Source organism: Pseudonocardia sp. NPDC049635, assembly GCF_040659795.1.
Lineage (GTDB): Bacteria > Actinomycetota > Actinomycetes > Mycobacteriales > Pseudonocardiaceae > Pseudonocardia.
Map to the genome: position 1 here is coordinate 1 of NZ_JBFAON010000022.1, position 56,598 is coordinate 56,598.

Genomic DNA, 56,598 nt, shown 5'->3' on the forward strand with positions numbered 1-56,598 from the left:
GGGTGTCCAGCTGCACCGCAACGGGATCGACCCGGCCGACCCGGCCCCGGCGGCCCGGCCCCGTCGGGCCGTGCCGCGATGGTGCCGGGCGGGGTGACGAGCACCGTCGGCGGGGCCGCCGCGCAGGGGCCGACCGACCGACACGTGGTCCGCCGCCCGGCCCGGTCGCTCACACCGCGGCCGGCACCCGCCTGCGGATCGCGATCGAGAGCCCCGCCGCGACGAGGCACAGCACCGCCCCGCCGTACCAGGCCGCGTCGTAGCTGCCCAGTGCGTCCCGCACCAGTCCGGCGCCGAGTGCCGCGACGGCCGCACCCACCTGGTGCGCGGCGAAGATCCACCCGAACACCACGGCCGACCGGCCCCCGAACTCGGCCCTGGCCAGCGCCATCGTCGGCGGCACCGTGGCCACCCAGTCCAGCCCGTAGAACACGACGAACGCGAGCATGCTGGCGTTCAGGTCGGTCCCGAACAGCACGGGCAGCGCGAACAGCGACACCCCACGCAGCGTGTAGTACGCGGCGAGCAGCACCCGCGGATCGAAGCGGTCGGTCAGCCAGCCCGACAGAACCGTCCCGACCAGGTCGAACACGCCGACGACGGCGAGCAGCGATGCGGCCGTCGTGGCCGGCATCCCGTGGTCGTGCGCGGCCGGCACGAAATGCGCTTGGACCAGGCCTGCGGTCGTCGCCCCGCAGATGAAGAAGCCCGCGAACAGCAGCCAGAACGTCCGGTTCCGCGATGCCTCGACCAGCGACCGCACCGCCAGCGCGGCGGCACCGGTGCGCTGCGCGGGCACGACGTCGGTCTCGGCGCCGCCGTAGGGCAGCTCACCGACGTCGGACGGCCGGTCGCGCAGCAGCACCAGCACCACCGGCACGACGGCCAGTGCCGCGACCGCCGTGACCAGCGCCGCGGGTCGCCAGCCGGCCGCCTCGACGATCACCGCCACCAGCGGCAGGAACACCAGCTGCCCGGTCGCCGACGCCGCGGTGAGGATCCCGGACACCAGGCCGCGGCGGGCGACGAACCAGCGGTTCACCACGGTCGCGACCAGCGCGAGGGCCATCGAGCCGGTACCCAGCCCGACGATCACGCCCCACAGCAGCACCAGCTGCCACACCTGCGTCATGAACACGGTGCTCGCGGCGCCAGCGGCGACCAGGAGCAGTGCGACGGTCACCACCCGGCGCACCCCGAAGCGTTCCATCAGCGCGGCCGCGAACGGGGCGGTCAGCCCGAACAGGGCCAGGTTCACCGCGATCGCGAACGAGATCGCCCCGATCGACCAGCCGAACTCGGCGTGCAGCGGCTCGACCAGCACCCCGGGCGTCGACCGGAACCCGGCCGCGCCGAGCAGCGCGAGGAACGTCGCCGCGGCGACCCACCAGGCCGGGTGCACCCGGCGTGTCCGCCCCGCCGCACGCGGGGATGCCTCCGTCATGCCGGCCAGCCTGCGCCGCCCCGGGCCGATCATGACAGTGGCAGGAAAGACGGCATGTGCAAAAATTCGGCCATGTCCGTCCCACCCCATCGGGTCGGGGTGCTCGCCGTCGACGGGGTGATCACCTTCGAGCTGGCGATCCCGGAACGCATCCTCGGCACCACGACCCGCGCCGACGGCACCCCGCTCTACGAGGTGCGCGTCGGATCGGTCGACGCCGGTCCGGTCCGCACCAGCTCCGGCTACCGGCTGCAGCCCGAACACGGCACCGAGGTGCTGGAGCGGGCGCAGACACTCGTCGTCCCGGCGGTCGCCGGACCGCACGCGCCCGGACCCGCCGGCGGCCCCGAGCGCGAGCACGACCCACGGGTACTCGATCTGCTGCGCCGGGCCGCCGGCCGCAAGCGGATCGTCGGGATCTGCACCGGCGCCTACACCCTCGCCGAGGCAGGGTTGCTCGACGGCCGGCGGGCGACCACGCACTGGGCGCACGCCGCCCGGTTCAGGCGCCGATTCCCGCAGGTGCGGCTCGATCCGGACGTCCTGTTCGTCGACGACGGGGACCTTCTCACCTCCGCAGGCGTCGCCGCCGGGATCGACCTGTGCCTGCACCTGGTGCGTCGCGACCACGGGGTGGAGGTCGCCGCCGCCACCGCGCGCCGCAACGTCGTCGCGCCGTGGCGGGAGGGTGGGCAGGCCCAGTTCGTCGAGCACCACGCCCCCGAGGAGTCGGGCACCGACACCGCGGCCGTGCGCCGGTGGGCACTCGAACACCTCGACCGCTCCCCCGGGGTCGACGAGCTGGCCGCGCGGGCGTCGATGAGCGTGCGCACCTTCACCCGTCGGTTCCGCGCCGAGACCGGCACCAGCCCGGGGCGCTGGCTCGCCGCGCAGCGGCTGGACCGGGTGCGCAGGCTGCTGGAGAGCACCGACCTGCCGGTCGAGCAGATCGCGGCGCGCACCGGGTTCGGCACGACGGCAGCGCTGCGGCACCGTCTGCACACCGAGATCGGGATGGCCCCGCTGGCGTACCGGCGCGCGCACCGGCCACCGCCGACGGGTTGAGCGGCGGATGTGGCCCGGCACACCGTCACCGCTGCGGGGCCGAACGGTGCTGCGACACTGGCACCGTGACCTCTCCTGCCGACCTGAAGATCCCTGTCGATCTCCTGCCGTCGGACGGCCGCTTCGGATGCGGTCCGTCCAAGGTCCGCCCGGAGCAGCTCTCCGCGTTGGCCGCCACCGGTGACTCCCTGCTGGGCACGTCGCACCGGCAGAAGCCGGTGAAGAACCTGGTGGGACGCGTGCGGTCCGGGCTCTCCGAGCTCTTCTCGCTGCCCGAGGGTTACCAGGTGGTCCTCGGCAACGGCGGTTCCACCGCGTTCTGGGACGCCGCCGCCTTCGGCCTGGTCCGGCAACGCTCGCTGCACCTGACCTACGGCGAGTTCTCGCAGAAGTTCGCCGACACGACGAGCGGGGCGCCGTTCCTGGCCGACCCGGTGGTCGTGTCGGCCGAGCCGGGTACCGCCCCCGACCCGGTGAGCGACCCGTCCGTGGACGCGATCGCGTGGGCGCACAACGAGACCTCGACCGGTGTCGCGGTGCCGGTGCGGCGTCCCGCGGACGCGACCGAGGACCAGCTGGTGCTGATCGACGCGACCTCGGGTGCCGGCGGCCTGCCGGTCGACGTCTCGCAGTCCGACGTCTACTACTTCGCGCCGCAGAAGGGCTTCGCCTCCGACGGTGGGCTGTTCATCGCCCTGATGAGCCCGCGCGCACTGGAGCGGGTCGCGGAGCTGAAGTCGGCCCGGGACCGCTGGATCCCGCCGTTCCTGTCGCTGGCCACCGCCGTCGACAACTCCGGGAAGGACCAGACCTACAACACCCCGGCCGTGGCGACGTTGTTCCTGCTCGCCGAGCAGATCGACTGGCTGCACGGCCTGGGCGGGCTGGACGGCGCCGTGGCGCGCACCCGCGACTCGTCCACGCGGTTGTACTCGTGGGCCGAGAAGAGCGCCTTCGCGACGCCGTTCGTGGCCGATCCGGCGCACCGCAGCCAGGTCGTCGGCACGATCGACCTCGACGCCGCCGTGGACGCCGCCGCGGTCGCCGCCGCACTGCGGGCCAACGGGATCGTCGACACCGAACCGTACCGCAAGCTGGGCCGCAACCAGCTCCGCATCGGCATGTTCCCGGCGGTCGAGCCGGCCGACGTCTCGGCGCTGACCGCGAGCATCGACTGGGTCGTGGAGCAGCTCGGCTCCTGACCGGTCATCCAGCCCGCCGACGGCCGGGTCCCGCAACCGCGCGGGGCCCGGCCGTCGCGCGTTCCCCGGCCGGTGTCCCGGTGGGGTTGCTCGAGGCCCCCGACCCGTTTCCTGATCGATAGATACTCGTTGTAGTCACATGAGTAACATGCGCCCCAGTTGCATCGTGCGTCACGTCACGTGAAAGTCTGCGCACGGTGAGTGAGACCGGCTCACCAGCTGCTCTACCAGGTGCGTGTCGTCGACCAGGCGGAACTCGCCCGGCGCGCCTCACCCGGCTCGCAGCTGCAGGCATCTACCGTCACCCGGACGGGGACGACAGCAGGAGGACTGATCCATGCGTGCGTTGCGGGTCGTGGGGGTGACCGGGGACGGCTCGGTCGTCCTCGAGGACCCGGGGCGCCGCGAGCGCTACACGGTGCCGGCCGACGAGCAGCTGCGCGCTGCCGCACGTGGTGACGTGACCCGGCTCGGCCAGATCGCGATCGAGTTGGAGAGCCAGTTGCGCCCACGGGAGATCCAGGCCCGAATCCGGGGCGGCGCGTCGGTCGACGAGGTCGCCGCCGCCGCGGGCGTCCCGACCCAGAAGATCGAGCGGTTCGCCTACCCGGTCCTCCTCGAGCGCTCGCGCACCGCCGAACTCGCGCAGAGCGCGCACCCGCAGCGGGCCGACGGCCCCGACTCGCGCACGCTCGGTGAGACCGTCGCGCACACCTTCGGGCTGCGCGGCCAGGACTTCACCGCTGCCGGCTGGGACTCCTGGAAGGGCGAGGACGGCAAGTGGGTCATCGCCCTGACCTGGCAGACCGGCCGGTCCGACAACGCAGCGCACTGGTCGTTCCAGCCGGGAGCGCACGGGGGCACCGTCGCTCCGCTGGACGAGCACGCCTCCGATCTCATCGAAGGGCTCCCGGCGCGGCCGCTGCGCCCGCTCGGCTCGGTCGTCGACATGGCCCGTGAGGACGACCCCGCCCCGGACCACACCGCCGACGCCGCCCCCGCACGCGCCGTCGCGGGCGGCCAGGCCCGCCCACCGGCCGACTCCTGGGCCGGTCGCGGGATCGCCCCCGAGCAGCGGCGGTCCAGCCCACCGCCGCGACCGCGGGTCGAGGGCCCCACGCGGAACGCGACCCGCTCCGACGAGAGCAGGGCGCCCGCTGCGGCAGCCCCGGTGATCCCGCGGGTCGAGCCGGCCGACGGCCGCCCCGCCACGGCGACCGACGAGAGCCCCGCCGTCGGCACGGAAACCGGCACGACCGGCACCGACATCCCGGTCGCCACACCGGGCAGCCCGGCCGCAGCGGGCACCGAGCAGCGTCGCACGGTCGCGGAGAGCAGCGGTCACCCCGCCGGGGCGGGCGGCCCGGCGGACCCGGTGATCGACGATGGTGGCAACCGGGCCCCGGACAGCGGCGACGAAGGCCCGGTCGCGAGCGGCGGTGTCGCCGCCGAGCACGGTGCGCCGACCGCTGGCGCAGCGTCGAACGGTGCCGCCACGGGCGAGGCGACCACCAGTGGGACGTCGGCCACCGGTCCCGCAGGAACCGTCGGTACAGCAGCCGACGCCGAGGCACCCGGTAGCGCAGCGGCCGGCGGCGCACCAGCCGACCGGGCACCAACCGGTGGCACAGCGGCCGACGGTGCAACGGCGGACGGTGCCGCACCCGATCGAGCAACGGCCGGCAGCGCAGCGGCCGACGGTGCGGCAGCCGATCGTGCAGCGGCCGACGCAGCGACCGAGGTGACCGCTGACAGTTCCTCGGCGGCCGGTGACCCGCCGGCGACCGACACCGCCACCGGTACCGGCGCGGCCGCCGCCGACCGGCCTGCGGTCTCCCACGACGCGACGGGCGACGACGCACCGCCCGCGGACCCGCAGCCGCAGCCGAGCGGCTCGGACCGGAACGCCGAGACCCCGGACCAGCAGGACTCCCCCGGCGGCGGCGCCGACTCACCGTCCCGTCAGCGCAGCGCGGCCTCGCGGCGGACCAAGAAGGGCAAGCCGGTCATGCCGTCGTGGGACGAGGTCCTCCTCGGCGTCCGCGGCCAGCGCTGAGCGCTCCGCGCGCGATCACGTCGCCCGCACCGGATCTGCTGCCGGGCGAACGCAACGAGCCCGTGCGGACTATCGGCGAACCCGTGCGGGTTCGGCGGCGCATGGCGAGTATGCGGGGCCGGGACGCACCACGGTGAGCGGGGCCGCGGTGAGCGGGGCCGCGGTAGCCGGGCCGGGCGAGCGGGGCGCGAGGAGCGGGCCACGAAGAGCGGGCCGCCGTAACCGGGCTGCGGTAAGCCGGACCGCGGTAACTGGGCTGCGGTAACCGGGGCCCGCTCACCGCAGCTGCGGTGAGCGGGGTTGCAACGACCGGCGGCGGTGGCCGGGATGGGGCAGCGCACGGCTTCCGGTCGTGGCGGCGGCGCCGGGAGTTCAACCGGCGGTGACGGCATGGAAGGCGACGGCGGCGGCGGTGGCGACGTTCAGCGAGTCCACCCCGGAGGCCATCGGGATCCGGACCCGCCGGTCCGCAGCCGCGAGCGCTTCGACGGTGAGGCCGGGCCCCTCGGCCCCGAGCAGTAGCGCCACCCGCCTCCCGGCCAGCCCGGCGCTCGCCAGTGGCTCGGCGTCCGCCGCCGGGGTCAGCGCCACGACCGTGTAACCATTGTCACGAAGCGTGTCGAGCGACGCGGGCCAGATACCCCCCAGTCGGGTGAACGGTACGCGCAGGACATGCCCCATGGACACCCGGACGCTGCGCCGATAGAGCGGGTCGGAACAGCCGGGGCCGAGCAGGACCCCGTCCACCCCCAGCGCGGCCGCATTGCGGAACAGTGAACCGAGGTTCTCGTGATCCCCGACCCCCTCACACACCGCGATGGTGCGGGCCTCCCCGCGCAGCAGCTCCACCGGGTCCGGCTCCCGGGTCCGGTCGGCGACCGCGAGAACACCGCGATTGAGGTGGAAACCGACCGCCCGGGCCATCGTGTCGGCGTCGGTGGAGTAGGCCGGTACGTCCACCCGGGCGAGCTCCTCGGACAGCTCCGCAAGTCGTCGCGGCACCCCGAGCAGCGACCGGACCGGGTAGGGCGACTCAAGCAGTCGCCGGACGACCACGACTCCCTCCGCGATCACGAACCCACGACCACCGGGCCGATCCGGGCGCCGGTCGGCGGTCGTGAGGTCGCGGAAGTCGTCGATCCTGGGGTCGTCCGGGCTGTCAACCGGCGTGAGGATGGCCACGACAGCCGATCGTCCCATGTCACTGACCGTTCACCGCGCCTGGTCGCCCGGTCAGCCGGTACCGCCCGGTCCGGCGATATGTCACCGTGTAGTGCCTCTCCCTGCGAGACCGGGCCTGGTCCGGGAGGGTGAGGAGGCGCTCCCCGTTCGATGGAGGTCGGTTCACGCATGGGTCAGGTGGTCGACCGGACGACGTTCACCCGGCGCGACCGCCAGCGATACCGGATCAAGGTGCAGCGCTGCCTGGACTCCCTGGCAGACATGCTCCGCACGTACCCCTTCCCCGAGACCGAGCCGATGACAGGGGTGGAGGTCGAGTTCAATCTCGTCGATCCGGAGCTGGCGCCGTCGCTGAACGGTCACGACGTCCTGGAAACGATCAACAGGGGTGAGTGGCAGACCGAGCTCGGTCGCTGGAACCTCGAACTGAACCTGCCACCACGCCCGCTGCCGGGTGACCAGTGGCGCCAGCTCGAACACGAGCTGCTGGACCTGCTCGCCGGCGCCGGCGCCAAGGCGGGCGACCTGCGCACCCAGCTTGTCATGATCGGGATCCTGCCGACTCTCGATCCGGGCCACATGGTCGGGGAGTCGATCACCGCGGACGACCGCTACCAGGCACTGAACGACCAGATGCTCAACGCCCGGGGCGAGCCGATCCGGATCGACATCGCAGGCTGCGACCCCGACGAGCGGGTCAACGCCGACTTCGACACGATCATCCCGGAGGCCGCCTGCACATCGTTGCAGCTGCACCTGCAGGTGGCGCCGTCGGAGTTCGCCCGCTACTGGAACGCCGCCCAGTGCCTGGCCGGGGTCCAGCTCGGCCTCGGCGCGAACTCGCCGTTCCTGCTCGGCTCCCAGTTGTGGGCGGAGACCCGGATCCCGCTGTTCGAGCAGTCCTGCGACGTCCGCACCCCCGAGTTCCACAACCAGGGTGTACGGCCCCGGGTCTGGTTCGGCGAGCGCTGGATCGATTCAGTCCTCGATCTCTTCTCCGAGAACGCCCGCTACTTCCCCGCCCTGATGCCACTGACCACCGACATCGACCCGGTTGCCCAGATGCGCGACCACGGTTTCCCCGAACTGCCCGAACTGACCCTGCACAACGGCACCATCTGGCGCTGGAACCGGCCGATCTACGACAGCACGGGGCGCACCCCGCACGTCCGGCTGGAGAACCGGGTGCTCCCGGCCGGCCCGACCACCGTCGACATGGTGGCGAACGCGCTCTTCTTCTACGGACTGCTGCGCACGCTCGTCGAGTCCGACAAGGAGCTGTGGCGGTCGGTGTCGTTCGAGGCGGCCCGGGAGAACTTCCAGACCGCCGCCCGGCACGGTATGCAGGCTCCCCTCTACTGGCCGGGCACCGGCTGGATCAACCCGGACGAGCTGGCCCTGCGCAAGCTGATCCCGCTCGCGCACGAGGGGCTGGCCCGCTGGGGGGTCAGCGAGGCCGTGTGCGACCGGTACCTGACGGTGCTGGAGCGGCGTTGCGTCACCCGGCAGACCGGGGCGTCCTGGCAGCTCAAGACCGTCGCGGCGCTGGAGGCCCGTGGCGCCGACCGGTTCACCGCGCTGCACGGGATGCTGCAGCGCTACCTCCCCCATTCCGCCGCCAACGAGCCGGTGCACACCTGGGAGATCCCCGCCTGATCCCGGGCCGGACATCCCGGCCCACTTCGCCATCGCGAAGGCCCTCCGCCGAATCGTCCCGGCGTCGGGCGCACGTTCCTACCGTCCCCCCTCGCGCGACCGTCCGGGCGCGCGAGGAGGTCGCAACGCCATGTCCGTGCAGCAGCCGCCCGACCCCGCCCACCGGTGACGCGGCCGATGTCACCGTTCCGCATGTTCGGCCGGTCCCGCCCGCTCGACGACGGGCCCGATCCCTGGCTCGACGATCCGCCACCGCTCCGCGGCCGTCCCGGCCCGCTGCCCCAGGACCATCCCGCGACCACGGCTGCCCGTCCCGTGCTGTGGACCCCCCACCGGCCCCCTCAGGACCCACCAGCCGCCCCGGAACCGGTCACCGACCCGTTCGGGTTCCCGGCCGTCGCGGCCCGGTCCGCCGGACCTGCCGGAGCGGGATCCGGGCCACCCGCGGAACCGGCCCGCGATCCGCTGTCCGCGTTCATCGCGCCCGGCCCGGCAGCCGTCTCCGCGGACGGAGCGCGGTTCGCCCCACCGAGCCCACCCACGGCGCCCACGGTCCTCAGCGCGCAGCGAACCGCGCCCGCCCCACCGGACATCACGCCGACCGGTGACTCCACCCCCGGCGGGGCCCGGCCGGGTGGATCGACGACACCCCCCGGCTGCGGCGCCGCCCGCACCCCATCGACCGTGTCCGTTGCCGCACCGGCCGCCGCGGACGGTGCGGACGGCAAGGAGGCGTCCCCCCGTGCAACAGCCGACGCCCCTCCCGCCCCGGCCCGGCACACGGACACCGAGTCCCCGTCCCAGTCCCCGTCCGAGCCCACGACCACGACCGCGACGAGTGGCGACGCCCGATCCGGCACGGCGCCCTCCGCGGCGGGCGAGGCTCCCTCCGGTGCCGACCGGGCGGGCCGTACCTCCGATCCGGGGGCCGGCACCGATCCGGGCACCGCCGGGCCCGTGACGGAACCGGCGCCCGGCACGGTGGAGCGCCAGACGCCGGACGGCGCGGACCCCCGGCTCGCGATCGACCCCGCCGCGGCGGCCGCGTTGGCCGGCGCGTTCGCGGTCGACCTGCTGTCCTGGGACGAGGACGATCCGGCCCGGCGTGCCCGTGCGCTCGGCGCCCACCTGGCGAGCCCCGAGGACGCTGCTCTGCTGGGCTGGACCGGCACCGGCCGGCAGCGCGCCGACCTGGTGCTGCCCGGCCGCGTCCGGCACGACGGCGGGCGGGTGCAGGTCGACGTCCGGGTCCGGGTCGTGCCGTACCGCCGCGTCGACTCCCGCACCTCGGCCGCCCCCGAGCCGGAGACCGAACTCGGTGAACCGGCCGCCGCGCCCGCCCCGTCGGCCCGGGGCTGGCGCGGACTCGCCGCCCGCTGGGTGCGGATCGAGGTGACCGTCGCCCGGCAGGATGATCGGCTCGTCGTCGACGCGGGCCCGGCCGCGCCACCCGGTCCGCGCGTCCCGAGCCCGCACGACCTGGCCGGACGGCCGCGGTGACCGGAGTGCGGCGCATCCCGGCGATCGGCGGACTCGCCGGCGGCGTCGGCACGACGACGGTCGCGCGCGCACTGCGGGCGCACGATCTCGGCGTCGTCCGCGGGGCGGAGCTCCTGCCGGACGTGCTGCTGTGCCGGGACACGGTGGCCGGGCTCGCCGCCGCAGCCCGGGTCGCGCCCGACCCGGGCCCCGGTGCACCGGTGCTGGCGCTGCACCCGGGATGGACCGGCCCCGACGGGTTCGACGCGGGCGCCGCGGGCACCGGATGGGCGGCCGTCGTCGCACTGCCCGCGGTGCCCGGCTGGGCCCGATCCGGCGATCCCTGGTCGGACGCCGCAACGGTACTGGTCCGGTCCGCACCGTCCGCCGCGGTCCGCCGGTACGCCGAGGCGCTCGGCCGGATCGTCGCCGCACTGACCGCCGGGGGCCGGCTCGCGCGACCGCTCGTCAGCGGCTGGCCCGGGGGCCTGCGCCCGTTGCGCGGCGCCGTGCCGCTCCCCCGCACCGGGCCCGGTGACCCGTGCGACCGCTGATGCTCGTGCCCGCCCTGCTCGCGGCGCTGCTGATCCAGGCCCCGGCCGGCGCCGCCGAACCACCGGAGCCCTCGGACATCGAGACCGGACGCCTCCCGGAGGCGGCCCGGCAGCACCTGCCGCTCGTCACCGAACTGACCACCGAGGGCTGCCCGGAGCTGCCGCCCGCATGGGTCGTCGCACAGGTGCAGGCCGAGTCCGGCTGGGACCCGGCACTGCGGACCGGTCCCGCGGTGGGGCTGCTCCAGGTGTCGGAGCGGACCTGGACCGCAGCGGGCGGGGCGCCCTGGCCGGACCCCGCGCTCACCGACCCCGCAGCACACCTGCGCACCGTCGTGCCGTGGTTGTGCGCCACCCTGCGGGCCGCCGCCGGGCACCTGGCGACCACACCGAAGCAGGTCACGGTGCTCGACGCGATGCTGGTCTGTCACGTCGCGGGTTGCCGGCGGGTCACCGGTTCGGCGTCCGGCATACCCGTCGCCGGTGAGGCAGATTGTTCGCAGGCCTGCGCGTCCGCGATCCGCCGCTACCTCGACGCGGTGCACGACCTGGTCGCCGACTACTCGGCCGGCACCCCGGCCGCTCCCCCGGCCGCCGCGGCACCCGCCGATCCCGCCTCGGCACCGGCCCCGGCCTGGACGGGCGGCCCGACGCCGTGCCGCGAGCCCGACCCCGTCCGCACCGACGGCTGTCTCACCGGGGCCGCCGCGCACGGCCTCGCCGCGGTCCGGGCGGCCTTCGATCCGGTGATCGACACCGTCGGCTGCTGGGACGAGCACCGCCACAACCCCCGCTCCGACCACCCGAAGGGACGCGCATGCGACCTGTTCACCGGCCCGGCCGGGCGCTTCCCGGAGGGCGCGGACCTGGAGGACGGGTGGCGGATCACGCACTGGCTCGCCGCCAACGCGGAGCCGCTGCGGATCCGCTACCTGATCTGGCAGGGCCGCTACTGGGACCCGACCGTGCGCGACGACGGCACCGGCTGGGGGCGTCGCTACACCGGCGGCGGGGTCTACGACACCTCCGACGCGACCGGCGGGCACTACGACCACATCCACATCAGTTTCGCGGAGTGACACCGGTCCTGCTCGGCGCGGTGCTGCTCGTCCCGGTGGTGGTCATGCTGTTCGTCGTCGTGCCCGGTGGTGGTCCACCACCGGGTGGCGTGCTGAGCGCCGACGACCGGTCCGCGCTCGGTGATCCCGGCCCGGAGCGAGGCCCGGAGCCTCCCGTTCCCGCGGTGCTGCCCGCCGCGCCGGAGGTCGGTCGCCCGCGCCTATCTGGTGGCCGCGCACGGTGCCGGGCCCGACGCTGCGGGGCGGACCCGCCGCGACGCCGCCGGGTACGCCGTCCCGGGGGGACCCGGGTTCCCGATGCTCGATCCGCCGGGTGCCGGGGAGCGCCGGATCGCCGTGGTCGAGGCGCTCGAACCGGCCGGGAGCGACCCGGCGCGCGGACGGCGCGCGTTCGTCGCCGAGGTCCGGACGTCGACCGCGGCGCTGGGCACCGCACCGCGTACCGAGCGGTGGCGGACCCGGGTCGTGCTGCAGCGCGACGCCGCGGGCCGCTGGCTGGTCACCGCCGACACACCGATCACCCCCGACACGCCCGATGTGGGCGACTGACCCGAGGAGCGGGCGATGAACGCCGGCGAGCTGGAAGAGCTGATCACTACCCTGGTCGCGAAGGGGGTGACGGTGTTGTTGCTGGTCCTCGGCCCCGGCGGCGAGCTGGTCGGGGTGACACCCGGCGGCACCGGTACGACGGCCCCGCCGGGCATCTCCGAGCAGGTCACCGAACCGGGGGGCGCCCCGGCGCGGGATGCCGCGGGCGATCGTGCCGAGGACCCGGCACCATCGGGGGATGAGGTCACCCACGACGAGGAACCCGGCGGAGCGGGCGACCGGCCCGGCCGCGCGACGGGCAGCGGGACGGACAACGCGGTGAGCGGAGCAGAGGGCAGCACCGCCGCCGAGCGACACGGCTGGGGGGAGCCCGTCCGCGTCGACGACTTCGACGACCTCTCCGGCTGGAACATCTACGACGGCCCCGGCCACGCCGGCAACGGCCGCCGCACCCCGGACGCGGTGAGCGTCGCCGACGGCATCCTCACGATCACCGGTGACAGCGAGGGCAACACCGCCGGGATGGCGTGGACCGACGGCAGCCAGCGCTACGGCCGCTGGGAGGGCCGGGTACGGGCGCCGGCGTCCGACCCGTCGTACAACGCGCTGCTGCTGCTCTGGCCGACCGCGGAGAACTTCCCGGTCGGCGGCGAGATCGACTTCATGGAGATGATGGACCCGTCCCGCCAGACGACCAACATCTTCGTGCACTACGGGCCGGACAACTCCCAGATCGACGGTTCGGTCGAGATCGACGGCACCGAATGGCGCAACTGGGCGGTCGAGTGGACCCCGGACCGGATCACCGCCTACGTCGACGGCGAGCAGTGGTTCGAGACGACCGACCCGACGGTCCAGCCACCGGGCCCGATGCACCTGTGCATCCAGCTGGACTGGTTCCCGAAGGGCGGTTCGGTGCGGGAGTCGAGGATGGAGGTCGACTGGGTCCGGCAGTACACCCTCGACTGACTCTGCGCACCGGCTCTCAGCGTGGCCACAGGCCGGCCTCCCTAGCGTGTTGCGGGTCGGCACGAGAAGGAGGACGGCGTGCAGCAGGAGGCACCCGAGCGGGCGCGGCGCCGCACGCCGGATCCCGAGGCGCCCGACCGGCGCCGGTGGCCGACCGTCCTCGGTGCGCTGCTGGCGGTGGGCGCGCTGGCCGGGGTGGTCGGTGTGGCCGCGTCGGTCGACCTGACCGGTGACTCCGACCGGGACACCCCGTCCGCGGCCGCTCCGGCACCCGCGGACTCCCCCGGTGGGATGCACGACCAGGAGCGACCGGACCAGGTCGCCGCGCTGGACCCGGCGTCGCGCTCCGCGGCCGAGGCCGGGGTCCGGCACGGCTGGCGGATGGTCGCCGGTGACGAGTTCGACGGCACCGAGCTCGACCTGACCCGGTGGGCCCCCTACACCGGGCAGACCACCGGTGGTGTCGGCAGGCACCTGGCCGAGAACCTGTCGGTGCGTGACGGGCGGCTGCTGCTCACCAGCCGCGGTCTGACGTCGGCCGGACTGCACTGGAAGGGCGGCATGCAGTACGGCCGCTGGGAGATCCGGGCCAAGACCAACCCGGGCACCGGCTACGGCGACGTCGCGCTGCTCTGGCCGGTCGCCGAGGACTGGCCGGTCGGCGGTGAGCTGAACTTCATGGAGATCCCGAAGGGCGACCGCTCCGAGACGCACACGATCGTCCACTACGGCGAGGACAACAGCCAGGTCGGCAAGACGATCACCGGTGACTTCACCGAGTGGCACAACTACGCCGTCGAGTGGCTGCCGGACCGGGTCGTGTTCTACATCGACGGCGTCGAGGTCTTCCGGACGATGGACCCCGACCACATCCCGCCGCGCCCGATGCACCTGGCCATGCAGCAGGACATCGGCCCGTACGGCAAGGACTGGATCCCGCCGCTCGACGAGACCTCCCCCGACGAACTCGACTTCGAGGTGGACTGGGTGCGCATCTACGCACCCTGACCGGCTGAGCACCGTCCTCGCTCGGCGGCGGGACGGTGTGACTGGGGAAAGAAGGAGGCCCCGGCTCCGATCGGAGCCGGGGCCTCCTCCTGTCCCGAACTGACGCGCCGCTCCCACCACGAAGCGACGAGATCAAGTTAGCCCAGCCTAGCCTTACCGCGCAAGTGCGGGTTCTCAGCCGAGCAGCTCCCGCAACGGTCCCACGCCGAAGTACCCGACGAACAGCACCGCGACCACCCACATCAGCGGATGCACCTGACGGGCCCGGCCGGTCAGCGCGGCGAGCACCACGTAGGAGACGAAACCGGCACCGATGCCGTTCGCGATCGAGTACGTGAACGGCATGACGACGACGGTGAGGAACACCGGGATCGCCGTCCGCAGGTCGTCCAGCTCGACCGCGGTGATCTGCCGGAACATCAGCGCACCCACCACGACGAGCGCCGGCGCTGCGGCCTCCACCGGCACGATCGCGTAGAGCGGGGTGAAGAACATGGCCAGCAGGAAGAGCAGGCCGGTCAGCACGTTCGCCAGCCCGGTCCGGGCGCCCTCGGCTATACCGGCCGCGGACTCCACGAACAGCGTGTTCGACGACGACGAGGCCGCACCACCGGCGACCGCACCCACCCCCTCGACGACCAGCGCCTTGCCGACGTTCGGCAGCTTGCCCTGCTCGTCGTTGAGCCCGGCCTGCCTGCCGAGCCCGGTCAGCGTCCCCATCGCGTCGAAGAAGTTCGCCAGCACCAGGGTGAAGATCAGCAGGACGACGGTGATGATGTCCAGCCGGGCGAAGGCGCCGAAGGACACCTGGCCGACCAGCGACAGGTCCGGGACCCCGACGATCTGGGACGGCAGCTCCGGCACGGCCAGCGACCAGCCGCCCGGGTTGTCCGGCCCGCCCGGACCGACCTGTGCCAGTGCCTCGACGACGATCGCGATGATCGTGTTGAGCACGACGCCGATCAGGATCCCGGCCCGCACGCCGCGCGCGACCAGGACGCCGACGATCAGCAGGCCGAGCACGAACACGAAGGTCGGCCAGGACGCGATCGAGCCGTCGATGCCGAGCCCGACCGGCACGGTCGTGCCGGCCTCGTCGGGCAGCCGGCGCACGAAGCCGGAGTCGACCAGCCCGATCATCGCGATGAACGCGCCGATGCCGACCGCGATCGCCGTCTTCAGCTCGGTGGGCACGGCGTTGAAGACCGCCGTGCGGAAACCGGTGACGGCGAGGATCACGATGATGAGGCCGTTGATGACGACCAGCCCCATCGCCTCCGGCCAGCTCATCAGCGGGGCGATGGTGACGGCCAGCAGGGTGTTGATCCCCAGCCCGGTGGCGATCGCGAACGGGTAGTTCGCGAGCACGCCGAAGAGGATCGTCATCACCCCGGCGACCAGGGCCGTCACGGCGGCGACCTGGGCCAGCGGCAGGATGCCGCCGAGCGCGTCGGTCTTGGCCGACGGGTCGGCCGCGGTGACGCTGCCGAGGATCAGCGGGTTGAGGACGATGATGTAGGCCATCGCCATGAAGGTGACGAGTCCCCCGCGCAGCTCCCGGGAGATCGTGGACCCGCGCTCGGACACGCGGAAGTAGCGCTCGATCACGGCGACACCCTAGACGCGGCGCAACGCTGCGCCCTCCGGCGGTGCAGGTCGTTAGGCTGCACCGTGTGACGGCCCCACGCGACGGCGACCCGCCGCCCCCTCCGGCGTTGCCGTCCCGGTTCTACGAGTCACCGCCGGTGATCGTCGGCGGGATGATCGTCTGGGCGGTCGCCGCGGGGATCGCCCTCTGCACCGGCTTCCTGACCGGCAGCGGCCCGGGTGAGGTCTTCTGGACGTGCATCGCCGGACTGGGCGTCGGCCTGTTCGGTGCGCTCGTGTTCACCGCGCAGCGGGCCGCAGCCCGCCGGGGGGACCGCTCCGCGCAGCGCGGGGTCGAGCCGGACTGAGCCGGCCGCATAGGCTCGGGGCATGACCGCCGAGCAGAAGACCGCTGTCGTCACCGGCGCCTCCTCCGGGATCGGGGCCGCCACCGCACGCGCCCTCGGGAAGGCCGGGTTCCACGTCGTCCTCGGTGCTCGCCGGGTCGAGCGCTGCCAGCAGATCGCCGACGAGATCGGCGGCACCGCGCTGCCGCTCGACGTCACCGACACCGACTCGGTCCGGGCCTTCGACGAGGCCGTGCCCGAGGCCGCCGTCCTGGTCAACAACGCGGGCGGCGCCAAGGGCCTCGACCCGGTGGAGCGGGCCGACGAGGAGCAGTGGCGCTGGATGTGGGAGACCAACGTGCTGGGGACGCTGCGGGTGACGAAGGCGTTCCTGCCGAAGCTGCGCGCCTCCGGCGACGGGCACATCATCACCGTGACCTCGGTCGCCGCGCTCGACTGGTACGACAACGGAGCCGGCTACACGGGTGCGAAGCACGCCCAGGCGATGCTGCACCGGACGCTGCGCGGCGAGCTGCTCGGCGAGCCGATCCGGATCACCGAGATCGCACCGGGGCTGGTCGAGACCGAGTTCTCCGAGGTGCGCTTCGGCGGCGACGCCGACAGGGCCGCGAAGGTCTACGAGGGCCTCACCCCGCTGACCGCCGACGACGTGGCCGACACCATTGTCTTCGCGGCGACCCGGCCGTCGCACGTCAACCTGGACCAGATCGTGCTCAAGCCGCGCGACCAGGCGTCCGCCACCCGGACGCACCGGCGGCGCTGACGCTCTACAGCGTCTCCTCGGACCGGCGGCGCTGCTCCGCATCGTCGGCCGGCTCGTCACCGGTGGCGGCGCCCGCGATCCGCTCCTCGGACTCGCGCAGGATCTCCTCGGCACCGTCCCGGTCCGGCGCGCCGGTGCCCTCCTCCTCCGGGAGCGGGGTGGCGCGGGTCTCGGCGTGCTCGGCCGGGACGTCGGGATTCTGCGGAGCGTTCATACCCGCCCGTACCCGTTCCCGCCCGGTTTCTCACGGGTCCGGACCGGAACCGTTCGGGTCCGGATCGGGGCCGTTCCAGGGCCGTTCAGGTCCGGACCGGGACCGTTCAGTGCCGTTCAGTGCCGTTCAGTGCCGCTCAGGGGCCGCTCAGGGCCGTTCAGTGCCGCTCAGGGCCGTTCAGGTCCGGATCGGAACCGTTCGGGGCCCGCTCGGGGCGGTTCAGAGCGCGCAGCCGACCAGCACGGGCTCCGGGCGCAGCTCGACCCCGAACCGGGCGGCCACCCCGTCGCGGACCTCACGGGCCAGGGCGAGCAGGTCCGCCGTCGTCCCACCACCGCGGTGGGTGAGAGCCAGCACGTGCCGGGTGGACAGCGACACCCGGCCGCCCGGGCCGGCGTGACCGCGGGTGAACCCGGCCTGCTGGATCAGCCCGGCGGCGGACAGCTTGACCCGCCCTTCCCCGGCCGGCCAGGCGGCGAGCCCGTCGACCGCGGGTGCCTCGGCGACCTCCAGGACCGGGTTGGTGAAGAACGACCCGGCCGACCAGGTGTCGTGATCCGCGGCGTCGAGCACCATTCCCTTGCCACGGCGCAGCGCCAGCACCGCGTCGCGGGCCGCACCCGGGTCGACCCGCGTCTCCGGCTCGACACCGAGGGTGCGGGCCAGCTCGGCGTAGCGGATCGGGGCGGAACGGCCGTCGGCGCGCAGCGCGAACCGGGCCCGCAGCACGATCGCGTCGTCGTTGCCCTTCAGCACGCTGGTCCGGTAGCCGAGCCCGAGCGCGGAGGCAGGCACGTGCTCGCGGACGGCGCGGGCACGGCGGTCGTACAGATCGACGTCGAGGAGCAGGTCGGCGACCTCGACACCGTAGGCACCGACGTTCTGCACCGGGGTGGCACCGGCCCGGCCCGGGATGCCGGACAGGCATTCGAGCCCACCGAACCCGTCGGCGACGGTGGCCGCTACCACGTCGTCCCAGTCCTCACCGGCCTCGACGGTCAGCACCACCGAGCCGTCGCGACGGTCGTAGGAGAGCCCGCGCCCGGCGAGCAGCACCGCGGTGCCGTCGAAGCCGTCGTCGGCCACCACCAGGTTGGAGCCGCCACCGACCAGCAGCACCCGCTCCCCCGCGGCGTCCGCGGACCCGACCGCGTCCACCACCTCCGCCGCACCCTCGGCGCGCACGATCCGGGCGGCCGGCCCGCCCAGCCGCAGCGTCGTGTGCGCGCTCAGCCGGGGATCGGTGGTCGTCGAGGCGGGGGAGCTCACCGGTCAACGGTAACCTGCGCGCATGCCGCGCTCGCTCGACTACCGCGCCACCTCCGTGCACCCGGCGGAGAAGGTCTACGCCGCGATGGTGGACCGTGAGCTGCTGGAGCAGCAACTGAAGCATCTCGGAGGCCCCGGAGCGGCGATCACCGCCTACGAGACCGAGCCGGGCGGCGTCCGGTACACGCTGCGGCACGGCATCGCCGCCACGGACCTGCCCTCGGTGGTCACGTCGTTCATCCCCGGCGGCGACCTGAAGATCGACCGCACCGAGCACTGGCGGTCCGGTGCGACCGGGCGCTACGACGGCACCGGGTCGGTCGAGGTCGTCGGGACGCCGGCGACGGCCCGGTCGGTGATGCGGATCGTCGACGTCGAAGGGGGTTCCGAGGTGGTCATCCGGGCCGAGGTGACCGTTCGGGTGCCGCTGCTCGGCTCGCGGATCGAGGAGGCAGTGGCCGGGCAGATCGAGAAGCTGCTCGCCGCCGAGACCGAGTTCACCCTGAGGCAGATCTCCTGATGAGCGAGCGCCGCTACGTCATCACGCTGTCCTGCCCGGACCGCACCGGGATCGTCGCGCGGATCGCGTCGTTCCTCGCCGACCTGGGCGCGTCCATCACCGAGGCGGCCTACCACGCCGACGTCGAGGCCGGGGTGTTCGCCACCCGCCAGGTCGTCGACGCCGCGTCCGTCCCCTGCGACGTCGACGAGCTCCGCTCGCTGTTCGCCCCGGTCGCCGCCGAGCTCGGCGGGGAGCACCGGATCTCCGACACCGGGACGCGCAAGCGCGCCGTGCTCCTGGTGACGCGCGACCAGCACTGCCTGCACGACCTGCTCGGGCGCGTGTGGACCGGCGAGCTGCCGGTGGAGATCACCCGCGTGATCGGTAACCACGCATCGCTGGAGCCGATCGTGACCGCGCACGGGGTGCCGTTCCACCACGTGCCGTTCCCCGCCGCCGGTGATCGGTTCCGCGAGCAGGGCAAGGTCACCGCGTTCGAGGAGATCCGCAAGCTGGTCGACGCGGACGACCCGGACGCGATCGTGCTGGCCCGCTTCATGCAGATCCTGCCCGCACACCTGTGCGAAGCGTGGGCCGGGCGGGCGATCAACATTCACCACAGCTTCCTGCCCTCGTTCGCCGGGGCCCGGCCCTACCACCAGGCGCACCGGCGCGGGGTGAAGCTGATCGGCGCGACCTGCCACTACGCGACCGCCGACCTGGACGCCGGCCCGATCATCGAGCAGGACGTCACCCGGGTCGACCACGGTGACACCGCCGCCGACATGGTGCGCCGCGGCCGTGACATCGAACGGCTGGTGCTGGCCCGCGGCTTGCGCTGGCACCTGGAGGACCGCGTGCTGATCCAGGGCAACCGGACGGTCGTCTTCCGCTGAGCCGGCCCGGCCTGGCCTGGCCTGGCCCGGCCCGCGCCCCACCCGGTGCGCCGCGCGTGCAGCGGCCCGCCGTGCCCCGCCGCGTGCCACGCCCCGCCGTGCCCCGCCGCGCTCCACCGTGCCGCGGCCCCGCCCGTGCCCCGCGCCCCGCCGAGCCCCACCGAGCCGCGCCCCACCGCGGGCCTGCGCCTTCCGGACACCGAGATGCAGCTCAGCGGGAATTGTTGATCTTTCTTGCCCGCTGAGCTGCATCTCGGTGTGCTGCTCGGAGCCCCTGACACACCTCCGCGACGATCCGGCCCGGGGCGCGGCGCATGTCGTCGGCGGTGTAGCGCAGCACCCGCCATCCCTGGGCGACGAGCCGGGTGTGACGCCGTGCGTCGGCCCGGGCCGCGTCGGGTGTGGCGAAGTGGCCACCGCCGTCGTACTCGATACCCAGCAGCGCCCCCGGATAGGCGAGGTCCAGCCAGAGGATCTGGTTGTGCTCGTCCACGACCGGATGCTGCACCACCGGCCGGGACAACCCGGCCCGCACCAGGATCAACCGGAGCCGGGTCTCGGGTGGCGAGCCGGAGCGGGCGTCGGCCCAGCGCACGGCCTCGGTGACCTTCCGCACACCGCGCAGGCCCGGACGGTAAGTGGCGAGCTCCCGCAGCCGACCCTGGTCGAACGCACCGCGGGCCAGCGCGTCCACGGCGACGACGCCCTCGACGGCCGGGAGTCGCCGGGCGAGATCGAACGCCGTCCGTAGCCGGTTGGTCGTCCGGACGCCGCCGATCTCGGTGATGTCGTCCGGGTGCAGCAGGTCGCGCCGGACCCGGACGACGCCCGCGCGGGTCCGCGGCCCGGCCCGGACAGCGGTCACGGCAACCTCGGCGGGTGCGTTGCGCGGTGCGCACGAGGCGCCGAGCAGCTCGGCTGCCGAGTACCCACAGAGGATCGCACCGGGGCCGGCCCAGGCGTACGCGGCGAGCGACCGGAGCCGCAGATCGGGCGGGCACACTTCGGCCCGGACGTAGGTGTCGGGCAGCAGCCGGGTGAACTGCGGTCCGCGCAACAGGTCGGGGGTGACCAGGCCCGATGCCGTCGCCACCGTCCCTCGGAACACCTCGGGGAGGTCGGGATCCGTCATCGACGAACGGTGGCGCACCGTGCGGTCCCGCCGCAGCCGAACTCCGGCAGACCGGTCCCGATCGCGAACCTCCCCGCCGGGCGCACCGCCGCCCCACCACGCGTCGAGTTGCAGCTCAGCGGGCCGGAAAGATCAACAATTCCCGCTGTGCTGCAACTCGACGGGCCGCGGGGCCGGGCACGGGCGGGGTGCACGGGGGCAGGCACGCGCCGGGTCGGGCGGGATGCACGGGGGCAAGTACGCGCCGGGTCGGGCGAGGTGCACCGGAGCCGGGCGCAGCGGGGCAGTGCCGGGGCCGGGTGCGGCCGGGCGCGGGGGGCCGGGCGCGGCGGGGCGCAGCGGGGCAGTGCCGGAGCCGGGCGCGGCGGGGCAGTGCCGGAGCCGGCGCGACATGGCGCGGTACGGGGCCGGGCACCCCGGGCACGCGCAGCGCCCGCCCCGCGGATGCGGGACGGGCGCTCGGACCGTGTGAGCTCCGGATCAGGCGGCGTGCTGCTCCGCGGCCACCGGCTCCAGCGCGATCTCCAGGACCTCCGCTACGTCGGCGACCGGGTGCACCCGCAGCTCACCGCGCACCGACTCCGGCACCTCGTCCAGGTCGGGTTCGTTGCGCTTCGGGATGATCACGTCGGTCAGCCCGGCCCGGTGCGCGGCGAGCAGCTTCTGCTTCACCCCGCCGATCGGCAGGACCTTGCCCTGCAGGGTCACCTCACCGGTCATCCCCACGCTGGACCGCACCGGACGCCCGGAGGCGAGCGAGGCGAGGGCCGTCGTCATCGTCACGCCCGCACTCGGCCCGTCCTTCGGAACGGCGCCGGCCGGGACGTGCACGTGCAGCTTGCGCTGCGCCAGATCCCCGGCGAGCCCCTTCGACCGCAGGTACGACAGCGCGATCGAGACGGACTCGGTCATCACCTCACCGAGCTGCCCGGTGATCTGCAGTCCCGGATCACCGTCCATCGCGGTGGCCTCGATGAACAGCACGTCCCCACCTGTCCCGGTGACGGCGAGTCCGGTCGCCACACCGGGGACCGAGGTGCGCTCCGCCGTCTCCGGCGTGAACTTCGGGCGCCCGAGGTAACCGACCAGGGAGTTCGCGTCGACCGCCACCGGGGCGGTGGCGCCCCCGTCCAGTTCGACGGCGACCTTGCGCAGCACCTTCGCCAGACCCCGTTCGAGCTGGCGGACCCCGGCCTCGCGGGTGTACTCGGCGGCGATCATCGACAGCGCGACGTCGCTGAACTCGACGTCGCCGGGCTCCAACCCGGCCTTCTCCACCTGCCGTGGCAGCAGATGGTCGCGGGCGATCGCGACCTTCTCCGGCTCGGTGTAACCGTCGAGGTTCACGATCTCCATCCGGTCGGCCAGCGGGCCGGGGATGGCGCCGCCGTCGTTCGCGGTGGCCAGGAACAGCACGTTCGACAGGTCGAGGTCGACCTCCAGGTAGTGGTCCCGGAACGTGTGGTTCTGCGCCGGGTCCAGCACCTCCAGCAGGGCCGCGGTCGGGTCGCCGCTGACGACACCGTAGGAGGACCCGGTCTTGTCGATCTCGTCGAGCAGCACCACCGGGTTCATCGAACCGGATTCCCGGATCGCACGCACGATCCGGCCGGGCAGCGCGCCGACGTAGGTGCGGCGGTGGCCACGGATCTCGGCCTCGTCGCGGACGCCACCGAGCGCGACCCGCACGAAGTTGCGACCGAGCGCTCGGGCGACCGACTCACCCAGCGAGGTCTTGCCCACGCCGGGCGGGCCGACCAGCGCCAGCACCGCGCCGGAGCCACGTCCGCCGACGGTGTCGCGGCCCCTGCGGGTGCGCCGTGCGCGGACGGCGAGGAACTCGATGAGCCGTTCCTTGACGTCGTCGAGCCCCGCGTGGTCGGCGTCCAGGATCCGGCGCGCCTCGGTGAGGTCGTCGGAGTCGGTTGTGGTGGTCGTCCACGGGATGTCCAGGACGGTGTCGAGCCAGGTCCGGATCCAACCGGCCTCGGGGCTCTGGTCGGATGCCCGTTCCAGCTTGCCGACCTCGGCCAGCGCGGCCTTGCGGACGTTCTCCGGCAGGTCGGCGGCCTCGACCTTGGCCCGGTAGTCGTCGGTGCCGTCCGGGTCGTCCTCACCGAGCTCCTTGCGGATCGCGGCGAGCTGCTGGCGCAGCAGGAACTCGCGCTGCTGCCGCTCCATGCCCTCGCGGACGTCGTTCGAGATCTTCTCGGAGACCTCCTGCTCGGCGACGTGCTCCTTCGTCCACTCCAGGAGCTTCTCCAGCCGCGCGGTCACGTCGGTCTCGGCGAGCAGTTCGGCCTTGTGCGCGACGTCGAGCCAGGACGCCCAGCCGGCCAGGTCGGCGAGCAGCCCCGGATCGGAGGTCTGCTGCACCGAGTCGATGACCTGCCAGGCACCCCGCTGCTGCAGGATCCCGACGACCAGGGCCTTGTACTCCTTGGCCAGCTCGTGGGTACGGCCGGTCGGTTCGGCGTCGGCCAGCGGCTCGGCCTCCACCCACAGCGCGGCGCCGGGGCCGCCGACCCCGCTGCCGATCCGGGCCCGGCGCTCGCCGCGCACGACCGCGGCCTGGTCACCGTTGGGGAGCCTGCCGATCTGCTCGATCACGGCGACGACGCCGACCGAGCCGTAGCGACCGTCGATCCGGGGAACGACGAGCACGCGTCTCCCGTCGTCGTTCTCCCGCTCCCCCGCGCTCGCCGCGTCCACCGCGGCACGGGTGTCGGAGACGTCGAGGCGGACCGGCACGACCATGCCGGGCAGCACGACCGCGTCGTCGAGGGGCAGGACGGGCAGGGTCAGCACATCGCTCATGCCCCGGACAACGCTTACACCGTTACACCCCATCCCCCGTCCGCTCTCGGCGAACAGGACCGGATCACCAGCGTGGGCCGCCGCCCTGCACCTCGACCACCGCGGGCTTGACGTCGACGATGTAGACCAGCACTGCCACCATCGCCGCCAGCCAGAACATCGCACCGCCGTACATCGGGCCGCCGGTGACGATCAGCAGCAGCAGTCCGACACCGGTGATGCCGAGCCAGGCGTTCTTGGTGAGTTTTCCGGCAGCGGTGAAGGCGTCGGCGCGCTGGCGCAGGGCGTGCAGGAATGCGTAGCCACCCACCGGGAGCGCGGCGATCTTCAGCGCGAAGACGATCCACTGGTCGAGGACGTACAGCAGTTCCACGCGGCCAGAGTACGGGCAGCCCGGTCACCGGTCACGCGGACTCCGCCGTCGGCGGTGCGTCGTGCACGTACGCCGGACCGCACGGCCGAGCGCCCCCGCCGGCGGGAGGCCGGCGGGGGCGCTCGGAGCTGCTCACCGGGCGCGCCGCCCGGTGGGTGTCACTTCTTGGTGGTGTCGGTGGTGCTGCGACGGGTGGCCGGCTTGCGGGCCGCCGCGGTGCGGGCACCGGTGTTCGTCTTCGGGTCGGTCTTCGACGCAGCCTTGCGGGCGGTGGACCGGGTGGTGCTGGCGACCTCGTCACCGGCCTCCTCGATCGCCTCGGCGGCGTCCTTGGAGGCCTCGGTGACCGCCTCGGCGGCCTGCCCGGCCACGGCCTGGGTGCGGCGCGCGACCTTCTCGCCGACCGAGCGGGTCTGCGTGGTCACGGTCTCCAGCGCCTTCTCGGCGGCGTCGTGGGTGTCGTCCACGAACTCGTCGACCTGGGCGTCGAACTTCTCAGTGAGGTCCTCGACCGCGGCGAAGACCTGCTTGACCTGCGGCTGCTTGCGGATCCTGCCCCAGGCCTTCTCACCGCGCTGGGCGAACCCGACGTAGACGTCCTCGGCCTGCGCGCGGAACTCCTCGATCTGCTTGCGCAGGTTCTCGGAGCTGAGCTTGCCGCGCAGCTCCTTGAGGTCCTCGGGCAGCTCCTGGACGCGCTCCTGGACCTCCTCGGCCCGCTTGGTCGCGGTGGAACGGACGTCGGCGACCGCCTTCGTCACGGTGCTGTAGGCGTAGTCGCCGGCACCGAGCACGGCGAGCAACGGGGTGCGGACGACCTCGGCCTGCTCGGCGGTCTGCTCGCGCAGCTTCTTCACGTCGGCACTGGTCGGGAGGTTCACGGCCATGGTGATCACTTCCTCGTCTCTGTCGGTGTGTCGGCAGCGCCTGCGACGCCGTCGGTGGTGCTGTCGGCGACGCTGCCGGTGAGACCGTTCTCCCTGCGGAACGACTCGTAGACATCGAGCAGCACGCGCTTCTGCCGCTCGGTGAGGGCCGGATCGGTGAGCACCGCGTCGGTGACCTTGCCGGCGGGCCTCTCCTCGAGGATCCCGGCACGGACGTAGAGCGCCTCGGCCGAGATCCGCAGGCCCTTGGCGAGCTGCTGCAGGATCTCGGCGGACGGCTTGCGCAGCCCGCGCTCGACCTGGCTCAGGTAGGGATTGCTCACCCCGGCCATGCGAGCCAGCTGACGCATCGACACCTGTGCGGCTTCGCGCTGGGCGCGGATGTAGGACCCGATGTCCTCCACCGCGTGCCCGACGACCTGACCGACGTGTTCGACGGCCTGGCCCACACGCTCCGACGGCTCCACGGAGGGCCTGGGGTCACCGGCCGATCCCGGCACGGGATCCGGTCTCGTGGACATCAGCCCCACCTCCGATCTGCTCCTCGTTGCCGTCATCGACGCTACGCGCCGGCGCTAGCTCTTGCAAGCAGAGTGCTAGCGCTGGTCGCGTGGCGTGTGCCACGTTCGTGACCACCCGATGGCAACGGGATGACGCCGGGACGCCCCCGGCGGACGGTTCAGAAGACGAGCTCGCCGACCGTGTGGATCACCAGCCCGGCCAGCGCACCGACGACGGTGCCGTTGATCCGGATCCACTGCAGGTCGCGGCCCACCTGGAGCTCGATCTTGCGGGAGGTCTCCTGCGCGTCCCACTTCGCGACCGTCTCGGTGATCAGCGTGGTGATCTGGGACCGGTAGTGCCGGACCACGTAGGAGGCGGCGTCGGCCATCCAGCCGTCGAGCTTGCTGCGCAGCTCCGCGTCGCGGCCCAGCCGCCGGCCGAACGCCATCAGACCGTCGCGCACGCGCAGCCGCAGCTCGTTGGACGGGTCGTCGGCTGCGTCGAGCACCATGCCCTTCACGACCGTCCAGGCCCGCCCGATGAAGTGCTGCACCTCGGGGTGCTCCACCACCTGGCGCTTGACCTGCTCGGCCCGGTCCATCGTGGCCTGGTCGCTCTGCAGGTCACGTGCGAACTCGGCGAGGTAGCGGTCCACGGCGTGCCGCAGCGGGTGCTCCGGATCGGTCTTGACCGCCCAGGCGTAACCGCGGATCTCGGCGAAGAGCTTGTCGGCGACCATGTCGTCGACGAAGCGGGGGGTCCACGACGGTGCCCGCTCGTGGACGACGCGCAGCACCATCTCCTGGTTGTCGGCGACCCAGTCGTAGGCCCGGTCGCAGACGAGATCGACCAACCGGCGGTGCGCACCGTCGGCGAGGACCCCTTCGAGTGCCTTGCCGAGCGGCGGGCCGACCGGGATCTCCATCAACTTGCGGACCGCGACGGTCTCGACGACGTGCTGCACGTCCTCGTCGCGCAGCACGGTGACCACCGCGCGGGCGGCCGTCACCAACTCGGTGGTGACGCGGTCGGCGTTGCGCTGCTGGGCGATCCAGAGGCCCACCTGCTCGCTGACGCCGACCCGCTCCAGCTTGTCGCGCACGACCGCCTCGGAGAGGAAGTTCTCGCCGACGAAGTCGCCGAGGCTGTCCCCGATCATGTCCTTCTTGCGCGGGATGATCGCGGTGTGCGGGATCGGGATCCGCAGGGGGTGCCGGAACAGCGCGGTGACCGCGAACCAGTCCGCCAGCGCGCCGACCATGCCTGCCTCGGCGCTCGCCCGAACGTAGGCCGCCCACGGCAACCCCTGGACGGACTCCAGGTACTTGGCGATGAAGAAGACGATCGTGGCGCCGACCAGGAACCCGGTCGCGACGGCCTTCATCCGGCGCAGGTCGCGCCGCTTCTGCTCGTCACCGGGCCCGAAACCGCCGAGTGGCGCCGAGGGCACCGAGCCGACGTTCCGGTTCCGCTGCGAGGTCGGAGCCGGGGCGGGGCGCTCCGGCGCGCTCGAGGTCTGCACAGCTCCATAGTGCCCCGCTGCACCGACAAGCGGAGTCGGGGTGGGCCGGGGTCGGCCTCCGGGCACACCCGGAGGCCGAACCGGCCGGGTCCGGGGGCTGCTCCCTCCGGACCCGGCCGAGGCCGGTGGAGCGGCTGCTCGGCGGCGCTCGCCCGGCGAGTGCCGCGCGCGAGGGAGAAGTGCCCCCTCGGGCGCCGCTACCGGTGCGCACCGTCCGGCCGGCCCCGGCGACCCGATCGATGTCGGGTGACAACGGGACGAGTCCGGGCGGACGGTGCACCGGGTGCGCGGGCCGGCAGGTGATCAGGCCGGGCCGCGCCGGGGTGTGGTCAGCCTCGCAGAGCCGGGGTCCCCCGCTCGACACCGGCCGCACCGGAGGCACGGACCGCATCGACGACCGCCTCGACGACGACGGCCGCATCGGGCACCCGGTACCCGACACGGGCCGGGGCGACACGCCACTGGACCCAGCCGTCGGGTCGCTCGGTCGGCGGGGCGACGACACCGATGCCGTCGGTGTGCAGGACGACGTCGGTGTGCAGGCTGAGCTCGGCGGGCAGCGCGTGCCGCGGGGTCATCGGGAACCACCAGGTGCCCTGCGGGGTCGCGGCCACGGGCACGACCTCGCCGGCCTCCCGCAGCGTGCGGCACACCCTGCGGCCGGTCTCGGCGGGCACCTCGATCACATCGAGCGACTCGCCGGTGGCGAGCAGCACCTCGGCTCCCGGCCCCGGCACGAGGGGCCAGCCGTGGTCGACGTACTCGCGTGCGGCAGCCCGCAGCTCCGCGCCGTAGACGGCTCGGTAGCTGTCCCACCAGGACATCGGGATCCACTTCCTTTCGTTTGCAACGACACCACCGTGGTGCCGCTTCTGTGAAGTGCAACACCAGGATGCGGGCAGGAGTGACGTGTTCGCGAGTGGTCCGCGGCGAGCACGCGCGAGGGCGAGACGAGCGGGTTCCGGCGACCGCACGGCGGATCCGGCGACGGTGAACGGCGGGTGACCGGCCGGAGGAATCGGACGGACGGTGGCAACCTCTGCGGCGTTCGCCGCCACATCGGTCGACGTACCGCTCACCAGCGACACGCCGACCGGCGGACATACGACGGCGCCGACACTCCGAGGAGTGCCGGCGCCGGTGTCACACACGAGCGGGGACATGCCCCGCACGGAAGATCAGATCACGCGGACCGAGTCGGCCTGCGGGCCCTTCTTGCCCTGGCTGGCCTGGAAGTCGACCCGCTGGTTCTCCTCCAGGCTCCGGAAGCCGTTGGCCTCGATCGCGGAGTAGTGGACGAACACGTCCGGTCCCTCGTCGTCGGTGGCGATGAAGCCGAAGCCCTTCTCGGCGTTGAACCACTTGACGGTGCCCTGCGGCATAGCTGTGTCCTTCTCAGATGGAGCGGTTCCGGTCCCTCACTTCGAGAGCCGGAGGTCGCGTGGACCGCGTCGGAGACACATCCGCATCACCGGCGAAGCCCACCGTCACAACTTCACACGGACGCTTCACGGCGATCGGGGAAGAACGACTGCAACCGTGCGCAGGCTATCACGGCGTGGGCGACGCGAGCCGCGACCGATGCAGGGCCGGTCGGCGCACCACCTCGGACCCACATCCTCCCCGCATGCCTCCGGCGTCACACCCGTCGCAGGGGCACGACACGCTGCGTGACAGAACCGCCGATTCGTGGGCACTCCCGGTCACCGACGTCCCGAACGGGTGAGCGTGAACGTCATTCCACGCCGATGGGTGAGCATCCGGGCGCCCGCCCCCTCGAACCGGGTGACGGGAGGGGGCCGATCCCCCGTGCGACGACTCCGCGACCCCGTCCGGGGTCGCCCGATCCGGGTGCCCGGCGGGTCGATCCGCTCACTGTGTGACCGGCGGGGCCTCCGAGGCGGGTGTGGCCACGAACGGGTCACTGGTGCATGACGGCCGGTGACTACAAGCTCTGCGCCGTCCGTCAGCACAGCAACAGTCCGCGAACTGGAGAGAACGTGCGATCCCGAGTCACCGCTTCCGTCGCCCTGACCCTCATGATCGGCACCCTGGGTGTGTACGGCGCCGGCGCGGCCGGCGCGGCCGAGCCCACGCGTGCCTCCGCCGAGCCGGTCGCCCTCACGGCCGCCGTGCCGGAACAGTCCGCCGGTGACGGCCCGCTGGACCGGCTGTTCAACACCCTGTTCGGGGGCGGTTCCACCGCGCCGGCGCCGGCCCCGGCCGATCCGGACGCTGTCGCTCCCGCAGTCCCCGCGGTCCCGGCAGTCCCCACGGCCCCGGCGGTCCCCGCTGCCCCGGCGATCCCGGCCGTGCCCGCGGTCCCGGCCGACTCGCAGGTTCCCACCGCCCCGGTGGTGTCCGCAGTACCGGGTGCACCGGCCGCCCCCGCTGCTCCGGCCGTGCCCCCGGCACCGGCTGCACCGGCCGTTCCGGCGGCTCCGCTCGCTCCCGCGGAGGACGCGACCGCCGGGGGGACCCCGGCGCAGGCGGTCCCGGAGCCGCCGGCCGAGCCGGCCGCCCCCGGGGCGCCCGCCGTGCCCGCCGTTCCGGCCGCGCCGGCCGTCCCGGGTGTTCCGACCGCACCGGCGGTCCCGGCCCTCCCGGGTGTTCCGGGCGTCCCGGCGGCGCCTGCGGTGCCCGCGGCCCCGGCGCTCCCTGCCGTTCCCGGTGCACCTGCGGCCCCCGCTGTGCCCGGTGCGCCTGCGGCCCCGGCCGTCCCCGCCGGCCCGGCCGCCCCGGGGCTGCCCGCCGCACCGGCCCTGCCGGAGGCACCGGAGGAGGCGGCCGCCGAGCCCGCCACGGAACCGGTCGCCGAGCCGGGACGCACGGCGGCCCCGAGCCTGTGGGAGCGGATGTTCGGCAGCCCCCGCTGAAGCGAGTGATCTTCCGCGACGGCGTCTCCGCGAGCTCGGAGGCGCCGTCGTGGCGTGCGCCCGGCTCAGCTCAGCTCGGCCGACCAGCCCCCCATGAGCGAGCGGAAGACGCTGTCGAGCAGATCGGCCAGCTCGCTTCCCTCGTCGGTGAGCCAGCGTTCGTAGGCCGCCAGGCACACGCCGAGGCAGGCGTGCCCGACGCTCTGCGGCACCAGCGCCGACGCCGGCTCGCCCCGGCGTTCCGCGACGTGCTCGGCCACCACCTCGCGCCACGCGGCGTAACGCAGCGTGGAGTGTGCCTGCAGCGCCGGGGTGCCGAGGATCAACCGCAGCCGCCTGCGGTGCCAGGGCTGCTCCGCCGGCTCGACGTGGTTGAACTCCAGCACCGCCCGCCGGATGCCCTCGAGCACCGGGAGATCGGCCGGCTGCGCCGCCAGGACCGCACGCATGCGGACCAGTTGTTCGTCGAACGCGCCCCAGGCGACGTCGTTCTTCGAGGCGTAGTAGCGGAAGAACGTGCGCCGACCGATCCCGGCCGCGATCGCGACGTCGTCGACGGTGGTGTGCTCGAAGCCGCGGTCGTTGAACAGGTCGAGCGCGATGTGCTCGATCTCCGACCGGGAGGTCACCGGCCGGCGACCGGCCCTGCGCAGCGGGGATGCGCCGCCGGACCCGTCCGTGTCGTCCCGGCTGTTCCCGGTCAACGCCGACATCGTCGCGCCTCCCGCTCGTCCGCACCACCGCCACCGCGATCATCCCACGGCTCGTGTGCCGACCGTTCGGACACCGCAGCGGAGCACCGTTCGCCGTAAAGGGCCTCCACACTGTCGGTGGGCAGGGGCACACTCGCCTCGACACGGACCGGGACCGCCCCGGCCCACCCCGACCGGGGACGTCGCGAGGGGGAAACGATGACCGCACCCGCCCGGGCCGGCAGTGGCGCGGCAAGCACCGGGAGTGCAGATGCCGGAGCCGACGACAGACCGCTGGACCTGCAGATCGAGGACTACCGCCGCGAGCTGACCGGGTACTGCTACCGGATGCTCGGATCGGCGTTCGAGGCGGAGGACGCGGTGCAGGACACCATGGTCCGCGCGTGGAAGGGCCTGGCGAAGTTCGACGGGCGGTCGACGCTACGGTCGTGGCTCTACCGCATCGCCACGAACGTCTGCATCGACGCGTTGAACGGCCGCAAGCGCCGCGCCGTCCCGATGGATCTCGGTGGCCCGGGGGCGCCGGTCGCCGAGTCACTGCGCGAGCCGCTGCCCGACTCCCACTGGCTGGAGCCGATGCCGGACGCACGCGTCTGCACCCCGGCCGACGACCCGGCGGACAAGGCGATCGCCAAGGAGACCATCCGGCTCGCCTTCATCGCGGCGCTGCAGCACCTGCCCGCCCGCCAGCGGGTCGTCCTGATCCTGCGTGAGGTGCTCTGCTGGCGCGCCGCGGAGGTCGCCGAACTGCTCGGCACGTCCGTGGCATCGGTGAACAGCGCGCTGCAGCGGGCCCGCGCGACGCTGACCGACCAGGGTGTCTCCGAGGCCGCTCCCGGCACCACACCGGTCGTCGATCCGGCCCAGACCGAGCTGTTGATGCGTTACATGGCTGCCTTCGAGGCGTTCGACATGGAGGCGCTGACCGCGCTGTTGCACTCCGACGTCGAGCAGAACATGCCGCCGCTGGAGCTGTGGTTCCGCGGCCGTGACGACGTGATCGCCTGGATGGCGAGCGGGCCCGGCCAGGCATGCCGCGGATCGCGCGTCGCCCCCGTGGAGATCAACGGCACGGTCGGGTTCGCCCAGTGGAAGCCCTCCGGGCCGAACGGCGAGTTCGAGGCCTGGGGCATCACCGCACTGCGGATCGAGGACGACGCCGTCACCGGGCTGAGCATCTTCCTCAACACCGACCTGTTCGCCTACTTCGGCCTGCCGCTCGCGCTGGCGGAGCGACCGGATCTCTGGCAGCCCAAGACGCCCGGGATCGCGGAGGGCGGAACCGTTGCGCCGACGGCGTAACAGGCGGCCGGGGCGTGCGGGGCGGACCTAGCGTCGGGGGCAGGTCCGCCGGTCGGCGGCGGGCCGGAGCCCGGAGGTCCCGATGCCCGTCCTGCCCACCCCGTCCGACCCCGCCGAGCGGCTCCTCGGTGCCCGGATCGTGCTGCTGTTCCGCGAGCTCGACGACGAGATCGCCGCCGAGACGTGCGCCCGGCTGCTTCTGCTCGCCGCGGAGGACCCGCGGCGCGAGGTCATCCTGCACCTGCTCTCCCCCGGTGGCTCGCCGGTGGCAGCGATGGCGGTTCACGACACGATCCGAACCCTCGGCGTCGACGTGGTCACCGTCGCGGCCGGATCGATCGCCGGGCCGGTTCCGTTCCTGGTCGCGTCCGGCACCCCCGGCAAGCGGTACGTCCTGCCGCACGCGGCGCTGCTGCCCTCGGCGTGGGACGCGGCCGGACAGGTCCGCGGGGCCCATCCGGGAGACGTCCGAGTCCGCGCGGACCACCTGGCCCACCGGCGGGAGGAGATCGACCGGCTCACCGAGCGGTACTGCGGCACGGCGCTGCCCGACGACGCCCGGTCACGCTGGCTGAGCGCGCCCGAGGCGGTGGCGTTCGGGCTCGCCGACCACGTCCGCGGATCGGATAGCTAAGCTCCCGCAGGTGCGCGTGTCAGAGCTGTCCCGGTCGTCCGAGGTCCCGGTCGCGACGATCAAGTACTACCTCCGCGAAGGCCTGTTGCACCGCGGGGAGACGACCTCACCGAACCAGGCCCGCTACGACGAGTCGCACCTGCGGCGACTCCGGTTGATCCGCGCCCTCGTCGAGGTCGGCGGGTTGCCGATCGCCGTCGTCCGGGACGTGCTGCTCGCCGTCGACGACCCGGAGATCGGTCTGCACCGGATGCTCGGGCGTACCATGTACGCGGTCACCGGGGCCGGTGACGGCGGCGGCGGTTTCGCCGAGCGCGCCGAGGCCCAGGTACGCGCCCTCGTCGACCACAGCGGGTGGACGGTCTCGGACAAGGCGCCTGCGCTTGCGGGCGCCCGCAGCGTACTGGCCCGGATGCACGAGCTCGGCCACGCACCGTCGGAGGACACCCTGCGGCGTTGGGCGGAGGCCGCGGACCGGATCGGCGAGGCCGACCTGGAGGCGATCGGGCGGCTCACCGGCCGGGAGCGGGTCGCCGAGACCGCCCTGGTGGCGACCGTTCTGGGCGACGCGTTGCTCGCGGCGTTGCGCCGGCTCGCCCAGGAGAGCCACTCGGCGGCCCGGTATCCCGCGCCGAATCAATAGACACCTGCACTATCCGATAGCTACAGTATCCGTACTGTCGGCTTCGGAGGTCCCGATGTCCATTCGCACCGCGCTCGCCTGGCACCGCCCGCTGATGGCCGTCGGCCTGACCTGCGCCACGCTCGTCCCGGTCGGGCTCCTCGGGGTCCTGGTCGACCCCCGCGAGCTGCTCGGTGCCCCGATCTGGTTGAAGCCCACCAAGTTCGCCGTGTCCATCACGATCTTCTGCGTGACCTGGGCCTGGCTGTACGCGCAGCTGCGGGAACGACGCGGGCCGGTCCGTGGGGCGTTCGCGGCGGGCACCGTCGCCGCGGTGGCCCTGGCGGTCGAGATGGTCGTGCTCGTCGTGCAGGCCGGCCGCGGGACGACCAGCCACTTCAACGTGACCACACCGGTCAACTCCGCACTGTGGTCGGTCATGGGTGTGTCGATCGTCGCGGCATGGCTCGTCACGCTCTGGCTGACCGCCGCGCTCTTCGGGCTCCGGGGTCTCGATCCGGCGCGGGCACTGGCCATCCGGGCCGGGGCAGTGATCGCGCTGGCCGGAATGGCGCTCGGGTTCCTGATGACCGGTCCGACACCGGGCCAGCTCGCCGACTTCCAGGGGGTCGTCGGTGCGCACACGGTCGGATTGCCCGACGGCGGGCCAGGCCTCGCAGTCGTCGGCTGGAGCACGGTCGGCGGGGACCTGCGGATCCCGCACTTCGTCGGGATGCACGCGTTGCAGGCGCTGCCGCTGTTGCTGATCTGCCTGGAGCTCGCCGCCCCCAGGTCCGCGGCGCTGGCCGACCCCCGGGTGCGTCGCGATCTGGTCGCGACGGCGACCGCGGGTTACGCGGCGCTCCTCGCGCTGCTCACCTGGCAGGCGCTGCGCGGACAGCCGCTGCTCGCCCCCGATGCGTGGACGGCGGCCGCGTTCGGGGCACTGGTCGTCGCCGTCGGGGCCGGAACGGTGCTCGCACTGCGCCGGCACGCGGCGCCGCTCAGCCGGTCCGGCGCGGGCGGCCGCTGAGCCGGTCCCGAACGCCCCGGCCCGCTATCGTGGGCCGGACGGCGATGGGGCTCGCCGACAACCGCGCCGCGCGCTGATGGCTCCTACCCGACGATCCGTGCGTGGGGTGAGGCGTGTGCGACCGACCGGTTCCGGTGTTCGTGTCCTGGCGGCGGTGGCGGCCGGGGGCGTCGTCGGCGCGGAGACCCGTTACCTGCTCGGCGTCACGTTCCCGGCGGCACCGGGCGCCTGGCCGTGGACGACGTTCGGGATCAACATCAGCGGTTGCCTGCTGATCGGTGTCCTCTACACAGTGCTCGCCGGTATGGACCGGCCCAGCCCGCTGCTGCGCCCGGCGCTCGGGGTCGGCGTCCTCGGCGGGTACACGACGTTCTCCACCTGGTCGGTCGAGACGCTGCAGCTCGCCGCACACGGCCGTTACGGCCTCGCCCTCGGTTACGCGCTGACGGTGCCGGTCACCGCGGGCGCCGCCTGCATGGCCGGCGTAACGCTGACCCGCGGGATCAGGAGGGCCCGATGGACCCGGTGACGTTCCTGCTGGTGGGCGTCGGTGCGGCGGTGGGCGCGCCGCTGCGGTATCTGGCCGACGCGGCCGTCCGGTCGCGGTTCGACCCGGTGTTCCCGTGGGCGACGTTCGCGGTGAACGCCGCCGGTTCGTTCCTGCTCGGTGCGCTGCTCGGTGCCGCGGGCATGCTCCCGCCGGAGATCGGTGCGCTGCTCGGCACCGGTTTCTGCGGGGCGCTGACCACCTACAGCACGTTCGGGTACGAGTTGGTCGCGCTCGCCGAGCGGCGGGCCGGCCGGACCGCGCTCGTCTACCTGGCGGGCAGCGCGGTGTCCGGGATCGTCGCTGCGGCTGCCGGGTGGACGCTCGCCCGTCTGGTGCTGTGAACCGGTGACGGTGCGGCCGCCGGCGCGCCTCCGACCCGGGTCGCCGCCCCGGCCGGAGGGGTGTTCCTCGTCGACCGACACCGCGTGCGTCGGCCGGTGAACGGGGCGCACCGCGCGCACCGTGGTCACCGCGGTGACGTTCACGCCGACAGTCGGTGCAGGATGGTCGGGTGAGGACCGTCTTCAGCGGTGAGCTCCATGTCAGTCACGGGCAGTTCTATCTCGGAACGGGCACCACTGCGGTCGACGGTGGGACGATGCGCGACTGCTTCGCGGGCCAGCGCAACGGATTGTGCGGAGCCGCGGAGCCGGGCCGACTGTTCCTGATCACCGGACTGCACACCGGACGCGTGCCGGTCACCGTCGAGCATCACGACATCGCCCCGCCCGTTCCCGGGTTCCCCGATGTGGTCGAGGTGTCGTTCACCGTCGCGCGAGGTCCCGTCGAGCTGTCCAGCACCGACGACCGTGCCGACCTCGCGCTCGCACCGGACTTCTACCGTCTCCGCTACTCCGCGGCCGGGATGGACGAGGCCCGCGCCATGGACTGCCGCGTCGGCGACGACCCCGCCCCCGACCGATACCTGCTGCAGCTCTGGCCCGCACCGATCGAACCCGACCGGGTCGTCCGTTCGACCAGCGAGATCGCCGGCTACTGGCATTCCTACGCCGCCGGTCTGCCTGCGCCGGCACGCACTCCCGACCGACACGTCCGCGACCTCGCCGACGACCCGGAGCATGCCCGACTGCGACGCCTCGAGCAGAACCTGCTGTGGGCCGGGCAGCAACCTGCCGGCCCGCTCGGGACCGTGGAGCTCGCCCGCACCCTCGTGCAGCTCGACCGAGGACTGGCCGAACACCTCGTGGCACTCCCCGCCCCGGAGCAGCGCGATCTTGCGCTGTGGCTCGCGCGCCGCACCGTCGCCGACACCGGGCTCGACCGGATCGACTGGATCAGCGCTGTCCTGCCCGATCTCGGCCGCGCGGAGCTGCCCGCAGTGTTGCGGGCCGAGAGCACCGCGCTGCACGCCCTCGGCGCCGCACCGGATGCGCCCCGCACCGTCGTCACATCGCCCGACGAGCACCGCGTTCCACTGCTGGCCCAGGCCGCCGCCCTCTCCGCTCTCGCGGCGTCGGTGGTGCCCGACCCGACCGTCGCACTGCTGGAGAGCGTCCACCACGCCGTCTGCGCTGCCGGCGCCGAGACCTGCCGAACCCTGCTGGACGACCTCCGGGCCGCCACCGGAGCACCCGGCCGGTGAGCCTCGTCCGCACCACGCCGACCGACCGGTCGTGGGCTCCGCGGCGGAAACGCAGGTCCACGACCACACACCACGGGGTCATCTGCTCAGTTCGTCGACGAAGAAGTCGAGTTCCGGGTCCTCACCGCCTCCGTAGCGGCTGAAGTCGCTGATCCCGGTCTCACGCAGGATCTCGACGTCGAGGAGCGTCTGACCGGTTCGCTCGGGCGGCAGGGACAACACCGCGATCGCCGCATCGGCCATGATCTCGGGGCTGCGGGAACGCTGGACGGTCTCGCTGCCACCCAGCAGGTTCTGCACGGCGGCGGTCTTGATCGCGGTCTCCGGCCACAGACAGTTGGCGGTGATGCCCGCCTCGGCGAACTCGGCGGCCCAGCCCAGCGTCAGGATCGTCATCCCGAACTTCGACAACGCATACGCCGGGAACCGGCCCAGCCAGTGCGGCGCCGTCGTGATCGGCGGCGACAGGCTCAGCACCCGCGGCCGACCGGATTTCCGCAGGTGCGGCAGCGCGGCCTTGAACAGCAGGAACGTGCCGCGGGAGTTGATCTGCTGCATCAGGTCGTAGCGCTTGACGCTGAGCTCCTCGGTACCGCTCAGGTTCAGCGCCGAGGCGTTGTTCACCACGATGTCGATCCCGCCGAACCGCTCGACGGCCTGCCGTGCGGCGCGCTCGACGTCGTCCTCGACCCGGACGTCACCCACCACGGCCAGTGCCCGGCCACCCGCCTGCTCGACCTGTTCGACGGCGGTGTGCACCGTGCCGGGCAGCCGTGGATCGGGCCGGTCGGTCTTGGCGAGGATGACGACGTTCGCGCCTCGCCTTCCCGCCGCCGTGGCGATGGCCAGCCCGATGCCCCGGCTCCCTCCCGACATCAGGACGGTCTGCCCGGCGAGGGCGTCGGGGTGATCCATGTCGTTCCTCCTGTCGTGGCCGTTCACAGACCGGCCAGCCGCCGCACGTACCCGGTCGCCGCCGCCGGGTCGTAGGAGCGGGCGATCTGCATCTTCTCCGCCTCCAGCGAACCCTCGGCGTGGGTCGCCAGGACCGACTGGTAACCGCCGTAGTCCCGCGCGGTCAGATCACCGATGAAGTTCAGGATGCGCAACCGCTGCTCGGCCGGCACCGCGGCCGCGTAGTACTTCTCCAGCACGGCCCGGATCTGCGGATTCTCCCAGTCCTCGTGCCCCGGGCCGGTGGCCAGCAGCCCACCGGCGAGATCGACGAGGGTGGCCGTCGCCTCGTGGAAACCGTGCGCGAAGGTGTACTTGGCCATGTTCACCGCCAACGGATCGGGCAACCAGACACCCTGGGCCCCCTCACGGGCCCGCAGCGCCGACAGCTCCGCCAGCCCACGCACCGTCTCGGCCCACGCGATCAACCTGGCGATCTTGTCCCGGACATGACCCGCCCGCTCGATCCCGTTCGCCTCCGCGACCAGGTGCGCAGCACCCACGATGATGTCGAGCAGCGGAAGCTTGTAGTTGACGGCGGTGAACCGGTGGTAGTCGACGAACGCCAGCGCCAGCGGACCGGCGAGCTCCGGACGGCGTTCGAGGAACACCCGGTCCCGCGGCACCCGGACGTCGTCGAAGACGGTGAGCGACTCGAGCAGCTTGTGCTTCGACGACAGCGGGAAACTGAACGCGTCGCGCTCCCCCGCCGCATAGGGCGAGACGTAGAGGCTCAGCCCCGGCGTGTCGATCGGGACCGCGAACGACACCGCGTAGTCCAGGTCCGCGGGGCCCATCGCCCGCGTCGGCAGGACCACCAGCTCGTCGGCGTTCGCCGAGAACGAGGTGTGGGTCTTGGCGCCCCGCACAGTGATCGACTCGGCGTCGGAGTCGACCACCCGCAGATACAGGTCCGGGTCGGCCTGCTGTGACGGGCCGAGCGCCCGGTGCCCCTTCACATCGGTCTGGGCGACGGCCAGGGCCAGATCCTCGTCGAGGACCCGCCGGTAGAAGGCCCGCGCCGCCTCCAACCCCTCCCCGTCGCCGGCACGCAGCAACGCGAACAACGCGTCCGAACCGACCTCCTTCAGCACGATCGTGCCGGCCCCTCGACGGGAGACCTCCTCGATCAGCGCCCCACGCTCCCGGAGATCGGCCGGCGAGACCGGAAGGTGGTAGAAGGCCGAGTAGTCACCGACCGCGTCATCGGTACGCACCGCGAGGTCCGGGCGGTCCTGCGCGATCGAGTAGCACAGCGCCGAGTGGTCCACGGCCGGGCTGAGCTCCGGGTGGGTGACGACGTCGTCGACGGTCGCGCCGCGGTAGAAGACGCGGCGGCCGTCGCGCAGGCCGTCGCGGTACTGCACAGGAGTCCGAAGACCCATTGCTGATGTTCCTTCCCGATGGGGTTGGGGGCGGGTCCGGTCAGTCCCCGGTGCGCAGCCTGCGGCGCAGGATCTTCCCGCTGGCGGTCTTCGGGATCTCGTCGATGATCTCGACCTGTCGCGGGTACTTGTAGGCGGCCAGGCGCTCCCGGCTGAACGCGATGAGCTCATCGGGGGTGGCGTCGGCGGCCGCCCGGAGCGCGACGAACGCCTTGACCGTCTCCCCGCGGTAGGCGTCGGGGACCCCGACCACCGCGGCCTCGCGGACCGCCGGGTGCTCGTAGAGGACGTCCTCCACCTCCCGGGGCCAGATCTTGTAGCCACCGGCGTTGATCTGGTCCTTCTTGCGGTCGACGACGTAGAACCAACCCTCGGCGTCCATGTAGCCGACATCGCCGGTGTGCAGGGCTCCGCCCGGCAGCGCCTTCGCCGTCTCCTCCGGCTTGTTCCAGTACCCGGCCACCACCTGGGGCCCCGAGATCACGAGCTCGCCGACCTCACCCACCGCGACGTCGCGACCGTCCTCGTCGACGACCCGTACGACCGTGTCGTACACCGGGACCCCGACCGACAGCGCTCCCGAGCCCGGGTCGACGGGTGCGTCGCCACCGAACGGCACGGCGTGCGACGGGGACGTCGTCTCGGTCAGTCCGTAGATGTTGTGGACGTAGTGCCCGAAGGTGTCCCGGAACGCCTGCACCGAGCTCGGCGGGATCGGCGCCCCACCCGAGTACACCTTCGTCAGCGTCGCCAGCTTCGACCGGTCCGCGTTGGGCGCGTTCATCATGGCGATGAACACCGTGATCGAACCGACGGTGAAGGTGGCGCCCTCGGCCTCGGCGGTGTCGAGGGCGACCACCGGGTCCAGGCGGTACATCAGCACCAGCGGGGCACCGGTCAGCAGCGTGAGCGCGATGTGCCCGACCAGACCGGTGACGTGGAACAACGGGGCGATGCCCAGGACCACGTCCTGCGCGTCGATCCCGATCCAGTCCCGGTAGGTGTGCGCGTTGAACACCACGTTGCGGTGCGTGGTCATCGCGCCCTTCGGCGGCCCGGTGGTGCCCGAGGTGTAGGTCAGGAACGCGACGTCGTCCGGGGATGGTGTCACCGCCGGGGGCGCGGTGTCGCGGTAGCGGCCCAGGAAGGTCGACAGGTCCAGCGTTCCCGGGCACTCGATCCGCGCGACGCCGGTGAACACCGGGGCGCCCGGGTCACCGCACAGGTCCAGCTCGGAGGTGGTGAGCACGGTGCGGACCCCCGAGGCAGGTACCACTGCGGCCGCGACGTCGTGCCACAGCGACTGCAGGCACACCAGCACCGTGGCCCCGGAGTCGGCGAGCAGATCGGCCAGCTCCCGCTGCTTGTTCATCGGGTTGATCGAGACCGCGATCCCGCCGGCCTTCCACGTCCCGAGCTGCGCGATCACGAACTGGGGGATGTTCTGCGCGAAGATCGCGACCCGCTCGCCCTTGGCGAAGCCCTCGGCGACCAGCCCGGCCGCGAAGGCGTCGCTCAGCCGGTCCAGCTCGGCGAAACCGATCCGTCGGCCGAAATAGCGGATCGCGTCCTGCTCGGGCGAGCGCGCCACCGTCGCCCGGAACATGGTCAGGACGTCCCCGGGGAGCTCACCGGGCCGGTCCGGCCGGGTCGAGGTGTAGCGGCCGAGCCAGGGCCGTTCGTCGTAGGCACTCATCGTGTTTCCTCAGCGTCCTTCGGTCGTGGCACCGGCCGTGCAGGTGGCACGACGCCAGGGGGTCTGCCCGGTCGGGCTCAGTACTCGGTGACGCCCGCGTCGGGGGCCAACTCGTGCGCGGTCACGGCCCGCGATCCGTCGGAGCGCTCCTCGACGTGGTGCGGGCGGCCCGGCCGGCCCACCGTCGTCGACGGTGGGCCGGCCGGGCCGGGGTGATCAGACCAGACCGGTGGAGGCCCAGTACTCGGCGAAGGCCGGCGGGCAGATGTCGGTGCTGCGGGTGATCTTCCCGTCGACGAACTGGTGCGTGGTCAGCATCGTCACGTCGAGGATCTTGTCGCCGAACTTGCGGTAGACCCGGATCCAGGCGACGACCAGGCCCTCGGGGGTGGTCTCGGTGCGGGTCACCTCGTTGGCGAACTCGTCGACCTTGGCGAGCACGCCGAAGGCCTCGAGGAACTCGCTCTTGGAGTAGATCTGCTGGGTGCCGCTCAGGGTGAAACCGGCCCACGTCATGTCGTCGTGGAACAGCTCCACCAGTGGTGCGGCGTCCCCCTTGTCGGCGGCCGCGAAGGCGGCGGCCAGGTTGTCGGCGTCGGACGTTCCAGGCTTCTCGGACATGTCAGTTCTCCTTCGGATCGGGGGTTCAGGACGTGGTGTAACCGGTGAGGATCGGGCCGGCGGCCTCGACCAGGGTCATCGGTTCGACGAGCAGGTGCCGGGCGCCCACGGCGATGTCGCGCATGCAGCGTCCGAGGACGCTGGGGTTGCGGATGGAGGCGCTGCCGCCCCAGCCGTAGGCGAACGTCACGACGTCCTGGGCGACGCCCTGTACCCAGGTCGTGACCTGGCGCAGTCGCGCGCGGTGCTCGTCGTTCAGTGCGCCGGCAGCGGCCGCGGCCTCGGCGGTGGCGTGCGCGTCGTACACGTAGCACCGGGCGGCCTGGAGCGAGGCCTCGTGGGTCACGAACTCGCGACGGAACATCTCCGAGTCGCCGATCACCGACCGGTACCCCGGCCGGGTCTTCACCGCGGTGATCGCGGCGATCTCCTCGAGTGCACGCTGGGCGATACCCAGCGCGACCGGGGCGTGGCCGCCGACGCCGATCCCCAGCAGCCCGAGCTTGTAGACGCTCTCGTCGCGGACCGGCACGGTGGAGAAGGTGTCCATCGTCCGGTGCTCGGGCACGAACACGTCGGTGACCGCGTAGTCCTCGCTGCCGGTCGCGACCATCCCCATCACGTTCCAGCCACCGCGGAACTCGACCTCCGAGCGCGGCACGAACGCGACCCGGCAGACCGGCTGACCGTCGGCCCCGACCTCGGGGGTGCCGTCGTCACCCTGGACGACGAACCCCGCTCCGATCCAGGAGGCGTGGCCGGATCCGCTGGCGAAGCCGTAGACGCCGTTCACCCGGTAGCCGCCCTCGACCCGCACGCCCTTGCCGGTCGGCAGGATCATCCCGGCGGTGATGCCCTTGTCCGGCCCCGCGAAGATCTCACGGGCCCCGCTGTCCGGTAGGTAACCTGCGGCGACCGCCATGCTGAAGGCGTTCGCCATCACGGCCCAGCCGGTCGAGCCGTCGCTGCGCGACAACTCCTCGATGACCTTCAGCGAGTCGACGATGCCGAGTCCGCCGCCACCCCACTCGCTCGGCACGAGCATCCAGAAGATCCCGGTCTCGGCGAGCGCGTCGATGACGGGCTTGGAGATGGCACGGTCGGCCTCCATCCCGTCGGCCTCGGCGTTGATCAGTGGGGCGAGTCCGCGGGCAGCCGCGATGTAGCGCGCACCGTCACCGCTCGTGTCGGCCGTGCGGTGGGAGAGGGTCTCTGTCATGAGCGTCTGACCTCCATTGGTCGGATCGGTTCACCGAAGACGTCGGCGGATGCGGCACTCCCGGCGCCGGCCGCAGGTTCTGGTGGTGACGCACCGCGGGGCCGATGGACCCCGTGTGTCTCGGAGCACAGTGCCGTCCACGCCGTGGCACGCAGCAGCGGACTACCCCGCACGTCGGCAGATCGGGTGTCCGGGCCCGCGCACGAGCCTCTGACCAGGCCCTGTCCCGGCCCCCTGATGAGAGGGTCCGGATCCGGCGCCGCCGTGCGGCCCCCGGGGGCCGGGCACGCGGGGCCCGATGGGGGGTCCGAGGTCGGCGTCGACCACGTGGGGAAGCCGTGTTAGACCTGCGGTGGAGCGTCGACGACGACGAGCTGGGAGGCCGCACCGTGGACACCGAGACCTGGCTGGACATCCGGACCCGGCACGCTGCCGGCGCGGCGATCAAGGCCATCGCGCGGGAGAAGGGCATCTCCCGCAACACGGTCCGTCGCGCGTTGCAGTCCGACGCCCCGCCGAACCGGTCCTCCGCGGCGGCCCGCCGGAGCGGTGCGGACGACGTCACCGCCGAGATCCAGGCACTGCTCGCCGTCGAACCCGGGTTGTCCGCGCCCGAGATCGCCCGCCGGATCGGTTGGCCGCATTCGCTGACGGCGCTCAAGGAACGGGTCCGCGCGGCCCGGTCCCGGCCCACCCCGGCAGTGGTCAGGCCCCCTGACCCCGGCGCCCGGACGGCGAGCGAGCTCACGTCGTTCGTCGGTCGCGACCGGGAACTCGCCGAGATCCGCCTCGCGGTCCGCAGTCACCGGCTCGTCACCCTCGTCGGGCCGGGGGGTGTGGGCAAGTCCCGGCTGGCCCGGCGGGTCGCCGCCGAGGCGACGGCCGCCTTCGCCGACGGTGTGCGCACCATCGAGCTGGCCCCGCTGCGCGACCCGGAGCTGGTCCCGCAGGCGCTGCTCGACGGGTTCGGCATCTCGACCGGGGAGACCACCCCGGCATCGGCGCTGCAGTCGCTCGTCGAGCATCTCCAGCACCGCGCCGTCCTGCTCGTGCTCGACGACACCGAACACCTCCTGGACGCACTCGCCGGGATCCTGCACCCGCTGCTGCGGGCCGCACCGTCCCTGCGGGTGCTGATCACGACCCGGCAGGCCGTCGGGATGTCGGGTGAACACGTGCTGCCGATCGCACCGCTGGCGGTCCCGGAGACGGTCCCGGCCAGCGCCGCGGAGGCCCTCCGCCATCCCGCGGTCGCGCTGTTCGCCGACCGCGCCGCCTCGGTGCTGTCCGGGTTCGCGCTCGACCCGACGACTCTCCCGGACGTCGTCGAGCTGTGCCGACGGCTCGACGGGATCCCGCTCGCGATGGAGCTCGCCGCGGTGCGGCTACGGGTGCTCTCCCTGCGTCAGCTGCTGTCCCGGCTCGCCGATCGGTTCACCGTGCTCACCGGGGGTGACCGGGCGGGCCCCGCCCGGCACCGCACACTGCTCGCGACGGTCACCTGGAGCCACGAGCTGTGCACCACGACCGAACGCGTCCTCTGGAGCCACGCCACCGTCTTCCCCGGCTCGTTCGACCTGGACGCACTGGAGGCCGTCTGCGCCCGGGACGCCACGTTCCCCGAGGGCGTGGCACCCACCGAGCTGCTCGACGCGGTGTCCGGACTGACGAGCAAGTCGATCCTGATCCGCGACGAGGACGATCAGGACGGCCACGTCCGGTTCCGCATGCTGGAGACCATCCGCGAGTTCGGCCGCGAGAGACTGCCCGAGGCGGCCGCCCGGACGCTCACCGCGCGGCATCTCGCCTACCGCCTCGCCGTGCACGAACAGCTCGACGACGAGTGGTACGGCCCCGACCAGGCCCGGTGGGTACGTCGGATGAAGATCGAGCAGGCCGACCTGCGGTCGGCGCTGACCCACGCGCTGGCACCCGGTGGCGACCCGGTCGCCGCCCTGCGCCTGGTCGGCCGGCCGTGGTTCCAGTGGTCGGTGGCGTTGTCGATGACCGAGCACCGCCGCTGGCTGACCCGGGCGCTCGCCGCGGCACCGCTACCGGGGCCGGAGCGGGCGACCGCGCTGGCGACCGCCGCGTTCGTGGCGTCGCTGCAGGGCGACCACCCGGCAGCCGAGGGCCTCGTCAAGGAGGCACTCACCCTCGCCGAGGACACGGGCGATCCGCTGCGCGTCGCGCACGCCCGGCACGCCGCCGGTCTGACGGCCTTCTTCAGTGACGACTTCACCGCCGCGACCCGGTTGTTCGACGAGGCCGAGGGCCTCTACCGCGCTGCCGGTGCCGCCTCGGGCGTCCTGTTCGCCTCCCTCGACGTCCAGGTCGGGCTGCTCCGCATCTCGTGCGGTGATCTCGACGCCGCCCGGGACCGGCTCGTCGACGTCCACGAACGCTCCTGCGCCGCCGGGGACAGCTGGATCCGCTCCTACGCCCTCGACGCGCTCGGCTTCATCGCCCTGCTGAGCCACGACGTCGACCGCGCACGCCGCCTCGCCCAGGAGGCGCTACGGGCCACCTCGCGTTTCGACGACACGATCGGCCTGTCCCTGGCTCTCGACCTCGCCGCCTGGACCGCCGCCGCGGACGGCCGCTACGAACGCTGTGCGGTGCTCCTCGGCGCGGCGTCGTCGCGCTGGGGCTCCTTCGGCAACCAGCTCTACGGCTCCCCCGACTGGCAGGCCCGCCGGCAGGGTTACGAGCAGCAGGCCCGCGAGACCCTCGGCGACCCGATCTTCGAGACCGCCTTCCAGCACGGGGCCTCCACCAACGCCAGGGACATCCTCGACTACGCGCTCGCCCATGCACCCGATCCGCTGCACTCCGCCGAGGAGTACCTCACCCCGCGCGAGTACGAGATCGCCGGCCTCGTCGCGCGGGGCATGACCAACCGCGAGATCGCCGAGCGGCTGGTCCTCTCGCACCGAACGGTGGAAGGGCACATCAGCCGCGCGCTGACCAAGCTCGGGTTCGCACGACGCAGCCAGCTCGCGGCCTGGATGGAACGGACACGCACGCGAACGTCGACGCCCCCGACGTGAGACCCCCTACGACAAGGACCGTTCGCCGGACGGTCCCGCTCATCGCCTCCGCCGACGCAGCTGCGCGAGCCTGCCACGCGACCTCGGGGCCGCCTTCGACGTCGTCCAGGAGTTCGGCGGCAAGACGACAGGCGCCTGGCCCTCGGCGGTCATGCGTACGCACCGTCGGGACGGTCGCGGGGCCCGGGCGCTGCGCCAGGAGCAGTTCGAACGGCCAGCGCGTTGCTGCGGCAACTGCTACAGCTGAGCGATGTCGCGCGAGCCAGGCTGGAAGAATCGCCTGGTGGGAAGGTGTGGCCAGGGGCGGGGTCGAACCGCCGACCTTCCGCTTTTCAGGCGGACGCTCGTACCAACTGAGCTACCTGGCCCCGGCCCCCGGTGAACCGGGGATCCTGAGAGTGGAGCGACCCAGACGGGACTCGAACCCGCGACCTTCGCCGTGACAGGGCGACGCGCTAACCAACTGCGCCACTGGGCCTTACTGGTGTAACCGTACCCCCAACGGGATTCGAACCCGCGCTGCCGCCTTGAAAGGGCGGAGTCCTAGGCCGCTAGACGATGGGGGCTTGGACGACCGGCGAGGCTCGTCCTTCCCTCAACGGCTGTCCGTTGGGAGCGGTGAAACCATACGACATCGCTCCGGAGCCCCCTGCAGGCACCCCCCTCGTTCCACCGTCGTGGCCGGTCAGGGCCCGCCCGGGAAGCTCAGCGGGCGACCGGCGGTGGCTGGTCGGGGTTCGAGGAGATCAACCCGAGCATGTCGAGGAGCTCGCGGAGGTCACCGGAGTCGGCGGAGTTCTTCGCCACGACGAGCCGGGCCTTCTGGACCTGGTCGTCGGACACCTTGAACGCGTCGGCCGCGTTCCGTGGGGCCGGGATGGACCCGGTCTCCTCGTCGGTACTGCGCTTCGCACCGATGCTCATGACGCCTCCCCGTAGGCAGTCAGGGCGTCCCGTGTCCCTGGCACACCCCCGGGTTCGGTCCGTGGGTCGCGCCGCGGTGCCGGGTCTCGCCGGTACCGCCACGTGCTGTGGCCGTGACCAAGACGTTACCGATCGTGCGGGGGCCCTGCACGCCCCTTCCCGGGTGACGGGACGGTCACCGCGCGCGGTGGCCCGGCGACGAGGTTCAGCCGGACGCCGAGGCGAGGCACGGCGCCCCGGACAGCGCGCTGATCGGCACCGCATCCGCCAGCGCCCGGTATCCGGCCGGAGAGGGGTGCAGACCGTCCCCGGAGTCGTACTCCGGCCGCAACCGCGTCGGGTCACCCGGATCGGCGAGTACCGCGGCCGCGTCGATCACCCCGTCGGCCCAGCCCGGGCCGTCGGCGCGGATCCGTTCGTTGACCCGGTCCCGGGCCGCGACGACGGCCTCGACGTCCCTGCCGCCACTCGTCGACGGCGGGATCGTGGTGAGGAACACTCTCAGCCCGGTGGCCCGCCCCCGGTCGGCGAAGGCCCGCAGGCCCGTCACGAGTTCGTCCGCACCTGCTCCGGCCGCGAGGTCGTTGGTGCCGATCAACAGGATCACGTCGCGGACCCCGGCGAGCGGCGCGACGTCGACGTCGAACCGGGTCGCCGGAGCGTCCCCACCGGCGGGCGGGTCGTCCTGCAACAGCCGGTTGCGGGACAGGCCCGCGTTGAGCACCGTCGTCGTCTCCTGCTCCGCGACCAACCGGGCGGCGAGACCGTCGGGGAACCGGTCGTCACCGTTCGGGGTGCTCCCGACACCGTCGACCAGCGAGTCGCCGATCACGAGCACCCCGCCGGTCGGTCGGGGGGCCAGCACGTCGAGCCCGGAGAGCACCGGCCACGACTGCAGCGTGGTACCGAAGTCGTCCGCCCCCGGCTCGGTCGTGCGGTCCCCCGGCCCGGACAGCCACGTGGTGCGCATCGCGACCGGATGGGAGCTGATGGTCGCCGGTACGTCCGTCAGGTACAGGCTCACGGTCAGCGGGACGCCCCGCTCGACGGGAACCGGCAGCGGGTCGGTCAGCACGTCCGTGCCGGGGTCCATACCGACGTCGGGGCGACCCCCGATGAGCAGCGGCCGGGGATCCGTGGTCGCGGCACCGGTCTCCGCCCGGCCGACGGTGACGGATCCGACGTGCAGCGGGCCGTCACCGTGCCGGTTGGACAGCCGCAGCCGCAGCCCGTCCCCGGATGCCTGCGGGCGCACGACCATCCGCAGCGTCCGGCCGGCGAGCTGGTCACCGGGCACCGCCTGCTGCGCCGCGTGCCACCCGGCCACCCAGCCGGGGCCGCACTCCGCCGCGCCCGCGGGGGCCGGCAGGGCCCGCCCGCAGCCGGCGGCCACCGACCCGGCGAGCAGGAGCGCCAGCACCGCGAGCGCAGCCGGGATGTGCCAACGACCGTCACGCCGCACGCGCGTCCGCCTCCGTCCCTCCCCGGCCCCGCCGATGAACCCGGCCGGGTCCCGCACGCGCTGTGTCGACCGACCACCCGATCACGTTACGTAGGTTGCCGGTCACTCTACGACGACCGGCCGAACGGGAACGCCGAGCGGACTCTCCGTTCGGGTGGGCGCCCGCGACACCCGGATGCGCGAGGCTGCAGGCTGTCGGGGACACCTCCTAGTGTCCTGTCCATCGACGGCGGCCGGTGCGGGCCGCCGGGAGCAACAGAGGGAGGGCGGGTCGCGTGGCCGGCTACGAGGAGATCTTCCGTTCGAGCGTCGAGGACCGTGAGCGCTTCTGGCTCCGCGCGGCGGAGGCGCTCGACTGGCACGTCGCACCCGCCACCGCGCTCGACGACTCCAACCCGCCCTTCTACCGCTGGTTCCCCGACGGTGAACTGAACGTCGCACACAACGCGCTCGACCGGCACGTCGACGCCGGGAACGGCGACCGCACCGCGCTCGTGTACGACTCCCCGGTCACCGGCAGCCGGCGCACCTACACCTACGCGCAGCTGCGCGACGAGGTCGCGACGTTCGCGGGCGTGCTGCGCGGGCTGGGCGTCGACCGTGGCGACCGGGTCGTGATCTACATGCCGATGGTCCCCGAGGCGGCGATCGCCATGCTGGCCTGCGCCCGGCTCGGCGCGGTGCACTCGGTCGTCTTCGGCGGGTTCGCCGCCAAGGAGCTCGCGGTCCGGATCGACGACGCGGGTCCGAAGGTCGTGGTCTCGGCGTCCTGCGGGATCGAGGGCAAGCGGGTCATCGAGTACAAGCCGCTGCTGGACAAGGCGATCGAGCTGTCGGACCGCAAGCCCGAGGCCACCGTGATCCTGCAGCGCGAGCAGGCCACCGCGCAGCTGGGCCCGATCGACGTCGACTGGGCGGAGGCCACCGCGAAGGCCCGCGCCGACGGGCGGGCCGCTGATCCGGTGCCGGTCCGCAGCACCGACCCGCTCTACGTGCTCTACACCTCCGGCACCACCGGCAAGCCCAAGGGCGTCGTGCGCGACTCCGGCGGTTACGCCACCGCACTGGCCTGGTCGATGCCCAACATCTACGACGTCGACGCCGGGGAGACGATCTTCACCGCGTCCGACGTGGGCTGGGTCGTCGGCCACTCCTACATCGTCTACGGGCCGCTGCTCGCGGGCGCCACGACCGTCCTCTACGAGGGCAAGCCGGTGGGCACACCGGACGCCGGGCAGTTCTGGCGGGTCGTCGCGGAGAACCGGGTGAAGTCCCTGTTCACCGCGCCGACCGCGTTCCGGGCGATCAAGAAGGAGGATCCGGACGGGGCCTTCCTCGCCGAGCACGACGTCTCGTCGCTGCGCTACCTGTTCCTCGCCGGGGAGCGCCTCGACCCGGAGACCTACCGGTGGGCCTCGAACCTGCTGGGCATCCCGGTGATCGACCACTGGTGGCAGACCGAGACCGGCTGGCCGATCGCGGCGAACCCGGCGGGCATCGAGCTGCTCGACATCAAGCCCGGCTCGCCGACCCGGCCGATGCCGGGCTGGGACGTGCAGGTGCTCGACGAGACGGGCAGGCCCGTGGAGCCCGGCGTCGACGGCGCGATCGTCGCGAAGCTGCCGCTGCCGCCCGGCGCGTTCCCCACCCTGTGGAACGACGACGACCGCTACGTGAACTCCTACATGAAGGCGTTCGAGGGCTACTACCTGACCGGCGACGGCGGGCACCTCGACGCCGACGGATACGTCTTCGTGATGGGCCGCACCGACGACGTGATCAACGTGGCCGGGCACCGGCTGTCCACCGGCGGGATGGAGGAGGTGCTCGCCTCGCACGCCGACGTCGCCGAGTGCGCGGTGATCGGCGTCGCGGACACCATGAAGGGCCAGATCCCCCGCGGGTTCGTCGTGCTCAAGTCCGGCGTCGACGCCGAGGCCGAGGGATACGAGGAGCGGCTGCGCGCCGAGCTGGTCCAGCTGGTCCGCGACCAGATCGGGGCCGTCGCCTCCCTGAAGGACGTCGCGATCGTCCCGGCCCTGCCCAAGACCCGGTCCGGGAAGATCCTCCGCAAGACGATGCGCGGCATCGCCGACGGCACCGACGAGCCGGTTCCCTCGACCATCGACGACGCGTCGGTCCTCGACACGATCCGCCCGATCCTCCGCAGGGAGTGACACCGTTCAGGTGGTCCACGCGGGCCTTCCTTGACCTCCCGGGGCCGGGCCGGTAACGGCCCGGCCCGGTCGGCCGATCACCTGACGACGGCCGCATCGCTCCCCCGCATCCCCGCGCGGTCGTCGACCGACGTGGAGGATCGTCATGGACGGCACCCGCCTCCGGCTCGCCGCGCTGGCCGGCCCGCTCACCATCGGCGTCGTCCTCGGGGTCGCCGCCCTGATGGAGTCCCCCGCGGACCGACCGGCCGACCCCGCCCCGGAGTCCGCCGACACCCTGCCCGCCACCACCGCGGCGACCGCTGTGAGCGCTCCCGCGGTGCTCGGTCTCCCGCACACCACGCCGCCTGCGGCCCCCGTGCGGGAGGCCAGCGCCAACCCGCCACCCGCCCCCGCCCCGGCCCCGGTGCCCGAACCCGCCCACACCGCGGCCGGGCACTGAGCGGGTCAGGGAAGCATAACCGCAGGTCAGGGCATCCTCAGTCGTGCATGCGAGGGCCTGCGGGGGCACCATGGAGGCCATGAAGGTCATCGTGGATTTCGACCGCTGCGAGAGCAACGCGGTGTGCATGGGCGTCGCCCCCGAGGTGTTCGAGGTGCGGGACGACGACTACCTCTACATCCTCGACGAGAACCCGGCCGAGGCGTTGCGGCCGCAGGTCGAGGAGGCGGCACGCAGCTGCCCGAAGGCAGCCATCACCGTCGAGGGCTGAGCCCGCCCGGCCCGGTCCCGGGTACGAGCCCGCGGGACGGGTGCGCTCCGGTCAGATGAGCTGGAGCCTCCTCGCCTGCACGATCGCCTGGACCCGGGTGTGCGCGCCGAGCTTCTCCATCAGTGACTGGGTGTAGGAGCGGACGGTGTTGACCGACAGGTGCAACTCGGTGGCGACGTCACGCGTGGTCAGCCCCATCGCCATGAGCCGCAGCACCTCCATCTCGCGCGGCCGCACGCCGACCGGCGGTCCGGCGTCGAGCAGCGAGCTGGCCCGTTCCAGGGCGGCGGCAACGCTGTCGTCGATCACGACACCGCCGCGGACGACCTCCCGTAGCGCCCCGGCGAGGTCGAGATCTGGCGAGCCCTTCAGCAGGATCCCGCTGACCCCGATGGCCAGGCAGGTCTGCAGCACACCGGGATCGTCGAACGCGGTGAGCATCACGATCCTGAGACCGGGACGGGCGTCGAGCAGGATCCGGGCGACCTGCGCGCCGTCCATGTCACCGAGCCGGACGTCGAGCAGCACGACGTCCGGGCACAGCTCCTCGACCGCGCGCACCGTCTCCCGGCCCGAGTGGCCGGTGCCGACCACCTCGAACCCGGGGTCGCGGCCGAGGACCGTGCTGATCCCGGTGACGATCAGCGGATGGTCGTCGGCGACCAGGACGCGGGTGCTCACGCGGCCACCGACCCGAGCGGGAGGCTGGCCAGCAACCCCGCTCCGCCGTCCTCGCCGCTGCGCAGGCTGAGCTCGCCGCCCGCCGCTCGGACACGCTGGTGCAGTCCGGGAAGCCCGAGGCTGCGGGCCTTGCCCGGCAACGGGATGACCGTGGGGACGACGGTGAGACCGCAGCCGTCGTCCTGGACCAGCACGGCGACGTCGAGCGGCCGGTAGGTCAGGGTCACCGACACCGTGGACGCCCTGGCATGGCGTTCGACGTTGTGCAGCCCTTCCCGGACCACCGCGACGATCGTGTCGTCGACCAGGTCGCTGGTCTCCACCGGTGTCCCCAGGACGATGGTCTCGGCCGGGATGCCGGAACGCCGGGAGAACGCCGCGACGTCCCGGCGCACGGTGACCGGCAGGGCCTCCCCCGGCGGGATCAGCGTGTGCATGGCCTGCCGCAGGACCGCCGAGGCCTTCGCGGCCTCGTGTTCGATCTGTCTCGCGGCGCCGGTCAGCCCGGTCGTGTCCAGTTCCCCGGCATCGGCCCGTTCACGCAGGTCCTGGGCCGTGAGGCTGATCGCGAACAGCATCTGCCCGGCCGTGTCGTGCAGATGCTGGGCGATCCGGGCCCGCTCCTGCGCGACGGCGATCTCGCCGGCCCTGGCCGCGGTCACGGCGGTGACCATCAGCGGGGCGAGGGAGGCGGCGAACTCCCACAGCAGCTCCGGGACCCGCGCGTCGAACGGCTGGTCGGCGCGCCGTCCGACGAACAGGCAACCCAGCGTCGCCCCGCCGAACCCGACCGGGCAGGCCACGACCCGGCGCACCCCGGACCGGGCGGCGACCCGGAGCAGCGGATCGTCACGCACCCCGTCCAGGAGCGCCTGGTCGATCCGGGTCGCGGGGGTGTCCTCCATCGCCTCCGGTCCGTCCGGGCCGAGCCGGACGACCGGGGTGTCGTCCAGTTCGACGGCCAGCCATCCCAGGCCCTCCCCGCGCCGGGTGTGCGGGATGGTGGCGGGCACCGTCATCCCCGTCGCGGAGGCCACCGTCAGCTGGTCGGGGTGCTCGCAGACCGCCACCGCGGCGACGTCCTCGCCGACCAGCCCGTGCAGCTGCCGGCAGGCCCGGAGGACGAGCGCGTCGAGATCGACGAGTCCGGCCAGGCCACGGGCGGCAGCGACCAGCTCGCGGACGTCGTCGATCGACTTCACCGTGTAGCACATGTCAGCGGGCCGGGCCGGTCATCGGCCGCTGACCACGAACAGCTTCCGGAACGGCTCGCGGACCGTCCACGTCGACTCGGTGCCCTTCACGAACGAGGCGATGTCACCGGCCTTCAGCGTGACGACGGAACCGTCGGCGAGCTCGATGTCCACCACCCCGTCCAGCGCGTGGATGGTCTCGTCCGCGGTGAACGGGTACGGGAAGCGGCGCGGCTCGCTACGCCACAGGCCGACGGCGAGGGTGGTGCCCTCGGCGCCGCCGTTGCGGATCCAGTGGACCTCGCCGATCGGTTCGCCACCGACCAGGAAGGGCTCGTAGTCGACGGCCTCGGTGCTGGACGCGTGATGGGTGGTCGACGGTGCTGCGGTCATGGGGGTCTCCTCGAGTCGTCAGGCGGGGCGGACGTCGACCGACGCCGCCGAGTAACGGGGGCCACGGCCCAGGTCGTTGAGGTCACCGGAGACGAGTGCGGCCACGGTGGAGTCACCGTTGCGCCAGAACCCGTACGGGGCCACGGCCACGCCGGGCAGCACTCCGTCGTCCACCCGGACGACGGCACGGAACGCGCCCAGATCGTTGAAGACCTCGGCCACGGCGCCGGCGACCAGCCCCCGGCGCTGCGCCTCCTCGGGGTGCAGGGTCACGTGCTGGCCCTGTTCGGAGCTGAGCTGACGATCCATGTTGGCGTACTGCGAGCTCAGGAAGGCGTGTCCGCGCGGAGTGATCATCTTGAGCGGGTGGCGCGGGTCGGGCACCTCCGGGACGTGGTCGGGGACCGGCGGGCTCGCGGTGTCGCCCTGCAGCTCGGTGTAGCCCTGCCGGAAGACCGGGACCACGCTGTCGGTGTCCCCGGTGAGCGCGAACTCGACCTTCGTCGAGGGGGTGCCGAACCCGCCGTCGGCGAACGGGGCCTCGTCCGGGCCGGGCAGCGCCAACCGCGCCCAGCCGGTCTTGCACAGACCCTCCAGGGTGATCCCGTCCATCACCGGGGCCTCCCAGTCGAGACACTCGCGGGCCAGCTCCTCGTCGGTCATGCGGAACCAGGGGTCGTCGTCGAAACCCATGCCTGCGGCGAGCCTGCGGAACATCTCGACGTTCGACACGGCCTCGCCCAGCGGCTCGATGGCCGGGTTGTTCACCGACACGTAGAGATGACCCCACGAGAACATCACGTCGAAGTGCTCGAGGATCGTGGTGGCCGGCAGCACGATGTCGGCGTAGCGCGCGGTGTCGGTCAGGAAGTGGTCGCTGACCACGGTGAACAGGTCGTCGCGGCAGAGGCCGGCGATGGTCTTGTTCTGCTCCGGGACGGTGATCACGGGGTTGGCGTTGCACACCATCAGCCCCATGACCGGCGGGTCGAGCTCCAGCTCCCCGGTCAGGGCGCGGCCCAGCTGAAGGGCGTTGATCGTGCGCGTGCCGGGCCGGATGAGGTCGGTGCGCGAGAGCCGGTCGAAGTTCACCGGGAACGAGAACAGGGTGAGCTCGTGGGTGCCACCACCGGGGTAGCGCCAGGCGCCGACCAGCGCGGGAAGGCTGAAGATCGCGCGGAACGCCTGCCCGCCCTGGGGGTGGTTCTCGACCGCGGTGCCGACGCGCAGCGCCGCCGGCTGGGTGGTGGCGTACTCGCGGGCCAGGGTCCGGACGTCGTCGGCGGGGATACCGGTGATCGCCTCGACGCGTTCGGGCGGGAACTCGGCGGCCTTCGCCGCGAGTTCGGCGAAACCGGTCGTGTGCGCGTCGATGTAGTCCTGGTCCTGGAGCCCCTCGGCGATGATCACGTTCATCATGCCGAGGGCCAGCGCGCCGTCGGTGCCGGGCCTGATCCGGATGTGCCAGTCCGCCTGCTTCGCGGTGCGGCTGCGGTAGGGGTCGATCACCACCAGCTTCGCGCCCGCCTTGCGGGCCTGGGTCACGAACGGCCACAGGTGCAGGTGGGAGGTGAGCATGTTGTGGCCCCACACCACGATGTAGCGGGCGTGGACGATGCCCTCGGGGTCGGTGACCGCAGGCCCGACGGTCCGCAGGTACGCCGATCCACGGGTCGAGGTGCAGAAGGTGCGCTCGGTGATCGAGGCGCCGAGCCGGTGCATGAACGGGTCCATGACCGTGAGCCCGTTGAGGATGCCCTGGTTGCCGAGATAGCTGGTCGGCATGATCGCTTCGCCGCCGAACTCGGCCGCGATGGAGGTGAACCGGGAACAGATCTCGGCGACGGCCTCGTCCCAGCTGATCCGTTCGAACTCACCGGAGCCCTTCGGTCCGGTTCGGCGGAGCGGATAGAGCAGGCGGTCCGGGTGATACGCACGCTTCTCGTAGTCGTTCACCTTCGCGCACAGGCCGCCTCGGGTGAACGGGTGCTCCGGGTCACCCCGGACGCCGGTGACAGTGTCCCCCTCGACGGTCACCAGGATCGCGCAGGTGTCGGGGCAGTCGTGCGCGCAGGCGGCGCGCACGATCCGCTTCTCCGACACGTCCTCCATCGGGATTTCCGGGGTGGTGGTGGTCATGTGCGGCGTCTCCTCGGGTCAGTTCGTGAGGACGACGCTAAAGCCCGGATCGACCCGGAAGCCACCTGCAAATGCAGGATACCCGTCAATTCCGGTTACGCCATTGTTTCGGCGATATTGCATTGCCGGAATGCGCATTTGCAGGTGTCTGCCGGGGGTGTCGACCGGGCACCGTCCCCTCGTCCCCGCCCACCACGAGGGAGGCCCCGTGCCCCATGTAGCCGTCGTCGGTGCAGGCCCCTCCGGGCTGTTCGCCACCGCCGAGCTGCGCCGCCGCCGACCCGACGTGCCCGTCGACGTCCTCGACCGGCTGCCCACCCCGTTCGGTCTCGTCCGCTACGGGGTCGCGCCCGACCACCACCGCATCAAGTCGGTCACCGCGACCCTCGCGGCCGTCTTCGCCGACGAGCGCGTGCGGTTCCTCGGCAACGTCGGGCTCGGATCCGACGTCACCGTCGCCGAGCTGCGCCGCAGCTACGACGCCGTCGTCGTCGCCACCGGCAGCGGAGCAGCCCGCGACCTCGGGATCCCCGGTGAGGGCCTGCCCGGCAGCATCACCGCAGCCGATCTCGTGGCCTGGTACAACGGCCACCCCGACGCGGTGCCGGTGCTGTCCTGGCCACGGCCGGCGACGGTCGCCGTCGTGGGCGCGGGCAACGTCGCACTCGACGTCGCACGCGTCCTGCTGAAGTCCGGGACCGGGCTCGACGACACCGACATCCCCGATCCGGTCCGCGCCGGTCTCGACGCCCACCCGGTGCACGCCGTGCACGTCGTGGCCCGCCGCGGGCATCACGACGTGCGGTTCTCGCTGGGGGAGCTGCTCGCGTTCGACGACCTGCCCGGCGTCGTCCCGGTCGTCGACCCGGCCGGCCTGACCGATGATCCACCGCCCGGCCACGCAGCGCGGGCCCGCCATGCGGTGTTCCGGCGGTGGGCCGAGAACTCCCCCGGCCCGGGCGATCGTGTCCTGCGGTTCCACGTCCACCGCAGCCCGGTCGCCGTCCTCGGGAGCACCCGTGTCACCGGGATCCGGCTGGCGGACCCGACCACGGGAACGGCGTCCGTTCTCGACGTCGACGCGGTGGTCCGCGCGATCGGCTACCGCGGCACACCGATCCCCGGCCTGCCGTTCGACCCGGAGCGGGCCACGGTCCCGCACGAGTCCGGACGCGTCGAGCCCGGTCTCTACGTCACCGGCTGGCTCAAGCGCGGCCCGTCCGGGGTGATCGGCACGAACAAGGCGTGCGCCGTGGAGAGCGTGGGATCGCTGCTCGACGATCTCGACGATCTGCCTGCCGCCGCACCGTCGGCGAGGAAGGCGCTCACCGCTGCACACGAGGTCGTCGACTGGGCCGGGTGGACCCGCATCGACCGCGCGGAGATCGCGCTGGGACGCCGTCGCGGCCGCGCCCGCACCAAGATCACCGACACCGCCGAGCTGCTCGCCCATGCCCGCCACTGATGAGGAGACCGTCGTGCCCTACGTCATCACCGACGCCTGCCTGGACGTCATGGACCGCACGTGCGTGGCGCAGTGCCCGGTCGACTGCATCCAGGAGGGCGAGCGGATGCTCTACA

Annotated in this window: 53 protein-coding genes, 3 tRNA genes and 1 riboswitch (1 of these 57 only partly in view); of the genes, 28 read left to right on the forward strand and 28 right to left on the reverse strand. The window is 72.9% G+C overall.

Features of this window, described 5'->3' with window-relative positions; genetic code table 11:
* Window positions 1-169 precede the first annotated feature (169 nt).
* Window positions 170-1,444 carry an MFS transporter gene (locus tag AB0J24_RS22225; RefSeq protein ID WP_358684288.1) on the reverse strand — a complete coding sequence of 425 codons (1,275 nt, stop codon included), beginning with the start codon at window positions 1,442-1,444 and terminating at the stop codon, window positions 170-172.
* Between the two features lie 72 nt (window positions 1,445-1,516).
* Between AB0J24_RS22225 and AB0J24_RS22230 the strand changes: the two genes are divergently transcribed.
* The 3 genes from AB0J24_RS22230 (at window position 1,517) to sepH (ending at window position 5,767) form a co-directional block, all read left to right on the forward strand.
* Entirely contained in the window at window positions 1,517-2,509 is a 993-nt protein-coding gene (locus tag AB0J24_RS22230; RefSeq protein WP_358684290.1) for a helix-turn-helix domain-containing protein, read from the forward strand.
* 65 nt (window positions 2,510-2,574) lie between these two features.
* Window positions 2,575-3,711, forward strand: a complete 1,137-nt coding sequence (gene serC / locus AB0J24_RS22235; protein ID WP_358684292.1) for a phosphoserine transaminase — start codon at window positions 2,575-2,577, stop codon at window positions 3,709-3,711.
* 337 nt (window positions 3,712-4,048) lie between these two features.
* Entirely contained in the window at window positions 4,049-5,767 is a 1,719-nt protein-coding gene (gene sepH, locus AB0J24_RS22240; protein ID WP_358684294.1) for a septation protein SepH, read from the forward strand.
* Between the two features lie 372 nt (window positions 5,768-6,139).
* Here sepH and AB0J24_RS22245 read toward each other — a convergent pair whose 3' ends face one another.
* Window positions 6,140-6,967: an RNA methyltransferase gene (locus tag AB0J24_RS22245; RefSeq protein WP_358684296.1), complete on the reverse strand. Its 828-nt coding sequence runs from the start codon at window positions 6,965-6,967 to the stop codon at window positions 6,140-6,142.
* A gap of 150 nt (window positions 6,968-7,117) precedes the next feature.
* Here AB0J24_RS22245 and AB0J24_RS22250 point away from each other — a divergent pair, with 150 nt between their 5' ends.
* From AB0J24_RS22250 to AB0J24_RS22280, 7 genes are all read left to right on the forward strand, one after another.
* Window positions 7,118-8,605, forward strand: a complete 1,488-nt coding sequence (locus tag AB0J24_RS22250) for a glutamate--cysteine ligase (RefSeq protein WP_358684298.1) — start codon at window positions 7,118-7,120, stop codon at window positions 8,603-8,605.
* A gap of 177 nt (window positions 8,606-8,782) precedes the next feature.
* Window positions 8,783-10,105, forward strand: a complete 1,323-nt coding sequence (locus tag AB0J24_RS22255) for a hypothetical protein (protein WP_358684300.1) — start codon at window positions 8,783-8,785, stop codon at window positions 10,103-10,105.
* The gene (locus AB0J24_RS22260) at window positions 10,102-10,638 is read left to right on the forward strand and encodes a hypothetical protein (protein ID WP_358684302.1); all 537 of its coding nucleotides are present in this window, start codon (window positions 10,102-10,104) and stop codon (window positions 10,636-10,638) included. The genes AB0J24_RS22255 and AB0J24_RS22260 overlap by 4 nt, the downstream gene beginning before the upstream one ends.
* The gene (locus AB0J24_RS22265; protein WP_358684304.1) at window positions 10,638-11,717 is read left to right on the forward strand and encodes a hypothetical protein; all 1,080 of its coding nucleotides are present in this window, start codon (window positions 10,638-10,640) and stop codon (window positions 11,715-11,717) included. The genes AB0J24_RS22260 and AB0J24_RS22265 overlap by 1 nt, the downstream gene beginning before the upstream one ends.
* A 120-nt stretch (window positions 11,718-11,837) precedes the next feature.
* Complete coding sequence (locus AB0J24_RS22270; protein WP_358684306.1) at window positions 11,838-12,266, forward strand: hypothetical protein; 429 nt, start codon at window positions 11,838-11,840, stop codon at window positions 12,264-12,266.
* A gap of 15 nt (window positions 12,267-12,281) precedes the next feature.
* A complete protein-coding gene (locus AB0J24_RS22275; protein WP_358684308.1) occupies window positions 12,282-13,235 on the forward strand; it encodes a glycoside hydrolase family 16 protein in 954 nt (317 codons plus the stop codon).
* Between the two features lie 78 nt (window positions 13,236-13,313).
* Complete coding sequence (locus tag AB0J24_RS22280) at window positions 13,314-14,243, forward strand: glycoside hydrolase family 16 protein (RefSeq protein ID WP_358684310.1); 930 nt, start codon at window positions 13,314-13,316, stop codon at window positions 14,241-14,243.
* A gap of 174 nt (window positions 14,244-14,417) precedes the next feature.
* Here AB0J24_RS22280 and AB0J24_RS22285 read toward each other — a convergent pair whose 3' ends face one another.
* Window positions 14,418-15,851 carry an NCS2 family permease gene (locus AB0J24_RS22285; protein WP_358684312.1) on the reverse strand — a complete coding sequence of 478 codons (1,434 nt, stop codon included), beginning with the start codon at window positions 15,849-15,851 and terminating at the stop codon, window positions 14,418-14,420.
* Between the two features lie 65 nt (window positions 15,852-15,916).
* On the opposite strand from AB0J24_RS22285, the gene AB0J24_RS22290 reads away from it, so the two are divergent.
* The gene (locus AB0J24_RS22290; protein ID WP_358684314.1) at window positions 15,917-16,198 is read left to right on the forward strand and encodes a DUF2530 domain-containing protein; all 282 of its coding nucleotides are present in this window, start codon (window positions 15,917-15,919) and stop codon (window positions 16,196-16,198) included.
* A gap of 22 nt (window positions 16,199-16,220) precedes the next feature.
* Window positions 16,221-16,961 carry an SDR family NAD(P)-dependent oxidoreductase gene (locus AB0J24_RS22295; RefSeq protein WP_358684316.1) on the forward strand — a complete coding sequence of 247 codons (741 nt, stop codon included), beginning with the start codon at window positions 16,221-16,223 and terminating at the stop codon, window positions 16,959-16,961.
* A gap of 4 nt (window positions 16,962-16,965) precedes the next feature.
* Here the strand turns inward: AB0J24_RS22295 and AB0J24_RS22300 are convergent, their stop codons facing one another.
* Both AB0J24_RS22300 and AB0J24_RS22305 read right to left on the reverse strand, forming a co-directional pair.
* Window positions 16,966-17,175 (reverse strand): hypothetical protein, encoded by a 210-nt coding sequence (locus AB0J24_RS22300; RefSeq protein WP_358684318.1) that lies wholly within the window; start codon window positions 17,173-17,175, stop codon window positions 16,966-16,968.
* 219 nt (window positions 17,176-17,394) lie between these two features.
* Window positions 17,395-18,444, reverse strand: a complete 1,050-nt coding sequence (locus AB0J24_RS22305) for a UDP-N-acetylmuramate dehydrogenase (protein ID WP_358684320.1) — start codon at window positions 18,442-18,444, stop codon at window positions 17,395-17,397.
* 22 nt (window positions 18,445-18,466) lie between these two features.
* Here AB0J24_RS22305 and AB0J24_RS22310 point away from each other — a divergent pair, with 22 nt between their 5' ends.
* Window positions 18,467-18,964: a DUF2505 domain-containing protein gene (locus AB0J24_RS22310; protein WP_358684322.1), complete on the forward strand. Its 498-nt coding sequence runs from the start codon at window positions 18,467-18,469 to the stop codon at window positions 18,962-18,964.
* Window positions 18,964-19,842: a formyltetrahydrofolate deformylase gene (gene purU / locus AB0J24_RS22315; RefSeq protein WP_358684324.1), complete on the forward strand. Its 879-nt coding sequence runs from the start codon at window positions 18,964-18,966 to the stop codon at window positions 19,840-19,842. Before AB0J24_RS22310 ends, purU begins: the two co-directional genes overlap by 1 nt.
* A gap of 211 nt (window positions 19,843-20,053) precedes the next feature.
* Here the strand turns inward: purU and AB0J24_RS22320 are convergent, their stop codons facing one another.
* The 8 genes from AB0J24_RS22320 to AB0J24_RS22355 form a co-directional block, all read right to left on the reverse strand.
* Complete coding sequence (locus AB0J24_RS22320; protein ID WP_358684326.1) at window positions 20,054-20,974, reverse strand: DUF559 domain-containing protein; 921 nt, start codon at window positions 20,972-20,974, stop codon at window positions 20,054-20,056.
* A 480-nt stretch (window positions 20,975-21,454) separates the two neighbouring features.
* The gene (gene lon / locus AB0J24_RS22325) at window positions 21,455-23,791 is read right to left on the reverse strand and encodes an endopeptidase La (protein WP_358684328.1); all 2,337 of its coding nucleotides are present in this window, start codon (window positions 23,789-23,791) and stop codon (window positions 21,455-21,457) included.
* A gap of 64 nt (window positions 23,792-23,855) precedes the next feature.
* Window positions 23,856-24,164 carry a DUF2516 family protein gene (locus AB0J24_RS22330; RefSeq protein ID WP_358684330.1) on the reverse strand — a complete coding sequence of 103 codons (309 nt, stop codon included), beginning with the start codon at window positions 24,162-24,164 and terminating at the stop codon, window positions 23,856-23,858.
* A 158-nt stretch (window positions 24,165-24,322) separates the two neighbouring features.
* On the reverse strand, window positions 24,323-25,051 hold the full coding sequence (locus tag AB0J24_RS22335; protein WP_358684332.1) for a hypothetical protein: 729 nt from the start codon (window positions 25,049-25,051) through the stop codon (window positions 24,323-24,325).
* Between the two features lie 5 nt (window positions 25,052-25,056).
* Entirely contained in the window at window positions 25,057-25,572 is a 516-nt protein-coding gene (locus tag AB0J24_RS22340) for a helix-turn-helix transcriptional regulator (RefSeq protein WP_358684334.1), read from the reverse strand.
* 158 nt (window positions 25,573-25,730) lie between these two features.
* Window positions 25,731-27,077 carry a DUF445 domain-containing protein gene (locus tag AB0J24_RS22345; protein ID WP_358684336.1) on the reverse strand — a complete coding sequence of 449 codons (1,347 nt, stop codon included), beginning with the start codon at window positions 27,075-27,077 and terminating at the stop codon, window positions 25,731-25,733.
* 329 nt (window positions 27,078-27,406) lie between these two features.
* Window positions 27,407-27,901, reverse strand: coding sequence for a bifunctional DNA primase/polymerase (locus tag AB0J24_RS22350; protein WP_358684338.1), 495 nt, complete (start codon window positions 27,899-27,901; stop codon window positions 27,407-27,409).
* Between the two features lie 354 nt (window positions 27,902-28,255).
* A complete protein-coding gene (locus tag AB0J24_RS22355) occupies window positions 28,256-28,459 on the reverse strand; it encodes a cold-shock protein (protein ID WP_068796724.1) in 204 nt (67 codons plus the stop codon).
* Window positions 28,460-29,077: 618 nt separating this feature from the next.
* Between AB0J24_RS22355 and AB0J24_RS22360 the strand changes: the two genes are divergently transcribed.
* Window positions 29,078-29,953 carry a hypothetical protein gene (locus tag AB0J24_RS22360; RefSeq protein WP_358684340.1) on the forward strand — a complete coding sequence of 292 codons (876 nt, stop codon included), beginning with the start codon at window positions 29,078-29,080 and terminating at the stop codon, window positions 29,951-29,953.
* 65 nt (window positions 29,954-30,018) lie between these two features.
* On the opposite strand, the gene mftR is transcribed toward AB0J24_RS22360, so the two are convergent.
* Window positions 30,019-30,657 carry a mycofactocin system transcriptional regulator gene (mftR, locus tag AB0J24_RS22365; RefSeq protein ID WP_358684342.1) on the reverse strand — a complete coding sequence of 213 codons (639 nt, stop codon included), beginning with the start codon at window positions 30,655-30,657 and terminating at the stop codon, window positions 30,019-30,021.
* Window positions 30,658-30,864: 207 nt separating this feature from the next.
* Between mftR and AB0J24_RS22370 the strand changes: the two genes are divergently transcribed.
* From AB0J24_RS22370 to AB0J24_RS22400, 7 genes are all read left to right on the forward strand, one after another.
* Window positions 30,865-31,968, forward strand: a complete 1,104-nt coding sequence (locus tag AB0J24_RS22370; protein WP_358684344.1) for a sigma-70 family RNA polymerase sigma factor — start codon at window positions 30,865-30,867, stop codon at window positions 31,966-31,968.
* 82 nt (window positions 31,969-32,050) lie between these two features.
* Window positions 32,051-32,602, forward strand: coding sequence for an ATP-dependent Clp protease proteolytic subunit (locus tag AB0J24_RS22375; RefSeq protein ID WP_358684346.1), 552 nt, complete (start codon window positions 32,051-32,053; stop codon window positions 32,600-32,602).
* Between the two features lie 10 nt (window positions 32,603-32,612).
* Window positions 32,613-33,245 (forward strand): MerR family transcriptional regulator, encoded by a 633-nt coding sequence (locus AB0J24_RS22380; RefSeq protein WP_358684348.1) that lies wholly within the window; start codon window positions 32,613-32,615, stop codon window positions 33,243-33,245.
* 55 nt (window positions 33,246-33,300) lie between these two features.
* A complete protein-coding gene (locus AB0J24_RS22385; protein ID WP_358684350.1) occupies window positions 33,301-34,257 on the forward strand; it encodes a hypothetical protein in 957 nt (318 codons plus the stop codon).
* Between the two features lie 31 nt (window positions 34,258-34,288).
* Window positions 34,289-34,350: riboswitch (Fluoride riboswitch) on the forward strand.
* Between the two features lie 22 nt (window positions 34,351-34,372).
* Window positions 34,373-34,786 carry a CrcB family protein gene (locus tag AB0J24_RS22390; RefSeq protein ID WP_358684352.1) on the forward strand — a complete coding sequence of 138 codons (414 nt, stop codon included), beginning with the start codon at window positions 34,373-34,375 and terminating at the stop codon, window positions 34,784-34,786.
* Window positions 34,774-35,148, forward strand: a complete 375-nt coding sequence (gene crcB, locus AB0J24_RS22395; RefSeq protein ID WP_358684354.1) for a fluoride efflux transporter CrcB — start codon at window positions 34,774-34,776, stop codon at window positions 35,146-35,148. Before AB0J24_RS22390 ends, crcB begins: the two co-directional genes overlap by 13 nt.
* Window positions 35,149-35,318: 170 nt before the next feature.
* Window positions 35,319-36,410, forward strand: a complete 1,092-nt coding sequence (locus AB0J24_RS22400) for a hypothetical protein (protein WP_358684356.1) — start codon at window positions 35,319-35,321, stop codon at window positions 36,408-36,410.
* Window positions 36,411-36,488: 78 nt separating this feature from the next.
* Here the strand turns inward: AB0J24_RS22400 and AB0J24_RS22405 are convergent, their stop codons facing one another.
* From AB0J24_RS22405 to AB0J24_RS22425, 5 genes are all read right to left on the reverse strand, one after another.
* Window positions 36,489-37,325 (reverse strand): NAD(P)-dependent oxidoreductase, encoded by an 837-nt coding sequence (locus tag AB0J24_RS22405; protein ID WP_358684358.1) that lies wholly within the window; start codon window positions 37,323-37,325, stop codon window positions 36,489-36,491.
* 23 nt (window positions 37,326-37,348) lie between these two features.
* Entirely contained in the window at window positions 37,349-38,749 is a 1,401-nt protein-coding gene (locus AB0J24_RS22410; protein ID WP_358684360.1) for a 4-hydroxyphenylacetate 3-hydroxylase N-terminal domain-containing protein, read from the reverse strand.
* Between the two features lie 40 nt (window positions 38,750-38,789).
* On the reverse strand, window positions 38,790-40,445 hold the full coding sequence (locus AB0J24_RS22415) for an AMP-binding protein (RefSeq protein ID WP_358684362.1): 1,656 nt from the start codon (window positions 40,443-40,445) through the stop codon (window positions 38,790-38,792).
* 216 nt (window positions 40,446-40,661) lie between these two features.
* On the reverse strand, window positions 40,662-41,066 hold the full coding sequence (locus AB0J24_RS22420) for a nuclear transport factor 2 family protein (RefSeq protein WP_358684364.1): 405 nt from the start codon (window positions 41,064-41,066) through the stop codon (window positions 40,662-40,664).
* 25 nt (window positions 41,067-41,091) lie between these two features.
* Window positions 41,092-42,285, reverse strand: a complete 1,194-nt coding sequence (locus AB0J24_RS22425) for an acyl-CoA dehydrogenase family protein (protein WP_358684366.1) — start codon at window positions 42,283-42,285, stop codon at window positions 41,092-41,094.
* Window positions 42,286-42,623: 338 nt separating this feature from the next.
* Here AB0J24_RS22425 and AB0J24_RS22430 point away from each other — a divergent pair, with 338 nt between their 5' ends.
* Complete coding sequence (locus tag AB0J24_RS22430) at window positions 42,624-45,335, forward strand: LuxR C-terminal-related transcriptional regulator (RefSeq protein ID WP_358684368.1); 2,712 nt, start codon at window positions 42,624-42,626, stop codon at window positions 45,333-45,335.
* Between the two features lie 294 nt (window positions 45,336-45,629).
* Here the strand turns inward: AB0J24_RS22430 and AB0J24_RS22435 are convergent.
* The 5 genes from AB0J24_RS22435 to AB0J24_RS22455 form a co-directional block, all read right to left on the reverse strand.
* Window positions 45,630-45,703, reverse strand: a tRNA-Phe gene (locus tag AB0J24_RS22435).
* 36 nt (window positions 45,704-45,739) lie between these two features.
* A tRNA-Asp gene (locus tag AB0J24_RS22440) sits at window positions 45,740-45,813 on the reverse strand.
* 15 nt (window positions 45,814-45,828) lie between these two features.
* Window positions 45,829-45,901: transfer RNA gene (locus AB0J24_RS22445), tRNA-Glu, on the reverse strand.
* Window positions 45,902-46,040: 139 nt separating this feature from the next.
* Window positions 46,041-46,259, reverse strand: coding sequence for a hypothetical protein (locus tag AB0J24_RS22450; protein WP_358684370.1), 219 nt, complete (start codon window positions 46,257-46,259; stop codon window positions 46,041-46,043).
* Between the two features lie 205 nt (window positions 46,260-46,464).
* Window positions 46,465-47,721 carry a GDSL-type esterase/lipase family protein gene (locus AB0J24_RS22455; RefSeq protein ID WP_358684372.1) on the reverse strand — a complete coding sequence of 419 codons (1,257 nt, stop codon included), beginning with the start codon at window positions 47,719-47,721 and terminating at the stop codon, window positions 46,465-46,467.
* A gap of 275 nt (window positions 47,722-47,996) precedes the next feature.
* Between AB0J24_RS22455 and AB0J24_RS22460 the strand changes: the two genes are divergently transcribed.
* The 3 genes from AB0J24_RS22460 (at window position 47,997) to AB0J24_RS22470 (ending at window position 50,611) form a co-directional block, all read left to right on the forward strand.
* Complete coding sequence (locus AB0J24_RS22460; protein ID WP_358684374.1) at window positions 47,997-49,898, forward strand: propionyl-CoA synthetase; 1,902 nt, start codon at window positions 47,997-47,999, stop codon at window positions 49,896-49,898.
* Window positions 49,899-50,043: 145 nt separating this feature from the next.
* Window positions 50,044-50,340 (forward strand): hypothetical protein, encoded by a 297-nt coding sequence (locus AB0J24_RS22465; RefSeq protein WP_358684376.1) that lies wholly within the window; start codon window positions 50,044-50,046, stop codon window positions 50,338-50,340.
* 79 nt (window positions 50,341-50,419) lie between these two features.
* The gene (locus tag AB0J24_RS22470; protein WP_344024545.1) at window positions 50,420-50,611 is read left to right on the forward strand and encodes a ferredoxin; all 192 of its coding nucleotides are present in this window, start codon (window positions 50,420-50,422) and stop codon (window positions 50,609-50,611) included.
* A gap of 51 nt (window positions 50,612-50,662) precedes the next feature.
* Here AB0J24_RS22470 and AB0J24_RS22475 read toward each other — a convergent pair whose 3' ends face one another.
* The 4 genes from AB0J24_RS22475 to AB0J24_RS22490 are packed head-to-tail and all read right to left on the reverse strand — an operon-like array spanning window position 50,663 to window position 55,017.
* Window positions 50,663-51,292 carry a response regulator transcription factor gene (locus AB0J24_RS22475; RefSeq protein ID WP_358684378.1) on the reverse strand — a complete coding sequence of 210 codons (630 nt, stop codon included), beginning with the start codon at window positions 51,290-51,292 and terminating at the stop codon, window positions 50,663-50,665.
* Window positions 51,289-52,494, reverse strand: a complete 1,206-nt coding sequence (locus AB0J24_RS22480; protein ID WP_358684380.1) for a histidine kinase — start codon at window positions 52,492-52,494, stop codon at window positions 51,289-51,291. The genes AB0J24_RS22475 and AB0J24_RS22480 overlap by 4 nt, the downstream gene beginning before the upstream one ends.
* A gap of 30 nt (window positions 52,495-52,524) precedes the next feature.
* Window positions 52,525-52,878, reverse strand: a complete 354-nt coding sequence (locus AB0J24_RS22485) for a cupin domain-containing protein (protein WP_358684382.1) — start codon at window positions 52,876-52,878, stop codon at window positions 52,525-52,527.
* Window positions 52,879-52,896: 18 nt separating this feature from the next.
* Complete coding sequence (locus AB0J24_RS22490; RefSeq protein WP_358684384.1) at window positions 52,897-55,017, reverse strand: molybdopterin-dependent oxidoreductase; 2,121 nt, start codon at window positions 55,015-55,017, stop codon at window positions 52,897-52,899.
* Between the two features lie 208 nt (window positions 55,018-55,225).
* Here AB0J24_RS22490 and AB0J24_RS22495 point away from each other — a divergent pair, with 208 nt between their 5' ends.
* Window positions 55,226-56,482 (forward strand): FAD-dependent oxidoreductase, encoded by a 1,257-nt coding sequence (locus tag AB0J24_RS22495; RefSeq protein ID WP_358684386.1) that lies wholly within the window; start codon window positions 55,226-55,228, stop codon window positions 56,480-56,482.
* A gap of 13 nt (window positions 56,483-56,495) precedes the next feature.
* On the forward strand, window positions 56,496-56,598 hold the beginning of the coding sequence (gene fdxA / locus AB0J24_RS22500; RefSeq protein ID WP_358684432.1) for a ferredoxin. The gene runs 209 nt beyond the window's last position; 103 of the gene's 312 nt are visible here — the first part of the coding sequence; it begins with the start codon at window positions 56,496-56,498; the stop codon falls past the right edge of the window.

Bases quoted from the DNA above. Each gene is read 5' to 3' on its own strand.
- AB0J24_RS22225 (WP_358684288.1), bottom strand. From the start codon at position 1,444: ATGACGGAGGCATCCCCGCGTGCGGCGGGGCGGACACGCCGGGTGCAC.
- AB0J24_RS22230 (WP_358684290.1), top strand. From the start codon at position 1,517: ATGTCCGTCCCACCCCATCGGGTCGGGGTGCTCGCCGTCGACGGGGTG.
- sepH (WP_358684294.1), top strand. From the start codon at position 4,049: ATGCGTGCGTTGCGGGTCGTGGGGGTGACCGGGGACGGCTCGGTCGTC.
- AB0J24_RS22245 (WP_358684296.1), bottom strand. From the start codon at position 6,967: ATGGGACGATCGGCTGTCGTGGCCATCCTCACGCCGGTTGACAGCCCG.
- AB0J24_RS22250 (WP_358684298.1), top strand. From the start codon at position 7,118: ATGGGTCAGGTGGTCGACCGGACGACGTTCACCCGGCGCGACCGCCAG.
- AB0J24_RS22255 (WP_358684300.1), top strand. From the start codon at position 8,783: ATGTCACCGTTCCGCATGTTCGGCCGGTCCCGCCCGCTCGACGACGGG.
- AB0J24_RS22265 (WP_358684304.1), top strand. From the start codon at position 10,638: ATGCTCGTGCCCGCCCTGCTCGCGGCGCTGCTGATCCAGGCCCCGGCC.
- AB0J24_RS22275 (WP_358684308.1), top strand. From the start codon at position 12,282: ATGAACGCCGGCGAGCTGGAAGAGCTGATCACTACCCTGGTCGCGAAG.
- AB0J24_RS22295 (WP_358684316.1), top strand. From the start codon at position 16,221: ATGACCGCCGAGCAGAAGACCGCTGTCGTCACCGGCGCCTCCTCCGGG.
- AB0J24_RS22300 (WP_358684318.1), bottom strand. From the start codon at position 17,175: ATGAACGCTCCGCAGAATCCCGACGTCCCGGCCGAGCACGCCGAGACC.
- AB0J24_RS22310 (WP_358684322.1), top strand. From the start codon at position 18,467: ATGCCGCGCTCGCTCGACTACCGCGCCACCTCCGTGCACCCGGCGGAG.
- purU (WP_358684324.1), top strand. From the start codon at position 18,964: ATGAGCGAGCGCCGCTACGTCATCACGCTGTCCTGCCCGGACCGCACC.
- AB0J24_RS22320 (WP_358684326.1), bottom strand. From the start codon at position 20,974: ATGACGGATCCCGACCTCCCCGAGGTGTTCCGAGGGACGGTGGCGACG.
- lon (WP_358684328.1), bottom strand. From the start codon at position 23,791: ATGAGCGATGTGCTGACCCTGCCCGTCCTGCCCCTCGACGACGCGGTC.
- AB0J24_RS22335 (WP_358684332.1), bottom strand. From the start codon at position 25,051: ATGGCCGTGAACCTCCCGACCAGTGCCGACGTGAAGAAGCTGCGCGAG.
- AB0J24_RS22340 (WP_358684334.1), bottom strand. From the start codon at position 25,572: ATGTCCACGAGACCGGATCCCGTGCCGGGATCGGCCGGTGACCCCAGG.
- AB0J24_RS22350 (WP_358684338.1), bottom strand. From the start codon at position 27,901: ATGTCCTGGTGGGACAGCTACCGAGCCGTCTACGGCGCGGAGCTGCGG.
- AB0J24_RS22355 (WP_068796724.1), bottom strand. From the start codon at position 28,459: ATGCCGCAGGGCACCGTCAAGTGGTTCAACGCCGAGAAGGGCTTCGGC.
- AB0J24_RS22370 (WP_358684344.1), top strand. From the start codon at position 30,865: ATGACCGCACCCGCCCGGGCCGGCAGTGGCGCGGCAAGCACCGGGAGT.
- AB0J24_RS22375 (WP_358684346.1), top strand. From the start codon at position 32,051: ATGCCCGTCCTGCCCACCCCGTCCGACCCCGCCGAGCGGCTCCTCGGT.
- AB0J24_RS22385 (WP_358684350.1), top strand. From the start codon at position 33,301: ATGTCCATTCGCACCGCGCTCGCCTGGCACCGCCCGCTGATGGCCGTC.
- crcB (WP_358684354.1), top strand. From the start codon at position 34,774: ATGGACCCGGTGACGTTCCTGCTGGTGGGCGTCGGTGCGGCGGTGGGC.
- AB0J24_RS22405 (WP_358684358.1), bottom strand. From the start codon at position 37,325: ATGGATCACCCCGACGCCCTCGCCGGGCAGACCGTCCTGATGTCGGGA.
- AB0J24_RS22410 (WP_358684360.1), bottom strand. From the start codon at position 38,749: ATGGGTCTTCGGACTCCTGTGCAGTACCGCGACGGCCTGCGCGACGGC.
- AB0J24_RS22415 (WP_358684362.1), bottom strand. From the start codon at position 40,445: ATGAGTGCCTACGACGAACGGCCCTGGCTCGGCCGCTACACCTCGACC.
- AB0J24_RS22420 (WP_358684364.1), bottom strand. From the start codon at position 41,066: ATGTCCGAGAAGCCTGGAACGTCCGACGCCGACAACCTGGCCGCCGCC.
- AB0J24_RS22425 (WP_358684366.1), bottom strand. From the start codon at position 42,285: ATGACAGAGACCCTCTCCCACCGCACGGCCGACACGAGCGGTGACGGT.
- AB0J24_RS22450 (WP_358684370.1), bottom strand. From the start codon at position 46,259: ATGAGCATCGGTGCGAAGCGCAGTACCGACGAGGAGACCGGGTCCATC.
- AB0J24_RS22465 (WP_358684376.1), top strand. From the start codon at position 50,044: ATGGACGGCACCCGCCTCCGGCTCGCCGCGCTGGCCGGCCCGCTCACC.
- AB0J24_RS22470 (WP_344024545.1), top strand. From the start codon at position 50,420: ATGAAGGTCATCGTGGATTTCGACCGCTGCGAGAGCAACGCGGTGTGC.
- AB0J24_RS22485 (WP_358684382.1), bottom strand. From the start codon at position 52,878: ATGACCGCAGCACCGTCGACCACCCATCACGCGTCCAGCACCGAGGCC.
- AB0J24_RS22490 (WP_358684384.1), bottom strand. From the start codon at position 55,017: ATGACCACCACCACCCCGGAAATCCCGATGGAGGACGTGTCGGAGAAG.